Annotated in this window: 47 protein-coding genes and 1 pseudogene (2 of these 48 running past the window's edge); 26 read left to right on the top strand and 22 right to left on the bottom strand. The window is 46.5% G+C overall.

Annotated elements, in window-relative coordinates:
- Nucleotides 1–884: the 3' portion of an L-glyceraldehyde 3-phosphate reductase gene (gene mgrA, locus GJS45_RS06140; protein ID WP_162340597.1), read on the top strand. It extends 136 nt beyond the left edge of the window; 884 of the gene's 1,020 nt are visible here — the last part of the coding sequence; its start codon lies off the left edge, out of view; it ends in the stop codon at nt 882–884.
- 199 nt (nt 885–1,083) lie between these two features.
- Nucleotides 1,084–1,881, top strand: coding sequence for a hypothetical protein (locus GJS45_RS06145; RefSeq protein WP_162340598.1), 798 nt, complete (start codon nt 1,084–1,086; stop codon nt 1,879–1,881).
- A 1-nt stretch (nt 1,882) separates the two neighbouring features.
- Here GJS45_RS06145 and GJS45_RS06150 read toward each other — a convergent pair whose 3' ends face one another.
- The 6 genes from GJS45_RS06150 to GJS45_RS06175 form a co-directional block, all read right to left on the bottom strand.
- Nucleotides 1,883–2,509: a hypothetical protein gene (locus GJS45_RS06150; protein ID WP_162340599.1), complete on the bottom strand. Its 627-nt coding sequence runs from the start codon at nt 2,507–2,509 to the stop codon at nt 1,883–1,885.
- Between the two features lie 37 nt (nt 2,510–2,546).
- Nucleotides 2,547–3,260, bottom strand: coding sequence for an SIR2 family NAD-dependent protein deacylase (locus GJS45_RS06155; protein ID WP_162340600.1), 714 nt, complete (start codon nt 3,258–3,260; stop codon nt 2,547–2,549).
- Between the two features lie 19 nt (nt 3,261–3,279).
- On the bottom strand, nt 3,280–5,175 hold the full coding sequence (locus GJS45_RS06160; protein WP_162340601.1) for an OmpA family protein: 1,896 nt from the start codon (nt 5,173–5,175) through the stop codon (nt 3,280–3,282).
- Between the two features lie 6 nt (nt 5,176–5,181).
- A complete protein-coding gene (locus tag GJS45_RS06165; RefSeq protein ID WP_162340602.1) occupies nt 5,182–6,339 on the bottom strand; it encodes a hypothetical protein in 1,158 nt (385 codons plus the stop codon).
- 634 nt (nt 6,340–6,973) lie between these two features.
- On the bottom strand, nt 6,974–10,387 hold the full coding sequence (locus GJS45_RS06170) for a DUF1080 domain-containing protein (protein ID WP_235954638.1): 3,414 nt from the start codon (nt 10,385–10,387) through the stop codon (nt 6,974–6,976).
- 28 nt (nt 10,388–10,415) lie between these two features.
- Nucleotides 10,416–11,681 (bottom strand): Gfo/Idh/MocA family oxidoreductase, encoded by a 1,266-nt coding sequence (locus GJS45_RS06175; RefSeq protein WP_162340603.1) that lies wholly within the window; start codon nt 11,679–11,681, stop codon nt 10,416–10,418.
- Nucleotides 11,682–11,851: 170 nt separating this feature from the next.
- On the opposite strand from GJS45_RS06175, the gene GJS45_RS06180 reads away from it, so the two are divergent.
- Nucleotides 11,852–12,076, top strand: coding sequence for a hypothetical protein (locus GJS45_RS06180; protein WP_162340604.1), 225 nt, complete (start codon nt 11,852–11,854; stop codon nt 12,074–12,076).
- Nucleotides 12,077–12,088: 12 nt separating this feature from the next.
- Nucleotides 12,089–12,343, top strand: coding sequence for a DUF7218 family protein (locus GJS45_RS06185; protein WP_162340605.1), 255 nt, complete (start codon nt 12,089–12,091; stop codon nt 12,341–12,343).
- 8 nt (nt 12,344–12,351) lie between these two features.
- Here GJS45_RS06185 and GJS45_RS06190 read toward each other — a convergent pair whose 3' ends face one another.
- Together GJS45_RS06190 and GJS45_RS06195 are read right to left on the bottom strand one after the other, a co-directional pair.
- Complete coding sequence (locus tag GJS45_RS06190) at nt 12,352–12,594, bottom strand: hypothetical protein (protein ID WP_162340606.1); 243 nt, start codon at nt 12,592–12,594, stop codon at nt 12,352–12,354.
- A 145-nt stretch (nt 12,595–12,739) separates the two neighbouring features.
- Nucleotides 12,740–14,308, bottom strand: a complete 1,569-nt coding sequence (locus tag GJS45_RS06195; protein ID WP_162340607.1) for an L-serine ammonia-lyase, iron-sulfur-dependent, subunit alpha — start codon at nt 14,306–14,308, stop codon at nt 12,740–12,742.
- A 176-nt stretch (nt 14,309–14,484) separates the two neighbouring features.
- On the opposite strand from GJS45_RS06195, the gene GJS45_RS06200 reads away from it, so the two are divergent.
- The 4 genes from GJS45_RS06200 (at nt 14,485) to GJS45_RS06215 (ending at nt 20,306) form a co-directional block, all read left to right on the top strand.
- A complete protein-coding gene (locus tag GJS45_RS06200) occupies nt 14,485–15,360 on the top strand; it encodes an AraC family transcriptional regulator (RefSeq protein WP_235954640.1) in 876 nt (291 codons plus the stop codon).
- 244 nt (nt 15,361–15,604) lie between these two features.
- Nucleotides 15,605–17,833 (top strand): S9 family peptidase, encoded by a 2,229-nt coding sequence (locus GJS45_RS06205; RefSeq protein WP_162340609.1) that lies wholly within the window; start codon nt 15,605–15,607, stop codon nt 17,831–17,833.
- A gap of 84 nt (nt 17,834–17,917) precedes the next feature.
- A complete protein-coding gene (locus GJS45_RS06210) occupies nt 17,918–18,835 on the top strand; it encodes a dihydrodipicolinate synthase family protein (RefSeq protein ID WP_162340610.1) in 918 nt (305 codons plus the stop codon).
- 88 nt (nt 18,836–18,923) lie between these two features.
- Nucleotides 18,924–20,306, top strand: coding sequence for an aminopeptidase P family protein (locus GJS45_RS06215; RefSeq protein WP_162340611.1), 1,383 nt, complete (start codon nt 18,924–18,926; stop codon nt 20,304–20,306).
- A 319-nt stretch (nt 20,307–20,625) separates the two neighbouring features.
- On the opposite strand, the gene GJS45_RS06220 is transcribed toward GJS45_RS06215, so the two are convergent.
- From GJS45_RS06220 to GJS45_RS06240, 5 genes are all read right to left on the bottom strand, one after another.
- Entirely contained in the window at nt 20,626–21,819 is a 1,194-nt protein-coding gene (locus GJS45_RS06220) for an FG-GAP repeat domain-containing protein (protein ID WP_162340612.1), read from the bottom strand.
- A 1-nt stretch (nt 21,820) separates the two neighbouring features.
- Complete coding sequence (locus tag GJS45_RS06225; RefSeq protein ID WP_162340613.1) at nt 21,821–24,907, bottom strand: PVC-type heme-binding CxxCH protein; 3,087 nt, start codon at nt 24,905–24,907, stop codon at nt 21,821–21,823.
- Between the two features lie 119 nt (nt 24,908–25,026).
- A complete protein-coding gene (locus GJS45_RS06230) occupies nt 25,027–25,215 on the bottom strand; it encodes a hypothetical protein (RefSeq protein WP_162340614.1) in 189 nt (62 codons plus the stop codon).
- A 91-nt stretch (nt 25,216–25,306) separates the two neighbouring features.
- Nucleotides 25,307–26,104 carry a 3-keto-disaccharide hydrolase gene (locus GJS45_RS06235; protein ID WP_162340810.1) on the bottom strand — a complete coding sequence of 266 codons (798 nt, stop codon included), beginning with the start codon at nt 26,102–26,104 and terminating at the stop codon, nt 25,307–25,309.
- A gap of 31 nt (nt 26,105–26,135) precedes the next feature.
- Nucleotides 26,136–27,653, bottom strand: coding sequence for a DUF4301 family protein (locus tag GJS45_RS06240; protein ID WP_162340615.1), 1,518 nt, complete (start codon nt 27,651–27,653; stop codon nt 26,136–26,138).
- 205 nt (nt 27,654–27,858) lie between these two features.
- Here GJS45_RS06240 and GJS45_RS06245 point away from each other — a divergent pair, with 205 nt between their 5' ends.
- Nucleotides 27,859–27,999, top strand: a complete 141-nt coding sequence (locus GJS45_RS06245; protein ID WP_162340616.1) for a DUF2256 domain-containing protein — start codon at nt 27,859–27,861, stop codon at nt 27,997–27,999.
- On the opposite strand, the gene GJS45_RS06250 is transcribed toward GJS45_RS06245, so the two are convergent.
- On the bottom strand, nt 27,982–29,316 hold the full coding sequence (locus tag GJS45_RS06250; protein WP_162340617.1) for a hypothetical protein: 1,335 nt from the start codon (nt 29,314–29,316) through the stop codon (nt 27,982–27,984). The two genes, GJS45_RS06245 and GJS45_RS06250, sit on opposite strands and share 18 nt — an antisense overlap.
- 131 nt (nt 29,317–29,447) lie before the next feature.
- Here GJS45_RS06250 and GJS45_RS06255 point away from each other — a divergent pair, with 131 nt between their 5' ends.
- Both GJS45_RS06255 and GJS45_RS06260 read left to right on the top strand, forming a co-directional pair.
- Nucleotides 29,448–30,236, top strand: a complete 789-nt coding sequence (locus GJS45_RS06255; RefSeq protein WP_162340618.1) for a hypothetical protein — start codon at nt 29,448–29,450, stop codon at nt 30,234–30,236.
- Nucleotides 30,230–31,234 (top strand): S41 family peptidase, encoded by a 1,005-nt coding sequence (locus GJS45_RS06260; protein ID WP_162340619.1) that lies wholly within the window; start codon nt 30,230–30,232, stop codon nt 31,232–31,234. The genes GJS45_RS06255 and GJS45_RS06260 overlap by 7 nt, the downstream gene beginning before the upstream one ends.
- Here the strand turns inward: GJS45_RS06260 and GJS45_RS06265 are convergent, their stop codons facing one another.
- A complete protein-coding gene (locus tag GJS45_RS06265; protein WP_162340620.1) occupies nt 31,235–34,267 on the bottom strand; it encodes a PVC-type heme-binding CxxCH protein in 3,033 nt (1,010 codons plus the stop codon).
- 21 nt (nt 34,268–34,288) lie between these two features.
- The gene (locus GJS45_RS06270) at nt 34,289–35,860 is read right to left on the bottom strand and encodes a twin-arginine translocation signal domain-containing protein (RefSeq protein ID WP_162340621.1); all 1,572 of its coding nucleotides are present in this window, start codon (nt 35,858–35,860) and stop codon (nt 34,289–34,291) included.
- A 236-nt stretch (nt 35,861–36,096) separates the two neighbouring features.
- Between GJS45_RS06270 and GJS45_RS06275 the strand changes: the two genes are divergently transcribed.
- Complete coding sequence (locus GJS45_RS06275; RefSeq protein WP_162340622.1) at nt 36,097–36,957, top strand: arylamine N-acetyltransferase family protein; 861 nt, start codon at nt 36,097–36,099, stop codon at nt 36,955–36,957.
- A 41-nt stretch (nt 36,958–36,998) separates the two neighbouring features.
- A complete protein-coding gene (locus GJS45_RS06280; protein WP_162340623.1) occupies nt 36,999–38,138 on the top strand; it encodes a BamA/TamA family outer membrane protein in 1,140 nt (379 codons plus the stop codon).
- Nucleotides 38,139–38,190: 52 nt separating this feature from the next.
- Here the strand turns inward: GJS45_RS06280 and GJS45_RS06285 are convergent, their stop codons facing one another.
- Nucleotides 38,191–38,436, bottom strand: coding sequence for a hypothetical protein (locus GJS45_RS06285; RefSeq protein WP_162340624.1), 246 nt, complete (start codon nt 38,434–38,436; stop codon nt 38,191–38,193).
- A gap of 376 nt (nt 38,437–38,812) precedes the next feature.
- Here GJS45_RS06285 and GJS45_RS06290 point away from each other — a divergent pair, with 376 nt between their 5' ends.
- Entirely contained in the window at nt 38,813–40,927 is a 2,115-nt protein-coding gene (locus tag GJS45_RS06290) for a right-handed parallel beta-helix repeat-containing protein (protein ID WP_162340625.1), read from the top strand.
- Between the two features lie 169 nt (nt 40,928–41,096).
- A complete protein-coding gene (locus GJS45_RS06295) occupies nt 41,097–42,425 on the top strand; it encodes a Gfo/Idh/MocA family protein (RefSeq protein ID WP_162340626.1) in 1,329 nt (442 codons plus the stop codon).
- 42 nt (nt 42,426–42,467) lie between these two features.
- Here GJS45_RS06295 and GJS45_RS06300 read toward each other — a convergent pair.
- The 5 genes and pseudogenes from GJS45_RS06300 to GJS45_RS06320 form a co-directional block, all read right to left on the bottom strand.
- Nucleotides 42,468–42,779 (bottom strand): annotated as a pseudogene (locus GJS45_RS06300) (nitric oxide dioxygenase); the annotation flags it as partial.
- 15 nt (nt 42,780–42,794) lie between these two features.
- Nucleotides 42,795–45,269 (bottom strand): ATP-dependent helicase HrpB, encoded by a 2,475-nt coding sequence (hrpB, locus tag GJS45_RS06305; RefSeq protein ID WP_162340628.1) that lies wholly within the window; start codon nt 45,267–45,269, stop codon nt 42,795–42,797.
- A 78-nt stretch (nt 45,270–45,347) separates the two neighbouring features.
- Nucleotides 45,348–45,857 carry a DUF2911 domain-containing protein gene (locus tag GJS45_RS06310; protein ID WP_162340629.1) on the bottom strand — a complete coding sequence of 170 codons (510 nt, stop codon included), beginning with the start codon at nt 45,855–45,857 and terminating at the stop codon, nt 45,348–45,350.
- Between the two features lie 72 nt (nt 45,858–45,929).
- A complete protein-coding gene (locus GJS45_RS06315) occupies nt 45,930–47,075 on the bottom strand; it encodes a Gfo/Idh/MocA family protein (protein WP_162340630.1) in 1,146 nt (381 codons plus the stop codon).
- A gap of 159 nt (nt 47,076–47,234) precedes the next feature.
- On the bottom strand, nt 47,235–47,573 hold the full coding sequence (locus tag GJS45_RS06320) for a hypothetical protein (RefSeq protein ID WP_162340631.1): 339 nt from the start codon (nt 47,571–47,573) through the stop codon (nt 47,235–47,237).
- 358 nt (nt 47,574–47,931) lie between these two features.
- On the opposite strand from GJS45_RS06320, the gene GJS45_RS06325 reads away from it, so the two are divergent.
- The 11 genes from GJS45_RS06325 to GJS45_RS06375 all read left to right on the top strand — a co-directional run.
- Nucleotides 47,932–48,453 carry an ArsR family transcriptional regulator gene (locus GJS45_RS06325; RefSeq protein ID WP_162340632.1) on the top strand — a complete coding sequence of 174 codons (522 nt, stop codon included), beginning with the start codon at nt 47,932–47,934 and terminating at the stop codon, nt 48,451–48,453.
- Nucleotides 48,450–49,382 (top strand): glycosyltransferase family 2 protein, encoded by a 933-nt coding sequence (locus GJS45_RS06330; RefSeq protein ID WP_235954643.1) that lies wholly within the window; start codon nt 48,450–48,452, stop codon nt 49,380–49,382. The genes GJS45_RS06325 and GJS45_RS06330 overlap by 4 nt, the downstream gene beginning before the upstream one ends.
- A gap of 1 nt (nt 49,383) precedes the next feature.
- The gene (locus tag GJS45_RS06335; RefSeq protein ID WP_162340633.1) at nt 49,384–50,103 is read left to right on the top strand and encodes a GNAT family N-acetyltransferase; all 720 of its coding nucleotides are present in this window, start codon (nt 49,384–49,386) and stop codon (nt 50,101–50,103) included.
- Nucleotides 50,104–50,116: 13 nt separating this feature from the next.
- Entirely contained in the window at nt 50,117–51,127 is a 1,011-nt protein-coding gene (locus GJS45_RS06340; protein WP_162340634.1) for a GNAT family N-acetyltransferase, read from the top strand.
- Nucleotides 51,120–52,037, top strand: coding sequence for an O-fucosyltransferase family protein (locus GJS45_RS06345; RefSeq protein ID WP_162340635.1), 918 nt, complete (start codon nt 51,120–51,122; stop codon nt 52,035–52,037). Before GJS45_RS06340 ends, GJS45_RS06345 begins: the two co-directional genes overlap by 8 nt.
- Before the next feature lie 3 nt (nt 52,038–52,040).
- Nucleotides 52,041–53,321: a hypothetical protein gene (locus GJS45_RS06350; RefSeq protein ID WP_162340636.1), complete on the top strand. Its 1,281-nt coding sequence runs from the start codon at nt 52,041–52,043 to the stop codon at nt 53,319–53,321.
- Nucleotides 53,322–53,557: 236 nt separating this feature from the next.
- Complete coding sequence (locus GJS45_RS06355; RefSeq protein ID WP_235954645.1) at nt 53,558–54,229, top strand: class I SAM-dependent methyltransferase; 672 nt, start codon at nt 53,558–53,560, stop codon at nt 54,227–54,229.
- Nucleotides 54,230–54,448: 219 nt separating this feature from the next.
- Complete coding sequence (locus GJS45_RS06360) at nt 54,449–55,264, top strand: sulfotransferase family 2 domain-containing protein (RefSeq protein ID WP_162340637.1); 816 nt, start codon at nt 54,449–54,451, stop codon at nt 55,262–55,264.
- 88 nt (nt 55,265–55,352) lie between these two features.
- The gene (locus GJS45_RS06365; protein ID WP_162340638.1) at nt 55,353–56,141 is read left to right on the top strand and encodes a class I SAM-dependent methyltransferase; all 789 of its coding nucleotides are present in this window, start codon (nt 55,353–55,355) and stop codon (nt 56,139–56,141) included.
- A 12-nt stretch (nt 56,142–56,153) separates the two neighbouring features.
- A complete protein-coding gene (locus GJS45_RS06370) occupies nt 56,154–57,008 on the top strand; it encodes a glycosyltransferase (RefSeq protein ID WP_162340639.1) in 855 nt (284 codons plus the stop codon).
- Between the two features lie 9 nt (nt 57,009–57,017).
- Nucleotides 57,018–57,671, top strand: partial view of a class I SAM-dependent methyltransferase gene (locus tag GJS45_RS06375; protein WP_162340640.1) — the 5' portion only. Its footprint extends 63 nt past the window's final position; 654 of the gene's 717 nt are visible here — the first part of the coding sequence; its start codon is at nt 57,018–57,020; its stop codon lies off the right edge, out of view.

The following is a 57,671-nucleotide window of genomic DNA, read 5'->3' on the forward strand; positions in this document are numbered from 1 at the left end:
GGCATAGCGATGATTTCAAAAACGGCAGAAAGATACTGCGGACTGCCTTTGACCTGGGAATCACCCATTTTGACCTGGCCAATAATTACGGGCCTCCCTATGGTGCAGCCGAAGAAAATTTTGGGAGAATCTTTCAAAAAGACTTCAAAGCCCTTCGGGATGAGCTGATTATTTCATCCAAGGCCGGCTGGGACATGTGGCCGGGACCCTACGGTAATTTTGGCTCAAAGAAATACCTGGTGGCTAGCCTGGACCAAAGCTTGAAGCGGATGGGATTGGACTATGTGGATATCTTCTATCATCACCGACCCGATCCGGACACCCCTCTGGAGGAGACCATGGCCGCATTGGATTTGATCGTAAAGCAGGGGAAAGCCTTGTATGTCGGAATTTCCCAATACAGTGCAGAAGATACGGCAAAGGCATCCAAACTGTTAAAGGAGATGGGGACTCCCTGCTTGATTCATCAGCCGCGTTACAGCATGATGGACCGATGGGTTGAGGACGGTTTGCTCGATGTGCTGGAATCAGAAGGAATAGGCACTATTGCGTTTTCTCCACTGGAACAAGGGGTTTTGACGAATAAATACCTGGACGGTTTTCCGGAGGATTCGAGGGCTGTTAAAGACGGTCGGTACCTTCAAACAGAAAAACTAACTCCCGAGCTGTTGGCTAAAGTAGAGCAACTGAATGATCTGGCGAAAAATAGGGGACAGAGTTTGGCGCAAATGGCCATTGCCTGGCTGCTAAAGGACCCACGGATTACTTCTGTTTTGGTAGGAGTAAGCAAGGCTTCCCAAATCATTGACAATGTGAACAGCCTGAAGGTTCTTGATTTTTCCAAGGAAGAACTGGCAATAATTGAGCAACTGCTCAAGTCTTGAATGAAGGCGATTTGATCCAACGCTTTTTTTGGTTCGTTGATTTTAGGCCCTTTCCGGAATAGAAAAAATCCTGTGTGAGTCTCCTTTCATGCAGGATTTTTTTATTTATCATTTCTCGTTTATGGTAAAAAATACGGATAATCGGTATTTTTTTTGTTTTAATATTTGTATATTGACTGAGAACCCAATTAACCAAGTTATGAAAAAGCAGCTATTTGTGGCTATCCTAGCCCTATTTACAAGCATCAGCCTTTCGGCGCAACAACAGCAGTATGTGGTCTTTGAATTTATCAAAGTAGAACCCGACCGGGTGTTGGATTACCTGGAATACAAGGATTTTTTGGCCCAGGTTCATAAGGTTTCCAAGGATAATGGTCATATCAAAGGCTGGGATTTATGGTCGTTGCAGTCCGGATCCGATCTGGAAGGAGAAAATTTCCAGTACGTAACCGTTACCTACTACGAGGATCCCGTAAAAATGATGGATGGAAACAAAGAGGATATGTGGGTAAGCAATGCGCTTGAAGCCTTTCCGGATATGGATGAAGAAGCCGTTCGAAAGCGGATAGGGGATGCCCTGGACATGCGTGACCTTGCTGTAAGAAGTTACATGGTAGAGGTGGCGAGGACCTCGGATGATTTTGAGTACAAGCCGGGGATTTTAGCCTCCTTTGATTTGATGAAAGCGGTTGAAGGCAAATTTCAGGATTACGAAAAAGCCGAAAAGGAAGTATTCCTTCCCATTCATGAAAAAAAGATACAAGCAGACCTGATGGAAAACTGGTGCTTTCTAAGAACAGCCCTTCCCACGGGCAGTGAGGCGAAATCCACCCACCTGACCATGAATGTGTATTCCGACTATTTGCAATTTTTTAATTCCATGGAATACGAGGACATGGAAGTCACGGATGAACAACAAGAAGCGGTGGAAGAAGGCCTAAACTCACGAGATCAGAAATGGGTTTACCTGGCCACATTGGAAACGGTGGTGCGCTAATTCAGTTTGAGGGATTAAAAACCTCGTTTTCCCAACCCATCCGCCTGCAGGTCAAAACCATCAGGTAATTGACACCGGTATGGAAAACGACCAATAAAAAAATGGCCAATAAGGGGACGCCAAAAACCTGATAGGGCCAGGCGTAGGTCCATACGCCTAATTGTATGGTGATTATTTCTCCTATCGTAGGGAAAATCATGGCTACCAAAAGGGTAAGGATGATTTTTTCTCCGGTTCCTTGTAGGCCTAGGGAGCGGAAGAGGTCTTTTTCCAATTGATAGACAAACGTAAAGGCCAAGGCCCAGGCGAAAGGAAGCCAATAGGGAAAGCTCCGTTGCCCCAGGTCATGGTATTCCCAATGATTAAAATAGATTCCCCATCCTTCACAACAAACCCCCAAAAAACCCCCTATTAGGGCACCGGTTGCGTATACGTATTTGTCATCTGCATGAAGCCGCCACCTTTTTACCAGGGTATATACCAGGTATAAAGCCAAAACCAACCCAACCCAGGCATCGAAAGAATGAAAAATACCGATAAAAAAACCGGCAAGGATAAGTTTCAGCAGGCTTTTGGCCAGGATTTTACCGGTTTCCGTTTTGGACGAAATTTTAATTGCTGTTTTCAATAGTAGCTGTTTTACCCTCAAAAATAGTAAAAAAGAGTTAGTCTGGAAAAAACCATTTTTTCAAATGCTCCTCCATGATCAATACGCCCTTGCCCGCTGTTTCCTCAATGGGTATTAAATGCGCCGCTGGGTAGTATGAAGGCATTTTGGGATCGATGATGAACTTTGGTATTTCCGAAGCGGCCTCGTCCAATAAGCCAGCGGCCGGGTAAACCATTAGCGAGGTGCCGATAACCGCAAAAGCATCGGCACTTTTTACGGCCGAAATGGCCGCTTCCATCATGGGCACGGGTTCGCCAAACCAAACGACAAAAGGTCGTAATTGGGAGCCTTTTTCACAGGTATCACCCAGGTTAATTTCAAATCCCTCTACCGGGTATACAAGACTTGGATCCAAACTGCTCTGTGCTTTGAACAGTTCTCCATGTAAATGAATCACCCGTGAGGAACCGGCCCGTTCATGAAGGTCATCTACGTTTTGGGTAATGATAGTCAGGTCAAACATCTTTTCCATTTCCGCAAGCTTCAAATGTGCCGGGTTTGGTTGTGCATTTTTGCAGGCCTTTCGGCGTTGGTTGTAAAAATCCAACACCAGCTCCTGATTTTTTTGCCATCCCTGGGGAGTCGCCACCTCCATTACATCATGACCTTCCCACAATCCATTATCATCCCGAAACGTACGAATACCACTTTCCGCAGAGACTCCCGCACCGGTTAAAACCACCAGGTGTTTTTTCTCTTGTTTGTCCATCGTAAAAGTCTGTTTTTATTTAGTCAACCCCTGAATTTAAAAATAAAATCTGAACTTCTACCTTTCTGTCTTCAGGTTGCGCGGAAGGAACCCGGGTTCTGACCAATTGTGCACCGGATTGGCGCTGAATTCGATCATTTGCGATCCCAAATTCCTCCAGGGCCCCTGCTACCGATTGGGTACGTTTTTCGACCAGATTAAGGTTAAAGGTAATGCTTCCGGTGTGATCTGCGTAGCCCTTTAGGGATACGACGGCATCCGGAAAAAGCTCTAGTGTATGGGCTAGCTCCTCTAATTTTGATAACGCAGCTTCGGATAGCTCACTTTGATTTATTTCAAAATAAATGTCCGTATAAAGGGCAGGCAGACTTAATTCCGTAGCGATGGTGTCTCTTGTTTCGTTCAGGATTACGATTTCCGGCAACCTGCTACCCGGTAGGGGAAATGGCTCCGACCAGATGGGTACTCTCGGATTTAGCCGAAGCCCGGTTTTTATAGACAGGCTATCGGGACTAACCTGAGGCACCAATGCTAGGTCGGAAGAAGCCCTCTCCGTAACTTCTGTACCTGTAGCTCCTTCTGCTGGCCTCCGACCCAAGGGAGCAATGATCGGTACAAATACCCTGCTGGAGGATCGGTTTTGTTTGGTATTGGAATACCTTTCGGTAGGAAATGATCGGGTTTGTTGTTCCTGTTGGTTTCTTCTTCTAAAATCGGAATAATTTTCAGGATAGACACGGAAATCCGAATAGGGTTTAGGGTAGTTAGGGTAAACCGGATAGAAGGTAGTAGGAGTGGTGGTTTGCTCCATTTCATCATTCGAATAATCGAATTCAGGATAATAGGCCCTGGACTCTAACTGGAAATAACGGTTTTCGAGGCTATCTAATGCAGGAATTTTCGTTTCTGATGCCACAGCACCTTGAAAATAATAGTTGGCTATCGGTGATTCAAGTGAATCCATCGTACCCGGGCTTTCAACGGTAGGATTAGCGGATATAAACAACTCCGGAACAGCCCTATCCTGAATGGTGTCGGGCAGGGATGGATTTATCCCACTACTAGGGGAGACTTCGGAGCGAGGCGCTTCCCGGTAGGTCGCAGCGGAGGGACTGATAATACTGGCTTTAAAGCTAGCCCGATTAGGTGCAAAGCTGAATTTTATACCCAGTTGATGCTGAAATAACCAGTCCCTGTCAGGACCCCGCTGAGCCGGTTGATTTCGGATAGCTGCCGGGGAGAAAAAAGCTTCGGAGGCTGGGAAAAGTCGTTCGCCATTCGTTTGCGCATTGGATTGGATAAACAGTTCAAATTGATGGGATAACCTTAGCCTCAGTCCCAAACCCATGTCCAGGTAAGATCGCTCCCCGGAATGATTTTGTCCGGTCACTAATCCGTTTTCTATTCCAGAAGAGCCCTGCAAGGGATTACCTGCTACCGGTTTGAGGGTTTGGCTTTCCCAGGTACGCCAACCCATTCCTATAAGCGCATAGGGTGCCAGGAGGGATGTTTCCGGAAGTATTTTGCCGTTGTCCATCCGAAAGATCAATGCCGAACCAATATTCCAAAGGCTAGACTTGTAATGAGTGGAATGGTATTGGCTAGGGTGGAAGTTCGAAAATTCCATGCCATTACCCGCCAAAGCCTGCCTGCCGCCATGAATGGAAAGCCCCAGGCCAGCCCTCAGACGTTTCTCAAGGCTTATATTCCAATTTGATTCCGGCACTACGGGGAAAGATGTACGGAATGCTTCCGGTATATCGGCGGATTTTTGCAACCGATACGTACTCAGTTGACCATAGTAATTGGTATAACCCGTAGCAATGCCCAATCGCCAACGATATTGTTGGGAAAAAACTTCTGTTAACAGAAGAAAATAGGTAAGGAAAAGCAAGATACTGCTTCTGATCATCATCTGTTTTTATTTTCGTAATCCCAACCAAAGGCTGAATTCGGCGCTGAAGCCAACAAAGGGATATAATGTGATGTTCTCAATATTGGAATTTACATCGGTAGCGGTGAGGACTGCCCCGGCGTTGAATCGCAAAACCCGGAATAAACTGTAACCCAGCCCTACATAAACGGGCCTTCCGATGAGCGGGCCGCTGATTTCCGTTTGATTGCTATCCCTCATATTGCTGAAAAACACGCCGGTTGAAAGGGAAGCATTGCCCAATATCTTGGTGAAATTTTTGTTACCCAGAGGGACAGAGATACCACCAAAGGCGGAGGTTCCGTAATCCAGATTATTAAAATCTCCACTGAAATAGGTTCCCGCATACCCAATACTCAAAGGGAGGTAATAGGGTTTGTTTTCCGTGGGGTAATTTTCAATTACCCGAACATCTACCAGCATCAACATTTGATTACGCAGGTATTGACTCGTCTCTGACTTAAGAAGGTTAATTAACTCTTGTTTTAACTGATTTGTAAAGAGGGCCTGATCCTGTATATCCGGATTCGTTTTTTTCGAAAGTAAATTAAATCGGGCCTTATTTAACTTAATGCCATGTATTTGATCTATTTTTTGCTTAACAACATCTGAAAACCCCTCAAATTCCTGGTCTAGCGGATGCAGGTAGTTTTTTAAGCCCTGTCGTACAATCTCATTCAGGTGGTCTACCATGGTATTCGGCCTGCTCAAGGATTGTGTGCCTCGCTTCCCAGCCAGAATGGTGGCCTGAACGTAACTTTCCAGATTTTCATGCAAGGCATCCCGCAGAGAAAGGGTCTCCTCGGAGTCTGACTCGCTGTAAAAGTAAAATTTCAGGGTATAGTTATCACTGCTGCGTAAGGGGTAGGCAACAAAAATTTCGTAATTTTGGGGACTACTTTGATAAGGGGCCTTCCAGAAATAAAAGTCTGCCTGGTTTTCATTCTTTTTACTCTTGAAAATCTTGAGCTCCACCCGTTTGATACCGGTAGGTAAATTCCCCTCTACATAAAAAGGTGCTTCAGAGGGCAGGGGTAAACCACCGTTCAGTTGATTTTTTTCCGTCGAAAATACAATCGATTGATGCTGCGCCTGAACTGAAACCGATAGGAGAACTAAGACAACGATCCATAAATATTTTTTCATATGCATGATTAGAATAGTGATTTTTTAAAGGTTAGAATCAGCCTACCTGGGAAAAAAAATCGAATAAGCATCAAATAGTTTAAAAAAATATGCAAAAACTAAGCCGAATATTCCTCAATTGAACTTTTATTTGGGTTTCCGGGGAAGTTTAAGTTGGTGTTTTTTAGAAAAAGGTATGGCGCTTATTATCTAAATTGGATTTTTCGGCCTAAAAACATAGATGAAAACTGAATTTGGAGGTGTAATCGGCGTCCTTTGGCATTTTCGGCGTAAGAACGAAAATGCATAACCTGAGTTCATGCTAAATAAACCCAGATCAGTAGGCTAGGTCAGGGCAGCGAAAGCCGTGGCAATCTCCAATGTAGCGAGACTGCCAATCCTTTTCCCGCCCCAGCAGCTGGATATAGGGGTTCCCAGTGAGTAACTTGGCGGGTTTTTTACATTCATCTGGCCAAACTCCAAGTGCGTAGGTATTCTTGTTTTTTAAATATTTGTACCGGAAATTGGAAAGGTAAATTTTCCAAAAATCGAAACGGTTACAAATGGGAGTCAAAAAGTCCAAATAAATAGCCTAAAGGAACAAAAAAAGGTTGCCCCATAGAGGCAACCTTTGTATTGTTTTGAAGGGCGTATTTTATAGTTCTTTCACTCGGATGTTTTTGAAAAACACCACGTCTCCGTGTCCGAGGAAACCGATGTGTCCTTTTTCCCGGAAAAGTCCTGGATGCTCTCGTCCGTCAAGCGTTCCATTTTCCTTTGCTTCGGCAATGTTTACATCCAATATTTCGGTACCGTTAAGGATTACCTGAATCCGGTCTCCCTCTACAATCACTTCCTGATAGTTCCATTCGCCCACGGGGTTTTGATGACCCTTGGTGGCAGCAGCAACACCATACAAGGAGCCGTGGTATTGGTATTCTTTTAATTCGCTATAAATTTCAGCTGTATCATCCAAAATCTGCAATTCCATCCCTGCATAGGCCGCATCCCCTTCCAGTGGGGCGCGAATTCCGAGACCGTTATTGGCTCCCGGGGTAAGTTTGAATTCAAATCGGAAGACGAAATCGCTGTATTCCTTTTCTGTCATCAGATTGCCTTGTCCACCTCTGTCGGGGTATATGGCCAATACCCCATTGTCCACAACGTAGTCCGTTTTGTTTCCAGTCCATTTGCCCAGGTCAGTGCCGTCAAATAACACCTCAAATCCAGCGTCCTTTTCTTCCTCGCTCAGCTCAAACTTAGGAGCACCTGTCAATTCCCGGATATAGATATCCCGGTAGGCTACATAGGTACCGTGCGCCTGCAATTCAATTTGTCCTTCCGGGAAAATGGATTGCTCCCGGTCCCAGTAGTTTTCCAAGGGAACCTCGTCCACGACCAATTTCCCGTTGAGGTAGACCGTCACCTTCTCTCCCTGCATGCGGATGTGGAAGGTGTTCCATTCTCCTACCGGGTTGTCCGCCACTTTAAGCGGTTTGCTTGGGTACGTTTGGTTGTTGTACAAGCCGCCGGAACCAACTTCTGCTCCCACATCGGTACGGGCGGTATCCCAGATTTGAACCTGCGGGGTACCTCGCACGTAAATGCCAGCATCCCCATCCTCGGTGATTTTCCAGTCAACAAACAGTTCGAAGTCGCCAAAGTCTTTTGTGGTGGCAATGTTTTGGCCTTCTCCTGTGAATATCAATAGGCCGTCTTCGGCCTTCCAGCCCGCTTCCATGATTTCATCCGCTTTGGCCTGCTCTCTTGAAAGGGTTTGCTCGTTCATTTCTGATCGTTCGATGGGATTGCTAAATACCCCTTTCCAACCGTCCAGGTTTTCCCCGTTGAATAAGGAATAGTATCCTTTACCTTCCGGCATTTCATCCAGGTATTTCTGTAGAGAGGTTTTGTAATATTGGCTGTCCTGTCCGCTGATGACATCGATGGTTTTTTCTACCATATTCCGCACCTTTTCTCCATAAATGGCTTCGTTATTTAGAACGATGTTCATAACGGCCCTGGCAGCAGCTTGCTGGTAAGCGGCTGCTTCCTGGTATTCGCTGGCTACCAACAGCGCTTGAAAAGTAGGGTAGTTTCCCAGTTGACCTAGAGCAGCCAAAACCGTTTCATCGGATTCAGCCAATTCCAGGGCATTGCGGAGCATCAGTACTTTTTGGGTATCTGTTTCTTCCATAGTGGGCACCAGGCGAACGAAACCCATCAGGGCATTCTCTCTCAGGGCATCGCTGCTTGCCTGCCTGGCGATGTCCAACAAGGCTCCTGCTGCCAGGGGATCCTCCGCCTGGTTCAGGGCGCTTACCACGGCCTGCTGCCGTCCAGCGTTTCCATTCTCGTAAATATCTTTGAGCTTTTCCAACGCTACCTCTCCACCTGTCTTGGCCAACACTTTATAAAGGTAGGCTTGCTTGGAATCCGGAAGCTGCGGCAATAAATCCATGGCCCACTGGGTTTCGGCCGTCCGATCATCTTTTTGGGCGTTGGCCACAATAATGGCTTCCTGTATTTTGTTCAGGTTGTCAGGAGATTGTTCCTCTCTCAACAAGGCTACCAGCCGGTCCAGGTTCCGGGGTGTGGCCATTTTCGAAAGGGCTGTTAGGGCCGCTTCTTTTACCGCGGGTTCATTCCCCGTAGCAGCGTCAAAAACCGTCTCGATCTGATCCTCGGCAGCCCGTGATGCCAGCAAGTTTATCAGCACCGTCTTTTTATCAGGAGATGCTCCTTGCATTTTTCCGGCAATAGCTGCCGGTACCTGCGATCCTTTCATGGTTTTTAAAGCCGTTACCAGCGCTTCTGTTTCGCTTTCATTGCTGGAAGTTTCCAATCTGTCCAACAGCGCATCCAGGGCGAGGTTATCGCCGGCGGTCACGACGGAAGCGATGCTTGCCATCCGTACCTCCAGATCAGTGCTCTCAAGGTAGGGTAAAATGGCCTGCGCCACGGCTGGATTTTTTACATTTCCCATCCTTCGGATAATGGCTGCTTTTGCTGCTGCCGATCCCTTATCCAGATTTGATTTCCAATCATCCAGATTAGAAATAAGCGCTTCATCAGTAAGCAATTTCAACGCAGATCCTCTAAATCGGGGATGGTCATCCAAAGCTGCTTTCATTAATAGCTTTTGACTTTTTTCAGGTTGCATTGGGACCATTAGCCCCAGGGCAGCAGCTTTGGTGTGGTACTGATTGGTAGTTTCCGTTTTTTTATAAACTTTTTTAGCCAGTTTATAAGCTTTTTTGGCTTCTCCTTTTTCCTCCAGGTTGGCGATGTATCGTATGTATAATCCGGAGGCATTGCTGGGATCATAGGTGAAATCGGCCATTTCTGCGGCGGCATAAAGGGTTTTGGCACTTCCCGGATCTGCCTGGCTCGACAGGGCAAAGAGGGCTACTTTTTTCAATTCCGGATTGACTGAAGCGGCATAGTTTGTAAGTTCTTCTACCGCTTCGGAGCTGTCGAAACTGCCCAGAGCCTCGATGTAACTGGCTTTTTTGTCATCCTGATCAGAAGCACCCAACGCCAGAATCAGGGACCTTTCGGCCGATTCCGAGCCGATGTTGGCCATTACGCGAGCGGCGGTTCCTGAAAGCCGGTCGTCCTGCAAAAACGCTTCCACATAGGGCACGGCATCTTCCTTTCCAATCCACTTAAACTGGGTCAATAGGAAATTTTTTGCTTCGGGGTCTTCCAGCTGATCAAGCGCTTTTCCGTAGGCTTGAACGGCCATGCGTGCCAGGTTTTCGCGAGACGGGTGACTGGCATAAAAGGCAAAACCCGCCAAGGCGTATTCCAGTTGTGCATTTGATGTTCCTGGTTTTAACATTAACGCCAGTTGGGTTATGCCATCCTGGCCCAGGTCTTCCATTTGGCGCATGGCATTTTGCAGGGCTTGAGCGTCGGCCGCCGGAAAGCGGTTGAGCAGGTCGGCTATCTTGGTGGCGGTCGTCCGCCCATCATCGAGTTGGTTTTGTGCCTGGCTGAAAAATGCCTGTCCAACGGCCAGGCACAGTACCAATGCTACTTTAAGTAATGAATATCTTTGCATCATTCTATAATTCCTTTAAAATTAGTTGGATCTATATGGTGTAGGGTGCCCGCATGGGTTGATCAATAAGCCTATTGGCTCCTTCATCGTTGATAAACACTTGTTTTACCGGGTCAAATTCCAGGTCTCTGCCCAGGCGAAGGGCTACCAGACCCATGTTGACCAGCGTGCAGGAGCGATGCCCGTTTTGTTCATTTAAGGCAAATTTCTGGCGGGTTCTTACGGCTTCTACAAAGTCAGTAACCTGGGGCGCTGGATCGGGAAATTGAGCTAATTTGCGCTCCATATTAGGAATGTCTGACTTGAATCCCCGATAGAGCTTACCCTCCGGCCCTTCGATATAAGGCGCTTCTGTGGTTCCTTCCCCGTCTAAAATTATCTGACAACCATCGTCGTAGGTATAGGTGATTTTTCGCCAGGTACCTACCGCATCCGGGTGTTGCTGCGGCGCATCAATTTCTACCTTCACCGGGTTGGTTTGGTCTTTTCCCAGAAAATACTGGATGGGATCCATGTAATGTTGTCCCATATCGCCCAAGCCACCTCCGTCGTAATCCCAGTAACCCCTGAAGGTGCCGTGGGTACGGTGGTCGTGGTAAGGCTTATAAGGAGCAGGGCCCAGCCAGCGCTCGTAGTCCAATTCCTGAGGAACGGGCATGGTGTCCAGACCGGTTCGGCCTACCCAGTAGAACTTCCAATCAAATCCAGTCAGTTTTCCAACGGTGACCTTTAGCGGCCAACCCAACATGCCGGAATCAACCAGTTTTTTGATGTTCTTCACTTCCGTATTCATACCGTAAAAATTGGCATCGAAGCGAAACCAGGTATTCAGTCGGAAGATATTGCCGTGTTGTTTGACAGCTTCCACCACTTTTTTCCCTTCGCCTATGGTACGGGTCATCGGTTTTTCACACCAGATATCCTTTCCCTCCCGGGCTGCGTCCACAGCCATAATTCCATGCCAATGAGGCGGTGTAGCAATGTGGACGATGTCTACTTCGGGTAGCTGAATCAATTCCCGGTAATCGGAAAAGGTCTTGACTCCCTGACCCAAGGTTTCCTGGGCAATACCGATATGGCGCGTGTCCACATCGCAAATAGCTACGGTCTTGGTTCCGGCATATTTAAAGTGACCCCTACCCATGCCGCCAACACCAATAACCCCCTTGGTAAGGTGATCACTTGGTGCAAGGTAACCTTTTCCTAGCACGTGTCGGGGTACAAGGCTGATGCCCCCCAAGGCCAGAAGGCTTCCCTTCACAAAGCTTCTTCTGGATTTTTTTGAATTATTGCTCATATTTCTATAAAATTTTTCTGAACTATTAGTACGTGAATATATTTCCTTGCGGAAGGATAAACAAATAAAATGGGACTTCAGGTAAAATTTTGCTGTGAATATAACAATTTCAGCCTTTTTGGAATGATTTTGGTTCTGATTAGCATCAAAGAAACCAAAATAATCAAACCATGAGCACCGAAAAAAATCAAGATAAACAGCCTGAAAATTTTAAAGACAACAGCTTTGACGAGGCCCAGGAAGAAGCCCGTGATGGAAAGGGACCCAAATCTGCCGATTCGAAGAAAAAGAAAAAATCGAAAGAAGAAAAAGCAAAGGATGAATTGATGCGCGCCAAGGAAGCTGACAAAGAATGGAGCAGTGAAAGCGATCGGTTCCGAAGAGATAATGCCTAAACCAAAACAGCCATGCCTGACAAAAAAATACCCCAAATAAAAAATGAAGATCAGTATGAAGCGTTACGGGATCAAGGGTATAGCAAGGAAAAATCCGCCCGTATTGCCAACACCCCTGACCAGGTAGCAGGCAAGAAGGGAGGAAAAGCTCCAGCTTACGAAGAATGGACGCGGGACGAATTGTACGACAAAGCCCGCGAAATAGGCCTGTCTGGCATTAGTAACCTCCGCAAAAAGGAGTTAATAGAAAGGTTGAGGAACCACTAATCCTCTCGCTACTGCTGCTTATCTTCCTCCTCTTTCCTTTTCTTCATGGCTTTTCTCCAGAAAAAATAGCCAATAATGACTAGAATCGGAAGAATGATAAAGATCACCAAGTTACTGGTGTCGCTCAAATCTACTGGACCCCGTGGTTTGGGAATTCCGGGTTGAACCTGAGCATATGCCTGTGATCCGGAAAGGAATAAAATGAAGGAGGTCAACAGGCGGGGTTTTAGAAAATTTAGTAACTGTTTCATACCCTAATAAGCACAAATAACAAGCCAAAATCTGAAGAAAAAGAAGGAATTGTAGCTAAGGAAGGGAAGTAGCCAAATATACCAGGTCAGTGATCCTACCTAGCTATCTGCTAGCCCACCCTTCAAAATTGGAAAATGAGCCCGATCAACAACTTTTATAAAATTGCCCTTTTCCCAATTTGCGTTCGATTTCTTTTGCGGTTTTGGTTATGGATAGTCCACCCAGATTGGTACATCTAAGGGTATTTGGGATGCTTTTACCCACTTCGTACATGGTTTCGATGACTTCGTCCAATGGAATAAGGTGATCGTAATCTGCAAGTGCCATGTTTGCGCAAGAAAGGGCATTGGAGGCAGCCATGACATTTTTATTAAGACAGGGCGCTTCAACCCTGTTTCCTATGGGATCACAGATCATGCCCAGCGAACTTTGCAGTGCCATGGAGGCCGCAGAAATGCTTTGGGTAAGCGTGCCCCCCGCCAGGTATACCAATGCTGCCGCGCCCATGGATGAACCGGAACCACATTCGGCTTGACAACCACCCACCTCAGCGGCAAAGGTAGAATGTGCCGCAATAAACACCCCGATCAGGCCGGCAATCAGTAAGGCCTTTACCGTTTCCTCTTCCGACAAACCCAAGACATCGGAAAGACCCAAAACGGCACCGGGCATTGCGCCGCAGGAACCGGCCGTAGGGGCAGCCACGATCACTCCCATAGAGCTTTTTACCTCCATGATTGCAGAAACATACATAATGATGCGGTTGAGCACGTCCCCATCTACTAATTTTTTACTTTCCATCAGGGATTTAAATTTTACAGATTGGGGCCCCAGGATTCGGTCCTCGTAGTTGGTTCCTTTGATGCCTGTGCTGATAGCGTCTTTAAGGATTTTTCGAATGGTATCCATTTTGGCCAATACCTCCGCCTCCGAAATGTTTCCCCGGATGCTTTCATACCGAACAGCCAGTTCCCATAGGGATAGCCCTTTGTCCTTATTATAGGCCAGCATTTCGTCACAGGTTATAAAAGGCACTTTTTGGTTTTTGGCAGTCAATACGGGCAAAACAGGCCGGATCTTTTTTACCCCGGATACCACCTCCATCTGTTCCAACTCTTGAATAAGTGCCGCATCCGGAAATTGTTGTGCTTTGATTTCGATATAGGGCTGATTTCCGGAACGAAATTCCAGGCTATCGTAGCTCAGTTCATGTTGCAGGTAGTCCATGACCTGTTCCGGATGGGTAGTGTAAACCAATGTCAAAAAGCAGTCCCCTGCAAAAGATACCGGAGCCTGGTCTATTTCGATCACTTCGATCATTCCTCCCCCGGTGGAAATGGCTGTGAGTTGGTGGGTCTCCCAGGGGTTGGTCAGGGTGATTTTATAGGTATTTGGATGATCGGCTTGGATGTCTCGGATGTTGATCTTCACCTGAATGCCCGCCGCTCCCAGGTGTTGCTCGGCCCGGACCAGGCGTTCATCGAAGGCTTCCCAGCCCAAAAATCCGCCGAATAATCCCATATCCGATCCCTGTTCTTTGTGCGTGGTTGCCAGGGAACCTTCCGGATCAAAATCGATTTCGATTGAAGAAATACTCCCTTTCATCAGGTCATGGCCTATCCTGCCGATCCGCAGGGAAGCGGCACAATGGGAACTGGAAGGGCCTCTCATGACAGGGCCTACTACATCATTAAATATACTTGGAAAATTCATCGTCTAATTAGTATTGGTTATTAGTTAAATGTAGTGGATTTTAAGCGAGTACTATTTTCAAATATTAGCTTTTGTGTATACTATCTTAGCAATTTCGTTTTTATTTGTATGCTTTTTTGCTTTTTATCTGCAACTAGTCTAAATTAATGCACTCGGAAACCAATGTTCATCTAATCATGCAGCCGCTACATTTTAAAGTACCTCGATTAAAAGAAGAAACCATACGGGTGGAGTGTTGGGATTTGGATAATTTCTTTGAGCCCATTCACTACCACGAAGAATTTCAGATTACGCTGATTTTGGAGGGGGAGGGATCGTTGTTCGTTGCAGAAAGTGTCATTCCTTTCAAAAAGGGAGAAATATACCTATTTGGTAAAAATTTACCTCATGTTTTCCGTAACAAAGATTTTTCCTTTGCGGGTGACATGCATCATAAAGCTAGAGCCATTTCGGTATTTTTTAATCAGGATGTACTCAAAAATGCCTTATGCGATATACCGGAAGCCTATGCGATACAGCGGTTGATTGATTTTTCGGTTTATGGGATTAAGATTTCTACAGTGGTACAGGCGCAAATCAGTGAGAAATTAAACCTGTTGCCAGAAAAAAATTCCTTTGAAAGGTTTTTGGGATTGCTGGATATTCTGGAATCGATTTCGAAGGATAATAATTTGAATTTCATTTCCTCGCTGGGGATACCGATTCATTCCGTTCAGGAAAACCTGCCTAAAATTAACCGGGTGTTTGATTATGTTCGAAATAATTTCAGTGAGAAAATCAGTCTCAAGCAAGTGGCGGAAATGGTCAACATGTCTCCCACTGCTTTTTGCAGGTATTTTAAATACAAAAGTCAAAAGACTTTTTCCAGGTTTTTGATTGAAGTAAGAATCGCCAATGCCTGCCGCATGCTTTATCAGGATGATTTCAATACCTCAGAATGCTGTTACAGTTCCGGGTACAATAATTTGTCCAACTTTCATAAGCATTTTAAAAGTGTCATGGGGATGACTCCCCTTGAGTACCGAAATAATGTCTTGAAAAAGGCAAATTAGCCAAAAATTTTTTTCTAGTAGCGTATGCCCATTACCAGGAAAATGGAATATTGACTCAATAATTTAGTAGCCTCAAGCATCAAAATTTCATTTTCGTTAAAATACCATATCTTTTGGATAAAATGATGGAATGCTTAATGCTTCCGAAGGCTCTATCTTTATGCCTGTAGTTAATTGACATCCCAACGGCTGATTTAGCAGGTCAGCGATTTGGGTTTAGCGTAAATATTAGACGAATTATTTAATGAAAAAGATTGTTTTAGTTGTTTTTTATTTTTTCACGGCTGCCAGTCCGGTTTTTCCCCAAGCACCACTTAGTTTGGAGGGGATTTACAGGGATAATGCCTTTACTCAGAAGCGATTCGGCCCCATCCGCTGGATGAAGGATTCGGAAAGTTATTCCAGCATTGAAAAGAACCCCAGGTTGGACGGGGATGATATTGTCCGTTATGAGGCGGTCAGCGGGGATCGTTCGGTGCTCATTTCGGCGGAGGAGTTAATTCCGGCTGGTGCCACGGAACCTTTGGAGGTGGCCGATTACCAGTGGTCGGAGGACAACAGTAAAGTATTGCTTTTTACCAATACCCGAAAAGTATGGAGGTACCATACCCGGGGAGATTACTGGGTACTGGATAGGGATCAGAAACAATTAACGCAGCTGGGAGTCGGGCTTCCTTCTTCCAGCCTGATGTTTGCAAAATTTTCTCCGGATGCCTCTAAAATTGCCTATGTAAGTGAGCATAATCTATTCGTTGAAACCTTGGTTAGTAAGAAAATCACTCAGCTAACGGAGGATGGAGGCGAAAACATTATTAATGGCACCTTTGATTGGGTATACGAGGAGGAGCTGGGTTGCAGAGATGGTTTTCGTTGGAGTCCGGATGGTGAAAAAATTGCCTATTGGCATTCCGATACACAGGATATAGGTACGTTTTACCTGATAAATAACATCGATTCTATTTATTCACAGCCCATTCCCTTGCCGTATCCGAAGGTTGGGGAAAGGCTTTCTTCCGTAAAAATCGGGGTTATTTCAGCGGAAGGGGGGGCTACCAAATGGTTTGCCATTCCCGGCGATCCCCAAAATAATTACCTGGCCAGAATGGATTTTATCCCGGATTCTCAGGAGGTGTTGATTCAACAACTAAACCGGCCCCAAAACAAAAACACCGTCTGGATAGGGGATACCAGGACCATGGAACTGACCGAAATCCTGGAAGAAAATGAGGAGACATTTCTGGATATCCATGATAACCTGATCTGGATGGATGATCAACAGTTTTTTACCTGGACCAGTGAAAGGGATGGCTGGCGTCATCTTTATAAAGTTTCCCGAAATGGAACCTCCATGACGCTGCTGACGCAGGGAGCCTTCGATGTGGAAAGGGTGAGCCATATAGACCCGGAAGGAGGCTATGTCTATTACATTGCCTCCCCTGAAAATTTCACCCAACGGTATCTATACAGAAGTCCGATTCACGAAACAGGGAAGGCAGAAAGGATTACTCCGGTTGGCATCCCGGGCCAACATGCCTACCAGTTGTCAGGTAATTCTCAGTTTGCCATCCACACCTATCACAATGCCGTTACCCCACCGACGATTTCCCTGATTGAGCTGCCCGGACACAAGGAATTGCGGGTGCTGGAAGATAATGGAGCATTGAAAGAAAAATACGATGCTTTGGGTCTCAGACCAAAGGAATTTGTGAAAATTGATATTGGGGAAGTTACATTCGATGCGTTTATGATTAAGCCTGTCGACTTTGATCCGTCCAAAAAATACCCCCTAATCATTTATGTTTATGGCGAACCGGCGGGGTCGACCGTGCAGGACGGCTGGATGAATGGTGATCTCTGGCACCAGTACCTGGCGCAAAAGGGATACATCGTTATGAGCATCGACAACAGGGGAACAAAGACCCCCAGAGGAAGGGAATGGCGGAAATCCATCTATGGACAAATAGGGATTCTGGCCTCAAAGGACCAGTATGCCGCCGCGCAAAAAATCCTTTCCACCTATGATTTCATCGATGCGTCCCGCGTTGGTATCTGGGGATGGAGTGGGGGAGGGCAAATGACCCTAAACTGCCTCTTCCGATACCCCGAGTTATATAAAACCGGCATTGCCGTTTCCTTTGTTTCGGATCAGCGACTTTACGATGCCACCTATCAGGAAAGGTATATGGGATTGCTGGAGGATAACCCTTCGGGATATTTCGAAGGTTCGCCCATTAATCATGCTGAAAAGTTGGAAGGAAACCTGTTGGTCATGCACGGAACTGCCGATGATAACGTGCATTACCAAAGCTTTGAGATGTTGGCAGATCGGTTAATTCAGCACAACAAACTGTTTTCCATGATGGTATATCCCATGCGGGCGCACGGGATCAATGAAAGAGAAAATACATCACTCCATCTTCGAAGGACCATGGAAAAATTCTGGATGGAGAACTTAACTCCTGGTGGAAGGTAAGCAGCGGATCAGGAAAGGATAAACATTGTTTTTTAATAATCAGAAAATGCTCAGTACTACGTTAACACACTTAATAACAAAGCTATGATAAAATGGAAAGGAGTATTTCCGGCAATTACCACCAAATTCACATCTGATGACCAGCTAGACCTAAACGCTTTTCTTGCCAATATAAAGGTTCAGCAAAAAGCAGGTGTCGATGGTATTATTTTAGGAGGTAGTTTGGGGGAGGCCAGTACTTTGACCGACCGGGAAAAGGAGACTCTTGTCAAATCGACCGTAGAAATGATATCGGGAAAAATCCCCGTAGTATTAACCATCGCCGAACAGTCCACTAAAAAGGCAGTGGAGGCCGTTGAAGCGGCTAATGACAGTGGTATCGAAGGTTTGATGGTTCTTCCTCCGATGAGGTATTACGCAGACGACCGGGAGACGATAACCTTTTTTAAGGAGATTGCCGGTGCTACCGACCTGCCTATCATGGTTTACAATAATCCTATTGATTATAAAATTCTGGTGACCCCAGACATGTTTGAGGAACTGGAACCCTGCAAAAACATACAGGCCATCAAAGAATCATCCAGAGACCTAACCCTGATAACTAAAATGATCAATCGCTTTGGCGATCGGTTTAAAATTCTGGGTGGCGTAGACCCCCTGGCGTTGGAAAGTCTGGCCTTGGGCGCGGAAGGTTGGGTAGCCGGGTTGGTTTGCGCCTTTCCCTACGAAACGGTCGCCATATATCGCCTGGTAAAAGAAGGAAGAATAGAGGAAGCCCTGGAAATTTACCGGTGGTTTTTCCCACTCCTGGAACTTGATATCCATCCCAAATTGGTGCAATACATCAAACTGGCTGAAGTAGCCACTGGATTGGGAACCGAATACGTACGGGCACCCCGACTGATGCTTGCAGGGAAAGAACGCGAACGGGTGTTAAAAATCATAGAAGATTCCCTGGCCTTGAGACCCACCTTACCAACCTGGGAGAAAATTCCACTCTAATAAACCTGTAAATTCCAATTATTTTGCAGAAGTTTAGCGTGTAGACGGCCATTTTAACTCGTAAGGATACCAACTGATTTTAACCGGGATGCATTTATTTTCGACAGAAACGTACATTGAAAGAAGGAAAAACCTCAAAAAAATCATGAAAGGGGGTGTCTTGTTGTTTTTAGGAAACGAGGAAAGTAGCAGTAACTTTAAAGATAACTGGTATCCATTCCGGCAGGATAGTTCTTTCTTGTATTTTTTTGGACTGGATGTTCCCGGATTAGCGGCGGTTATAGATATTGACGAAGATAAGGAAATCATCTTCGGAGACGAGCTGACTACGGAACAACTGGTTTGGCATGGGGATCAACCCAAATTGGCGGATTTGGCCCGGGCTGTCGGAGTTGCTCAAACCTTGCCCTGGAAAGAAACAGAAACGTACCTGTCCAAAGCCTCCCACAGAAAGATCCATTACCTGCCTCCTTACCGACCGGAAAATTGCCTGAAACTCATGCATTGGTTTCATCTTCGTATTGATCAGATTCCCCTGCATGTTTCTGAAGATTTTATCAAAGCCGTTGCGAGGTTACGATCCATTAAGTCTGAGGAAGAAATGGTGGAAATATCCAAAGCGGTGAATCAAACGGTACAACTACACCGGAAAGTCATGCAACTGGCTCGACCGGGAATGTACGAATACGAGTTACTCGGTTTGGTGAACGGAGAAGCACTTGCCGGAGGAGGAGGGCTTTCCTTTCCTCCCATTATTACCATTAATGGGCAGACCCTTCATAACCACCATTATGGGAACAAACTGGAGCAGGGGAGGTTATTACTGGCTGATTTTGGCACCGAGTCGGCCATGCACTATGCAGGAGATATTACACGTACCTTTCCGGTGGGGAAGCAGTTTTCGGCATCCCAAAAAGAAATATACGAGGTGGTTTGGAATGCCCATAGGGCGGCAATTGAAGCATTGAAGCCAGGGGTTCGGTTTTTGGATATTCACCTACTGGCCTGTAAGCAGCTAGTGGAGGGACTTAAAACCCTCGGACTGATGAAAGGCGACGTGGAGGAAGCTGTTCAGCAGGGAGCTCATGCAATGTTTTTTCCCTGTGGACTTGGACACCTGATGGGCTTGGACGTTCACGATATGGAAGATCTGGGGGAAGCTATTGTGGGCTATACCGATGAACTGAAAAAAAGCACTCAATTTGGCCTTAAATCCCTGCGATTGGGAAAAGAATTGGCAAAGGGCCAGGTACTTACCGTAGAACCGGGAATTTATTTTATACCCCAGCTCATGGATTCCTGGCAAGCCCAAAAACGGCATAAGGACTTTATTAATTATGAGAAGTTGGAAGAATACCGCACGTTTGGTGGTATTCGCATCGAGGATGATTTTTTGATCACGGCCAATGGATCAACGATACTTGGCGAGCCGCTGGAAACTTCTCCCCAAGAATTGGAATCGCTTCGCTAGGATGCGGATTGAAGAGAAAAATAGTATTTAACGATTTCCGACGAACCAAAAGCAGTGGGGTATACGCTTGTAGCTTTGCCGTCTTTTTAAGCTGGTTTTCTCGTACAGTAATGGAGATCAATTGAGCCACTATAAAAAGGAATGGTATCCACAAGCACAGCGTGCGGACGTATTAGCTGTATCCGCCGGACTTGCCCTATAAGATGAGGGCAAAGAAATCCGGTAATATGGTTCCTTATCAAGTATTGGGGCCTGGAAATACCGCGCAGGTACTGCAATTCAGCAGCTCAGCCAATACCCCGACTTTAGCATTGGGACCTCATCTCAGTTGCTCAAATACAAATACTCCCTTTTTATTGGCTACCACGATGTCTACCAGCCCGTTGCCGTTAAAGTCTTCTGTAATCACATGAACCCCCACACCCGAATCGGTATCGATCACATGCTGGATCCATTGAGGTTCGGATCCCGGAACAAATTCGTACCAGGACAAATAAGGGGTGTCGTATTCTCCGGGGTCGTTTCCCATATGGGCAAAATACCGTTTACCGGTAACCAGGTCCGGATGCCCGTCTCTATTGATATCCACCAATTCCAATCCATGGGTTTGCGTAAAGGAATCGTCGATCAGGTGGGTTTCCCACTGCCCGGATTTTTTCTGTTCGTGCCACCAGATACCCAATTGATGGGCGGAGGAGGAAACCACATCCGGCAGACCGTCTGCATTAAAGTCCTGCACGTACATTTGTGCTGCTGGTTCGCCCAGGTTGGCGTCGTGAAATTCCCAGGGGCCTTTGGTAGGATCTTCGGGGGCTTCCCACCAACCCGCTGTGATGAGCAGGTCCTCTCTTCCATCCCCGTTGATGTCCCCCATGCCCATACCGTGGGCAAACTGCGCCGTGCCCGGACTTTCTTTTTCACTGATTGGGTATTTTTCCCATTCCAGATTTCCTGGGCCAGCAGGTGCTTTGAACCAGACCATTTCTCCCGTTTCCGGAATGCTGCCTACGATATCCTTGATACCGTCCCGGTCTACATCAAAAAAGCCTGCCGACTCGTTGCCAAGCGATTGGTGAATCAGGTGGACCTTCCAGTGTCCGGGCTGGTTTTTGGGATTTTCAAACCATTGTACCTCTTTCCCCGGAAAACCAATTCGGACAAAATCTACCCAGCCGTCCTGATTGACATCCATACCGAAGCTGATAAAGGCATTGCTGTAGCCCTTGTCGTAATGAAATGTTTGTGGCACCTCCAGTTCGTGGGCCGTCCAGTCCGGTGCTTCAAACCAATAAGCCCCGGCCATCACGTCCATCAAGCCATCCTGGTTGACATCACCGATGGCTGCTCCTTCTGCCAGAAAGGTGGTGCTGAGGGTATGTTTCTTGAAGGAAATAGCTGTAGCAGGTGTGCCGGATTGGTTTTGCTGCGCCAGGCAGGGGCAGGACCACAGGCTTCCCATCAGGACGATGAGAGCAGTCGGAAATTTGGCATTAAAGGCGAATCGGTATAACATCTTATCTAAGGCTAAGTAGGTAATTCATCAAATCGTTGAACTGTTCCTGGTTCAGCGTGGTGCTAAAATAATCCGGCATCAGCGTAATGGTAGAGGCGGTTTGTTCAATAATATCGGTTTTGGGAACGGAAAATTCCTGTCCACTCTGGTCTGCCATCACGACTACCTGTCCTTCTTCCCGTCGGAAGAGCCCGGAACGGGTTTGCCCATTTTTGAGTTTAAGGATATAGGTCCGGAAGTTTTCGGAAATGTTTCGGTTGGGGTCCAGTACTTTGGTGGCCAGGGCGGAAAGTCCCCAATTGCCAATGCCGTCCAGTTGGGGCCCGATCATGCCTCCGCCTTCTTCGATTCGATGGCACGTACTGCAATGCTGTTCGTATAATGTTCTGCCGGATACCACCTGCGCTTCACTTTGCTCAAAATGATCCACGCGTTCTGCAATTAACGTTTCCCGTTCTTCGCTGACCGGCAGGAGGTTTTCAGTCAGGGAAGTAAATGCCTCTTTTTGGATTTCTTGAGCTCCTGAAAGGAAGTTTTCTTCCACCGTTCTGTTTTTCAATATTCTGGCAGGCGCCTGACCTTCCCTGATCAGGGCGATCAACTTGTCTTTACCGGCATTTTCAGAGGCCAGTAAGGCAGCGATGGATTCCTGTAGCTCCATGGGAGCATTGCGCATGCCGGTTGCCAATAGATCTAACGTCTGACTGGAGCTGAATCTGGCCATGGAACCGGCAATTTTTCTTCGAAAACTCAGTGGATGATCTGGGTCGGTCAACCATTTTTGTAAATGGTTCACTTGCGCCACCGGATCGGTTTCTACCAGGGCATTTGCCGCCATTACCCGAAGATCTTCTTTTAAATAAGGATTGCCAAGCATCTGTCGTAGGTGGGGGAGGTGCGCACGAACTTTCAGGGTTTCGGACATTTCGGCGGCGAACTGCAAGCGCTCCGATTCTTCTTCACTCAGGGTGGATTTGGCCGAAAGCTGATCCAGAATTTGTTTGCTAAGTGAAAGGTTCCAGTTCTTGATTTCCTCAGGCCAGTCCATGCCCTGCTGTACCAGGCCTTCATTGATGGCAAGGGCTTTGCGATACGGGGCAATTTCGCTTCCCTTTTGCCTGGCTACTTGTACCAACACATCTATTCTGGATGCGGGAAGGGTTCGGGCAATGGATGTTAAATAGGGCAAAAACCGGTTTTCTGACGCAGTGTTATTTTGAAGATAGTCCAGTAAATATTCTCCGGCGATACGAGATTCAACGTCTGAAAATACCAAAGCTACTTGCTCGGTTTCCTTTTTATTCCAGGAACCACTGGCGATGGCCATGGCTATTTCCACTTTTTTGGCGTGTTTATAGAACGCATGTTGCAAGGCATAACGTAGGTGGCTGTCGGCTTCCGGTGTTTCCATATAGGTTTGCATCAGAGGGCGAATCATTTTCACATCCTGATGAAGGATCAGGTTTTCTGCGGCTACGCGTTGTACATGTGGGCTACTGTCTTTCAGTCCCTCCAGCGTCCACTGAAACTGCGTGTCATTAAATGCCAGGTGTTCCCCTAAAACTCGATGCGCATGAACCCTCACTAAAGGGTCCGGATGATTCAACATTTTCCCCAGCTTTGCCTCAGATAGCGCATCCATCCGGTACAGGGCCCACAAGGCCTGGACCAGTTGCCGGGAGAGGCTGCGTTTATGGTTTACGATTTTCTCCAGTGAAGGAACCGCTTCCGACTGATACCGGTCCACCAATTCATCAGTTGCGAGCAAGCGGGTCTGTAGGACCGGATCTTCAAGGGCTTCTATCAGCCGCGCCATGCTTGCCCTGGACCAATCCGTCACAGGTCTTTCCTGGCCCTGGTAGGTGATTTTCCAAATGCGGCCGCTGGTACGGTCTCGTTCCGGATGATCCAGAGGCACCTCATAGTGCCCGATAATGGGGTTGTAAAAATCGGCTACATACAGCGCCCCATCTGGCCCCACCTTGATGTCTACGGGTCGGAACCAGGGATCTTTACTGACCAGGAAATCGGCCTGCCTGGTCGCTTGCGGGGTGGATCCGGTAAAATTCATCGTGCTTCTACTGATGCGGCAAGTAACCACATCACCAGAATAAAAACTGTTTTGATACGCTTCGGGAAATTGCGTGTCCGTGTAATAAACCAGGCCGGAAAGGGCGGTAGAATTAAGCCCGTAATCCATCATGGTAGGAGCAAAGCCCCTATTGGGTTCCTTTTTTCCCCATTGGGTGTAATTTCCATTTCGGATGAGCTGATAAATGGGAAGGGTATGACAATCGGCGGAATAGTGGTATCCCAGTGCATCCAGGTCTGATCCAAAGGGGTTGATTCTGCCATCACTGGTTTTTTCTGCCCGGCTGCCGTCTAACTTTAAACGGAATGTATTGCCGGAGACCATTTTTATGGAATCCCCATCTTTTCCTGCTACGGTAGAAATATTACTGAAGCCATGGGAGGCATGTATCCATCCGTCAAACCCTCGGAAAAGGTTATTGACCATGCCGTGGGTGTCCCGCGTTTCGAAGGGACCGAGCAGCACTTCCCGCTTATCGGCTTTATCGTCCCCATCCGTATCGTAAAAAAAGTAGAGGTTTGGAATGCTAAATCCCACGGCACCACCTTTTACCGGCTGCACTCCAATGGGGATATTCAGATCTTCTGCAAAATGCGTGATTTTATCTGCTTTTCCATCCTTATCGGTATCTTCCAGAATACTAATTCGATCCGTTCCCTGCCCCGCACCTGCTTTGATAGGATATTCTGACGATTGGCTTACCCATAGCCTCCCTTTTTCATCAAAGGCCATGTTGATGGGTTTGGTAATGTCCGGTTCGGAGGCAAACAAGCTTACCTCAAACCCTGGGGGAAGAACGAAATCTGCCCTTTCTTCTTCCGGAGTTTGAAAGGGGGTCGTTCGGACATGGGCAGCATAGATGGGATCGGGATCTGCTTCCACATAGGTAGAAGCCCGGGGATCGGGAAGGTCAACCGTGCTGGTAACTTGCCTGGGTTGCTGACAGGAATGGAGGATCAGCAGTGCGAATCCTGCGGTAAGGTATTGGGTTTTCATTAATTGAATAAAGATAATGGTGATAATTCACCCCTTAACATAATCTTTATTCCTGAAACTTACAACCTTGCCCTATTTCCATTTTACGAACGGAGTCCGGATGCGGGGATGTACAGGCCTTAACTTCGGTCTTTGGTCGTTTTTAATAGGCCCAATCCGGAACTAAAAAAAATCAGGCCCAAAACTAACAGAACCAGTATGGTTTTCCAATCTCCATCCTCCGGAACCAAAAAAAGATACGCTCCATAAATAAGACCTCCCAATCCTATCAATGTAAGCAAGGGGCCAAATATGCGTTTAAAGTTCATAGTATTTTTAAATAGGGAATGATCAAAAATTTTGCCAGAATGAAAAATACAAATTTGGGATCGCATTCAAGCCTGTGGATTGTTGTGGGAGTTAGAAATTCGTATCCGGTTCCTCAAGGGCCAGGCGTTGCACCCATATATTTCGGAACAATACCTCGTGACCCTCGGCCTGAAGTTTAATTCCTCCGGGACGGTCGGTAATCCCTTTTCCTCCATCTCTACCCCCATCCAGACCTGAATTTGCTCCTCCCCAGACCTGTTGAATAGGTACGTTTTCGTGTATCTTTTCACCATTAAAATAGATGGTTGTCATGGCCTTATCGGTTATCTTTCCACTTTCATCAAACCGGGCGGCGCGAAACTGTATGTCGTAAGCATTCCATTGGCCCAGGCCCTTATAAACCTGATAAGGAGCCGCCTTTTCATTAATCACTGCGGCCATGCCATGATCGGTGCTATCTCCATCTAATATCTGTATCTCATACCGGTTTTGCAGGTAGACACCGCTATTGCCCCCTTCCTTTTTTATCAGAAATTCCACATGCAAGCGAAAATCGGTAAATTTTTGTTTGGTGACAATATCGGCAGCCCCGTATTTTCCACCTGCTCCGGCAGGGTCATTGGCACTAACTGCGGTACCTTTATCTACAGGATCCGGAACAATCTCCCATTTTATGGGTAAACTGGCAGCCAGCCTGGGGCCTTCCCAATAGGTCCAGTTTTGATGGAGAGAGCGTTTTTTGCCATTAAAAAGCAGTTCGGCCTCTTTGGGGGGCTCTGCGCCCACGCCAATCTGCGCCAATGCGGGAGAGGATATCCAAATTACCGATAACAAGCTAAAGAAAACGATAGTATGGATTCTTCTGGAAATAAACTGTTTGTAGTGCATGGATGAATAGTTGGTTGGAAAGGTTATCGATTTATTGATGTACATCACGTAAAAGATCATTAATGGTTTTGACCGGATTGAAAGTGATCAGGGGTACTTCCACGAAAATCGAATTCCAGTGGGCCATGGAACCATTCCAGAGACCGGGAAGCTCCTGGGCTTTTAAGTCCCTTCCGCTTTTGGATTTTTGGGTGATGAAGCCGGTTTTCGGGTCCCTAAACGCCATCAGGTCAAAGGCCTTTCCCTGGTAATCCCGAATCCCACAGACCAGGTCGGTCGGATTAAAATGAGTTGCCGCTTGTAATTTGGCCTGCTGATCCGGATCGTCCAGATTTAACTGGGCGGTTTCTCCAATTTGCAGGGAAAGCGACCCATCCGCTTCTTTTACCCAAAATGGCCCTCCACCGGGCTCGCCGGTATTTTCGACCATTCCGCATACCCGGATAGGACGATTCAGTTTTTCTCTAAGATAGCTTGCTTTTTCTTCCAGGCCCATGGATGAAAACGATTCGGGTAGCTTGCCTCCAATCGTTTCGGTAAATACCTTTTGGGCACTCGCTACGGAGGCTTCGCTTACTCCCTTGTCCAGTTCTTTTAAGGCCTGAAAGGTGCTGGACTGCGCTTGCAACAAGACCCCGCCAATGGCTTTTTTATACCGGGTGGTGGTGTCTTTTAACCGGTCTGGCACTACGTTGTCAATATTTTTAATAAATACCAGATCGGCCTCCATTTCATTTAGGTTTGCCAGCAAGGCGCCGTGACCAGCAGGGCGAAAGAGGATTTCCCCACCTTCTTCTGTAAACGGTTGGTTGTCCAGGTCTACAGCTATCGTGTCGGTAGCCTTTTGTTGCTGAGAAAAATCGATATCGAATTTTACCCCAAACTTCTTTTCCATAGCCGGTTTCACCTCCGCTACCTTTTGCTCAAATTTCTCTTGGTGCTCAGGAGAAACGGTAAAATGTAACCGTACCGTATGCTCTTTGCCGGTTCCATACTGAGCTCCTTCCACGAAGTGCTCCTCTACGGGTGTCCTGTTTTCATTTCCGTAGGCATGGAATTTTAATAAGCCTTTGGGTAAATTTCCGTATCCAAGTCCTTCATCCTCCAGAAGCATGCGTAAGATGCTTTTATAATTCTTTTCTTTTAAGGCCGCATCCACACTGCTGCCTGCTTTTTTCAATTCAGTATCCAAATCCTCGTAAAACGCAAATGATTTGATGGAATCAAAAAATTGCCGGACAAAGGAATCTTTTTCCAGCGAAGGGTTCTCTGCTTCCAGGAATCCGAAAAGGTTTTTAAACATCCGACTGGCCGCCCCACTGGCCGGAACAAATTTGACCAGTATCTTGGAAGGAGCAGCAGCCTCGTAAACCTCCATTGCTTTTTGCAACTCCTGCTCATTCAGTACCCGAATTCCTTCCCCGATTTTTGCGGGATTCTGGATTTCTAAAAATGGAAAGCCTTGTTCAAAGTTTCTTAGCTGTTCTTCTACGGTATCAAGCGGCATTCCCTGGATTTCAATTTGTTTCTTTTGCTCGTTGGATAACATGAATATAAGTTGGGTTAAACGGTTTCTAATGACAATCCAATATAGCAATTCCAATCGTGAAAGGACCAATTATTTACAGAAATGTGGCCTGGGGTAGTTATGAACCAGCCTTTTTTCTTTAACAGGAGAGAAAAAATATTTTCCCTCCTTACTTGAACAAAATATCATGGAAATCATTAAATGAATAAACCCTTGCCCTGAACAAATGCAGCGACCGCTTCCACAGAAAACTTGCCCGGTATGCGGAAGGCCGTTTACCTGGAGAAAAAAATGGGAAAAAAATTGGGAACAAGTCCGTTATTGTTCGGACCGTTGCCGCAATAATCGCTCAAAAGCCCCAGGATAAGCCAAAATGAACATCCAATCGGTTGCTGTCTGCCATCAAACCGGTGAGAATGGACTGGCTGCCGAGAAAGAAGCCTCCATACTGTAGGCCTAATCCACCCGTCAGTCCCGACACCTGATGCTGCATCCAGGGGGAATACACTTCAAGTTTTCCGGCAATGAGCCGGGGGGTCAGCACCAGCAGATCTGAAGAACTTAGCTGGCTGTTGCTGTTTTCATCCTGCATCCTCTTTTGTCCATAAAGGGAAACCTGGAATTGCCTCACTGGGCTAAACTCAACATAGGCGGCCAATAATTGGGGCAACTGTATTCGGTTTTGCGAAATGTCATTGGAAATGGTAAAATAGCCGCTATTAACCAATTGCTGTTCAATTTCCGCCGCCGAACCCTGCAGATTATCGATCCGAAAGGATTCATTTTCCGGAATATTCATGGTATAATTCCGCGTGGTTTGGTTTTCTGTAGTCGTCATCCCTCCGATATTTTTCAGTGACAAACCCAGGTTGACAAAGGGTTTATCTCCCCGCTTCAGCAGGTAATTCAAGCCCAGATCCATAGCAAAACCCTTTGGAGCAAAACCCCTCCATAAATCCGTATCAAAGGCTAGCCCGTTTCCAGTATCCCAGCGATCATCGTAGGATAGATTTAGGTTACCCCGGGCATCTGTCAGCCGGATCTGATCAGGTCCCGACAGCAGCGTAGCCTGAATTTCATACATACCGAAATTGGCATAAGTGCCGGGAAATAAAAGTTTAAAATGTCCTCCTAACGAGAGGGATTGGGTTTCGGTCTCCCAAATCGAGGTCCCGGCCATTAAACCCAATTCCATCCATCCAACGGCATTGATACGTTGATTATAGGGGATGTCTAACAGTGCCTGATTGGTGGTACTGGAGGTACTTTCGCTTACGATGGCATCCCCTAAATCCGGATTAAAATCAATAACATCTATCTTGCCCCTCAGCTGAGAGGTGAATCCAAGGGACCATTTATCAAACCGGAGGCCTACGGAAGGACCTAATACAGCGAAATCAGTACGTAGATTTACCGGATCCGAAACAGATTGAAACAGGTTTTCCCATTGGCCAGGGTCTGAGATGATATCCTGAAAAGAGAGCATGTTGTTATCCATTGCTTCTCCCACTGCAAAAAAGGATACTTCCACTTTTTTGGTGAGATTATTTAACTCCGCAGGATTCATCAATGCATTGATCATGCCTTTACGCTGGCTGTTTTGTATGCCTAAAAAGCTTTCCTGCGCCATGCTGAGGTTCCAGGTAAAAAAAAGGATAAAAGAAAAGGATAGAGTGAATTTCATGACTATTTATTTTAAAAATTTCCAGACATGAAATTAGAAAAATATCGGTTGAATTCTACCCGGCAAACAGGAATATTTCCAGATTTTATTACTTTTAGCAATTGCTTTAGCAAACAAAAGAATATAAGATAATGCGATTTTTCTCCCCTTATTTCATTCTCTCATTTTTACTGGCCTTTGGGGCGGCTACAGCTGCCTATTCTCAAACGAAAGGAAACCTCTGGCTGGCCACTGGTTTGCAGCTCCAGTCGGGCAGGGACCGGGGGTTTTCGCCGATGATCTACAGTGGTAACCGAAGTTTTAGCCTGGCTGCCTTTGGGATTGAATCTCCCCATAAAACAGAGACTTTCCAATTCGAATTTGGTTATGGCCCCTTGACCAACCGCTTTGGGAATTCTTTGAATGCATTATCTGCGGGTTTATTGAATTACACCTTTTATCATAAAGAGTCTCCTGCGGAAAGAGGCCTTCATTGGGGATGGTCCAATCAAAATGTTTTTAACATCCGAAGGCACAATGGCTTTACAAATTATAGCCTGCGGTACGATTATTTTACGGCTATTGGCCCTGCACTGCGCTATACATATCCTTTTGAGTGGAAAGGTCAATCCTTCAAGTGGCAAACCTTGGCGCATTGGCAGGTAGTAGGGTTTCAAATTAAATCGGGCTATATAGGGGCTGACCCTGAAGGCCTATCTGAAGAGAAGACCGGGTTTGGAAATTTACTTCGGGCGGTAGATCCTTTTTTTGCCGGAAAAGAATGGAGTATGGGCCTGGAATCCAGCCTGATATGGACCTTGCCCACCGGCAATAGCCTGGCCATAAGGTACCGGCCTGAAATTTCTTCCCTGGGAGGAGGTCAGCCGGTGCAACGGCTGGGACAAGCAGTTTTGGTAATGGTAACGATACGTTTATGGTAAAGCAAGCACGCTATTTCTGGATTTTGGTCTTTTTTCTGCTTTCATGTGAACAATGGGTGCTTCCCACAGACCCTTCCCCGGATCCTATTGAGGTATTTGATCGTTTATGGGAAGATGTCAATGATAGGTATTCTTTCTTTTCCCACAAGGCAATTGATTGGGAACAGGTAAGGGAAACCTACCGGGCCAGGGTATCGGATGACATGGGCCAATTGGAATTGTATGAGCTATTGGCTGATATGTTATTCGAGCTCCGGGATGGACATGTGAATTTAAGTACCGGTTTTAACCGAAGCCGAAACTGGGACTGGTATCAGGAGTTTCCAGTCAATTACGATGAAAACCTGATCGAACAGGAATATTTAGGTACGGACTATTGGATCAGCGGCCCCTTGCTTCACCAGGTGTTGGATGAAGTGCTGTATGTTAATTACCGTTCTTTTGCTCAGCGGATTTCCGAATCCAACCTTCAGGTAGTAGTAGAAAGAGCCAAAAGAAGCCGGGGTGTCATCATCGATGTTAGAAATAATGGAGGCGGTAATCTGAGCAATGCAGAACTATTGGCATCCGCCTTTGCAGAGGAAGAAATGGAATATGCCCGGCAACGAATTAAATCGGGACCGGGACCGGAGGAGTTCGGCCCCTGGGAACCGATGGTCCTAAATCCCTGGGAGGAAGGAACCTTTACAGGTTTGGTAGTCGTCCTGACCAATCGAAGGTCCTACAGTGCCACCAGTTTTTTTGCTCAGATGATGAAGACACTTCCCAATGCGCTCCTCTTGGGTGATCAAACCGGCGGGGGAGGAGGAACCCCGGTTTTTGGAGAATTGCCAAACGGCTGGACCTACCGGTTTTCAGCAACCCAAACCGTGGACCTGGAAAACCGCCAACTGGAAGATGGGGTTCTGGTGGATTTGAGACTTGACCTGGACCCGGCAGCCATGCAAAGGGGAGAAGATAACCTGATAGAAGCGGCCATTTCGCTGCTTCGGCGATGATTAGGGGCTAGCGGCTTCGGGCCTGTTTTTTTGCTTGAGAAAGGCGATTAAATCAGCGAGATCCTGTCTACTCATATTTTGTTCCAGTCCATCTGGCATCAGGGATGTCCCGGTTGTTTCTATGTTAGCAATCCGGTCGCGGGGCAGGGTTTCGTCGGTTCCAAAAGTTGTTTTTAGGCTCAAAGAATGAGCGGATTCGGCCATGATTCTTCCGGTAAGCTGTTTGCCATCAACCGTTTCCACCTGCACGGTTTGGTAGTCGGGTAGAATTTCATAATTGGGTACCAGTGTATGCAATAAGAGGGCAGAAGCGGGTTGGTTGTTGATACCTGTTAAATCGGGACCTACCTGCCCACCTTCACCCGAATGGCTGTGGCAAACGGAGCAATGGGTCATAAATACCAGTTTACCCTTCAGGCCGTTTCCTTCCATTTCCAATACCCCGCTATATTGTTCATAGACCTGCATCCTGCCGCCTTCTTCCATGGAGTCAAATAGCTTACTTGCTGCTATTCTTACCCGTTCAATTTTAGATTTCATCAGGTTTTGCCGGGTGGTAGAAGGGATGGCTGTGGGGGCTATTTGCCCTGCCTCCAATGCTCTAATGAGCTCCTCTAGTAACAACGGGTCCTGAAGTAACCTATTCAAAACAGCCCCCTTTACCTGAGGCGTATAACTTTTCCATCTTTCAGCTTGAGTAAGTACCTTACCTGCCTGAGAGGGATTTAGTCTCGAAAGAGCCCTCACGGCAGCCAGTTGAATTTCAACTGGCTCATGGGGTACGAGCAGGCCAGCCAGGATCGTTTCAGATGGTCCATTCGGAAAATACCCCAGTAAAGTCGTCGCCTGAACACGCTGATCGAGAGGAAGCGTTTCCAAGGTTACCGTTTCGGATAGTTCAGCTATCCATTCTTCCTGCACCTTTTCAGGTAATGGCAGTGAATTTAAATATGCCTCCGGAGATGTTGGGTTTTTATCCAGCCCTTTAAACATCCCTGCCAGGAAAAATACACCATTTGCGGTGTTTTTTCTTTCCAAATACTCGGAAACCAGCTTTTTGGAATCGGTAAAGGTAAGGGAACCGCCCAGCAGCTCTCCAAGATCACCAAAAAGGGTGTTTAAACCGTTGCTGGGGGATTTTGCTGCCAGGCTGTCCAGGATCGGTAAGAATTCCATCGAATGATCCTTCAGGCCTGAAAGCACCGCGGTTCGTAACCAGGGGTCCGCAGCATCCCGGACGGCTATCTGGGCCAGCGGGAGTAATTTGGAGCTGCCGGGTTGGCCACCTATTACCAGGGCGGCCACAAAGCGGACTCTTGGGTCCGAATCTTCAGCCATCAGAAACAGTTGATTTTGTAGGGGTGATGCCGATAACTGGTGTAGTTGGGCTATTTGGAGGGCCTGCTCCCTGACACCCGGATCTGGGTCTTTCAACGCGGCTATCAGCGCACCTTCCTCCAAAACCGTCAAATGTTGCAATAGCCAGAGCGCCCTGACGCGGGTTTCGGGCAGGGAAGCACCCGTAGCAAGCGATTTTAACTCAGAGCTGATTTCTTTTGGTTTGGATTCCAGTAATAACCTGAATGCCGTTTCCCTGGACCAGGCATCCGTGGCGGTTAAGGCTTGTAGGGTTTCAGGCAGACTTACCGGATCCTTTTTGGGAAAAACGAAATCGAGTTCCTGGTAGTGGAAAGATTGGTTGCTAACCCGGTAAATCCTTCCTTTGTTTTTGCCGCTGGAAAAATCCAATTTCTCCCTGGCCTCCTCCGGCACATAGGAGGGATGATCGATGATTTTCCGGTACATATCGGCCAGATACAGCGCACCGCCCGGCCCATGCGCAAGAAAAACGGGATTAAACCAGGTGTCCGTGGAGGATAGAAATTCCCAGCCATCATGAACCCTGGAAGAAGAGAAACTGGCTCCTTCTTTTTCTAGCTTTTGTCGTTGAATCAGGTTTTGAGCCGGTTCACAGATAAAAGCATTCCCTTGATGCATTTTTGAAAGGCCCATGCTTTGATAAATCAAGGTGCCGCAGGCGGAGGTAAAGGTGCCGTCATGTGAACGGCCCATTAGCTTGGGAATATAGGCTGCCGTGGTCACGGAGGAACTAATGGGGAAAACCAGGGCTTCCGATTCTACCGGAGAAACGTTCTGTATCGTGGTCGTACGTAAAAGATGGGGGTTCTGATCCAGTTGTTTGGTTTCCAGTACGATGTGCTGTAGGGGATGGCGGTTGCTCGTGCCAAATCTTCGGCCAAAGGCATCAAAAGCCAACCCAAACTGGCTCTTTCCACCGGTAAGTTCAACGTCCAAGGTTTCGGGATGAAAGCGGCTGTCCGAGGAGGTGAAGATCAGTGGTTCGGTATCGGGTCGGGAGGGCGCGTAAACCTCTCCTCCCGTTAGGCCTGAGGTAAGGTAAATCCACCCATCCAATCCCAAAATAGGGTGGCTGACGCGGATTTGCGCCGTTCGGCTGGTATCAAATCCCGTCAGGACGATTTCACGAACATCCGCTTTGCCATTTCCATTGGTATCTTTCAGGTAATACAGGTGGGGGGCGCAGGTGACAAACACCCCGCCTTTCCAGGGCAGGATGCCGTTGGGATAGCCAAGATCATCTGCAAATACCGTCCGGTAATCGTATTTACCATCCCCGTCCCGGTCTTCCAGCCGGGCTATTTTGCCCAGGTTTTCGGCTGGGGATCCATCCATCGGATCCGGGTAACCGGTATTCTCGGCCACATACATCACCCCCTTCTCGTCAAAAGCAAATGCAGCCGGGTCGGAAACCAGGGGTTCTGCCGCAACCAAGTCAATTTGTAAGCCAGGTTCCAGTTGGAAAGCCGCCAGGGCGGCTTTGAGTTCGGCAGAATCGGGATACGTGTACAGAAAGGAATTAACGGGGTTTTCCTGCCGTTCAAAAACAGGCTGAAGTTCTTTTTCATTGCTGCGCTTCTGGCAGGAAAAAAAGAGCATGGGTATAAGGATACCAAAAAGAAGGGAGTTAATGCAGCGTAAGATCATCGACATCAGTAAAGGGTAGTGTTATAATTACCGACCTGGTTCCGGGGGCACATTGCCATAATTCCAGGGCTTGCCGCTAAAATGCGGCGCTTTGGGATGCTGGGGAACCGGATCGGGATCCAATTGGCGGATGAGTTCCAGGCTGGAAGCGACGATTTTGGTTCCGGCATTCACCTCCAGATTGCTATACGAAGTCAGGCGGGTTTCATATCCACCACCATCCGGTTCGAAGGCGCTAGCGGTTGGTACGTATCCCACGCAATCGTTTGCCATGGTTACCGGAAAGGTAAACGGAAAGGCACTTTTTGACTTTAGTTCGAGACCCAACTCGCAGAAGAACTCTGCCGGATTGGCTGTCAGTACCGCAGGCCCGATTTGAATGGCTTGCAAGGGGAGTTTATGAACGGGGTTTTGTGTTCCCCAACTGTCCAGCAAGACGGTTTCCTTGGCAAAAATCCATGCGGTCCTGCCAACCTGTTCCGGAGTTTTTTTTACCATTTTCATGGCTTCCCGGACCTCCACGTCGGCGGGCATTCTTCTTTTTAGGGGCAAGATAGTGGCATGGGAGCGAATTTTTAGACGGTCCGATTTGGGAATTTGCAGGAGGGTTTTAACGGCTTCTGCTCCTACGCTGGCTCCCACCAGTCGGGCCCAATCTTCGCCGGAGGGATGAATGTCCGGGTTTCGGTTATTTACCTGCGTTACATCACCACTGGCCCCTTGCAAAAACACAACGACACAATCCTGCCCAAAGGCACCCCGAATCGTTTGCTCCATATAATACACCCAGTTAGCCGAAATTCCACCGGGGTTGGTAGTGGTATGGCAGGCATAATTTACGAGACAGCCGATTAGTTTACCCTCCGAATCCCAGGTCCCGATCACTCCGACTTCCGGGTCTATGGGGCCAGCTACCCGCAAAATGTCAGGGTTCAATTGCCCGGGATGGGTGTAAGTTCTGCCATTTTTCATCAAAAACCTCCTATTAAAGGCTACTTTTTCTGCTACGCCACTTCCAATTCCTATTTTGACTTCCGTAAGCCTATCCAGGGCATGAAGGGCAGTGCTAAGGGTCACTTCCTTTACTACTTCCAAGTAAGCCGGGTCGGCACAGGAGGATTTGTCATAGGCCAACTCCTGAATAAAGGCAGGGGCCTGATCGTATTGTCCCGGTTGGACCATGGCCGTGGGGCCGGAGGAATGCGAGTGCGAAGCAGCGATCAAGATGTCATCGCCCTTAATATTTGCTTTTTCCTGTATATGGTGTTTGATTTCATCCACCCAGGGTTGGTACACGGCCAGGGCATCCATGGAGATAATCAGTGCCTTACCGGAGCCGGACTGAAAGGCGGCAATGCGAACCTTGCAGGGATCGTGAAAGGACTGATGGTACTGCTTGCCATAGTTGCCCGGCTGCTCCATGCCAATTTCCGGAGATATGTCTCCTTCGGCAAAGGCGGCTTTTACGGGGCCATCATCCGTTTCTACTGATTGGGATTGGCTTGCGGCCCAGAGCGGTGGGCTAAATCCCATTGAGGCGGCAGCCAGTGTTGTAGCAACTAGAAATTTCCTCCGGGAGGGGTCAGGTTTCTTTTCCATGTGTTTTAAAGGCTTTGGGTTTGCAACATTTTTCTTTTTTTGAATCCGGGCGGTTGCACACGCTTTTCATGTGTATTTTTGTTTTTAAGATACAGGAAATGATTGGTAATCCCATTTTCTCGATTTTAATTTTACCTCCAGTGCGCTTTCTACCCTCCGCTTGGAGCTAATTTTATCGAATGAAATTATTTGAATTGGCTTGGAAAGCGTATTTTTATTTGAAAAATCAGTGAAGGATGTGCGAAAACCTAAATGATTTACGACTTTTTAATGACCGACTGGACGAGCGTTCCTTGCAGGCCTATTTCAGCCGGGTCGGGTATAGGGGAGATGGAGAGCCAACGCTTGATGCGCTGAAGGAATTGCATTACTTGCATCCTCAGGCCATTCCCTTTGAAAACATCAATCCCTTTTTAGGGATTCCCCTTACCTTGGAATTGCCGGGTTTGCTGCAAAAGTTAGTTTTGGAAGGGAGGGGAGGATATTGTTTTGAACAAAACCTGTTGTTTGGGCAGGTGCTGCATTCCATGGGGTTTCTGGTAAAAGGGCTTTCTGCGCGCGTATTTTGGGAGGTTCCGGATGGACAAATTAAGCCCAGGGACCACATGTTATTATTGGTGCAGGTGGATGGAAGGAAGTACATAGCGGATGTCGGCTTTGGCGGTGCTTCGTTCACGGCTCCTTTATCCCTGGATCAGATGGAGGAGCAGGAAACACCGCTGGAACGCTACCGCCTGCAAAAAAAGGGTGATTTCCATTACCTGGAGATTTGGGTGAAAGAACAGTGGCGACTGTTGTATCGATTTGGGATGGAATCTCAACTACTGCCGGATTACGAGGTAGTGAGCTGGTACTTGTGCACCCACCCCCAATCCTTATTTGTGCAGGAACTGATGGCAGCTCGCTGCATGCCCTGGGGCAGGTACGCCCTGCATAATAACCGCTTTACCATCCACCGAAAAAATGAAGAAAGCCAGAAACGAACCTTAACCAGTCCGAGAGAGTTAAAAGAACTACTGGAAGAACTATTTTTGATTCAGTTACCATCACACGAAAACATGATGGAAAAGCTAAAACAATTGGTCTCGGAAGATTAGGTTATTTTACCAGTTTGGTATTTTTATGAACGCGCACGATCATGGTTAATAAATGCTGGTTTGCCGCTTTCCTTTTGGGAAGCTTTCTTTTAGTGGCAGAAGCGGATGCACAGGGTTTTGTCAAGCGGTATCTGAATTCGATTTTGAATGATACCAGTGATATTTCCCGGCCACAGTTTCTAATGTATCCCACGCTGGCCTATGCGCCCGAGACAAGCTGGGAGATTGGTTTCAGTGCTTTGTACGTCTATTATGCCAATAGAGATACCACCCATCGATTAAGTGAAATCAACGGGTTTACCTTTTTTACCCTTGAAAATCAATACGGTTTGTGGATTGATCATGCCAATTATTCTCCTGGCGATAAATGGTTTTTTTTGGGACGTATACGGCTGCAAAGTTTCCCCTTATTGTATTATGGTATAGGAAGCGAAAGTCCTCCGGATTTCTTGGCCCGGGTAGATGCCAATCAGATTTGGATCAAAGAACGGGTCTTAAAAAAGGTTCGGAAAAATTTGTTTTTTGGTATTGAAATGGATTGGCAGCGGTTAAGTCAGGTTCGCTTTGTGCCCTCCGAATCAATGGAATCAATTGCGCTACCCGCTGGATACCGGGGAAGTTCCAATCTGGGATTAGGACTGGGACTGGTCTACGATGACCGGCACAATGTGCTGAATGTACGAGACGGTTTTTTTTCCGAATTGGCCGTAATGCGGTACAACCCCTTTTGGAAAAGCGAATTTAATTTTACCAGCTTTTTGTCAGACACTCGTTTTTACCGTCCTGTCGGAAAAAGCAACGTATTTGCGGCCCAGGTATTTGGGCAGTTTCAAACAGGAGAAGTTCCTTTCAACCAATTGTCACTGATGGGCGGGGAAAGTCTGATGAGAGGCTATTATACGGGTAGGTACCGGGATCGCAATCAATTGGCCGGACAAGTAGAAATGCGTTTCTTGCCCCTTCCCCTGGGGTTTAGCAAGCGAATCGGAGCGGCTGTTTTTGCAGGGGCAAGTCAGGTTTTTCCCAAGGTGAAAGCCCTAAAATGGGATAATACCGTTTGGTCTGCTGGTGCCGGATTGCGGTTTCTCCTTTTTCCTAAAAAAGATATCTATACACGTCTCGATTTTGCATTTACCGAAGAAGGGAACGGTTTTTACCTTTTTATCGGGGAGTCTTTCTGAGGCCCCTTCAAATTTACCAGGCCAGCGATTATTGCTGGCGCAGGCGTTTTTATTAATTTTGACTTAGTAGACTGTAATCAGGCTTGAAGTCGATCAGATGAATTCTCGGAGCGTTTTTTTTTTCATCCTTCTCCGGTAATTTTCCCACTTTCCAGTTAGCCGGTTTTTGATATTTCGCCTCATGTTTAAATTCTTCAAACGTTTCAGGATCATCTTCCGCCGATCTAACCGCCTTGATGATGAATAAAAGTCCCAAGCTGATTCCTACTGCCACAGATATTAAAATGTACGTTTCCATAGTTTCCGATCATTAAAAAAGCTTTTCTCTAAAGAACGCCGGTTATCAGGTTCTTTTTAGATTTTTAGGTTCCGAATTATTGATTAACATTTCAAAATTAATAAAATTTAATTACAATTATTAATAAAAAATACTTGTTTTTATGATTAAATTTTTGTAAATATAAAATAGTATTTTGTTGTATTATTTTTGTATTTCGTGTTTGTCCTGGTGATTGTACCGTAGTGGGTCTCCGCTAAATCCTATAAAAGAAGGTATTTAGTGCCTATTTATGCCTATTCTGCTTGATTTTATCAGGAATTCACTTGGGCTGCAGGTGTTTTCTGTTTACTTTTAATCAATAGGATTATTTAATTATTTTACTAATTCCAATTTTATGTTTGTTTTGAATCGATTTTCCTGTCCTTTATTTTTTATTTTCCTGCTAACGCTATCGGTGACCATTTTTGCGCAGGAAATCCACGTTTCCCCTCAGGGAACGGATTCCGGACCGGGCAGCCAGGGCCAACCCCTGAAATCCATGGAGGGTGCAAAGCAGTTTATCCGTAAGCTGAAAGCGGAAGGGAAGTTTACCCAAAACATCCAGGTGATTTTTCACCCGGGTGACTATTTTATATCCTCCCCGGTTCACTTCGGAATGGCGGACAGCGGCACGGAGGCCCATTCGATTACCTACCGGGCCGCAGAAGGCGCAGCCGTGAATTTCATTGGGTCCAGGCAGGTTAGCGGGTTTGAGTCCATTGGAAACGGGATCTATCGGGCTGATGTGAGCGGAAAGGATTTTGAGCAATTGTACGTCAATGGTAAGCGGGCTACCCGGGCAAGAACCCCTAACAAGGGAGCGTTTTTTGAAGTCAAATCTGTAAAGGAGACCCTCTTTGACGGGGAAGAAGAGCGGGTTCCGGCTTTTGCCATTCAGGAAATCACCATTGATTCCCTGGAAGCAAGCAAACTCCAGCTCGACACAAAGCCCTTGAAAGCCCTTGCTGTTTTTTACCACAAATGGGACAATACCCGAAAATACATCCAACATTACAATCCGACTAGCCATCAATTCTGGATCAGCGGTGGGGGCATGAAGCCCTGGAATCCCATTAATGAAGCAGCGAGGTATTATGTGGAAAATATGAAATCAGCGCTGGATGCTCCCGGAGAGTGGTTTCTGGATCCCGATGGCTCCTTATATTACATCCCCGAAGAAGGAGAGACCATGGAAACCGCGGAGGTATTTGCTCCAGTCACGGAACAATTACTGGTAATTTCGGGTAATTCTCAGGAAGAAAAGGTTCGTAACCTACACTTTGAGGGATTACGTTTTTTATATACCGGCTACCGTACCCCGATTTCCGGAAATGAGCCGGCACAGGCAGCCGCTCCAATACCCGCCGTAGTCATGGTTGACTGGGCTGATCGGGTACACTTTCGAAAATTCGAAATTGCCCACACGGGAATAGGCGCCATCTGGTTGAGAAATGGGGTAACTAATAGTATCCTACAACAAAATTACCTGCACGACCTGGGCGCTGGGGGGGTTAAGATCGGTCCCCTGGCTGCTGGCAATTCGGAGGATCTGGAGCAAAAACTAGCTGGATTTAACCGGGTGGAAAACAACATTATTAGGGATGGAGGCTGGGTTTTTCCCTGTGCGGTCGGAGCCATGCTATTTCATGCCCATGACAACGAACTAACCCATAATGAAATAGCTAATTTCAGGTATTCGGGTGTTTCTGTCGGTTGGGTATGGGGGTACGACCAAAGTTTTTCCAAACGGAACAGCATCAAATTCAACCACATTCACCATTTAGGTTGGGGTGATTTGAGTGATATGGGTGGGGTCTACACGCTCGGAAAGTCGGAAGGAACGGAAGTAAGCCACAATCACATTCACCATGTTTATTCAATGACCTATGGGGGATGGGGCTTGTATACGGACGAAGGCTCTACCGGAATCCTTATGGAAAATAATTTGGTTTATGCATGTAAAAACGCTGGTTTTCATCAGCATTATGGAAAGGAAAACCGGATTCAAAACAATATTTTTGCCTATAACCGGCTTTCACAGCTACAAGCCACCCGGGTAGAACCGCATACCTCTTTTACCTTTAAAAACAATATCATTTTGTACAAGCAGGGCACTTTGCTTTCCAGTAATTGGGACAAAATCAACCTAATCTCCGACCATAATTTGTATTGGGATGAGCGTGGAAGGGAGCCGAAATTTGGGGACATGGACTGGAAGGAATGGCAGCAAAAAGGAAATGACCGGCATGGTATCATCCGAAATCCCGGTTTCCGGGATGCCGGGAATTTTGATTTTTCCTTCGTCGATCTTTCAGCTGCGGAGTGGATAGGTTTTGAGCCCTTTGACCCGAATAGGGCAGGGGTCTATGGAGAGGATGATTGGGTCAGGCTGGCCGCTTTTGATCCGGAGTTAAAGAGAAAATTCGATGCGCTGGTAGAGGAGCTTTCAAAAAAGGAAACCAGGGACTGATAATGGTTCGTCTCTTGGCTGGGACTTTCGGTTTTTTTTTGTTATTTGTACCTGCTTTAAAGAAAGGTGAATTCGGATGTCCCTACGTTGTCAGCCCTATTTATCTTATGCTTCTTTCCGGAATCCAAAATTGCTGCATCACAAATCATTTAATCAATAACTCAAAAAAATGAACAAGAAAAAAAAGAACCTACTCTCCAGACGGAAGTTTATGGGTACGGGCCTACTGGGAGCTGCCGGAATCGGAGTATTGCCCCAAAGTGGATTTGGGAAGGCACCTCAGATCAGGAAAGCTGCTGCCGGGACCCTTCGTTTGGGATTTATCGGACTGGGCAGGCAGGCCAATGGCTTGTTAAACAGCTTTATTTCCATGCCAGATATCGAAGTGATCGCTGGTTGTGATGTCTATGGGGCAAAACGGCAACGATTTTTGAACCGCACGGCAGCTTACTATCAGGAGCATAACCAGCAGGTGGACGTAAAAGTATACGAAAACTACCACGATCTGCTAGCCAGAAACGACGTAGATGCGGTAGTCATTGCCACTCCGGATCATTGGCATGCACTGATAGCCATCGATGCCTGCAAAGCAGGAAAGGATATTTACCTGGAGAAGCCGCTAACCTTTACGATTAAGGAAGGCCAGGAACTCGTGAAAGCTGTCCGCTCCAATAATACTGTGTTGGCTACGGGCAGCATGCAGCGCTCCTACGCCAACTTCCAACATGCGGTCACCATGGTTCAAAAGGGACGCATTGGTCCGGTCAGTAAGGTTTTTGCCTGCGTAGGAGGGCCTCCAAAACCCTTTGACTTGCCTAAGGAAACCATTCCTGAGGATTTGAACTGGGATCTTTGGCAAGGTCCCTTGGATGCTTCCATTCATTTTAATAACGAGCTAAATCCTCCCATATCCCTAAATCCTCCTGAAAATGAGAAAGTGTGGGGAGGCTGGCGCTGGTACAAGGAAACCGGTGGCGGATTGACAACCGACTGGGGAGCGCACATGTTTGATATCGCCCAATGGGCCCTTGGAATGGACCGGAAGGGGCCGGTGGAGATCATTCCTGCCGGATATCAGGATACCGAACACCTGACTTTCAAGTATGCCAATGGGGTGACGGTAACGGAGCAGCCTTTTGATGAAAATGAAACCAGGGGTTGCAAGTTTTTTGGTAGGGATGGCTGGATAGAGGTTTCCCGATCCCACTATGAAGCGTCCGATCCTTCCTTGTATCCGGTACTGGAAGACGGTGAAAGCCTTCAGGGGGGCGGCGGAGGCGCTCATCACGTTGATTTTATCGAGTCCGTTCGGCGAAGAAAAGATCCCATCGCCCCGGTAGAAATAGGCCACAGCACTTGCGTGACTTGTACCTTAGGGAATATCGCCTATGATTTGGGAAGACCGCTGAACTGGGACCCCGAAAAGGAGCAGTTTGTTAATGATGCTGAGGCGGAAAAATACCTGCACCGGCCCTATAGGACTGGATACAGGTTGTAATGCAGAAAAAGCGGTATCTAAATGATGCCGCTTTTTTTATCGCTAGTTTAAATGGAGTGTCTGGGGACCAAACTCTTCAAAAAAGATGGATTCCTTTGGAATACCCATTTCCAGTAGGGTAGCGTGCTGGGCTTTTATAAACCCAGCCGGTCCGCAAATATAAAATCTGCTGTCTTCCCGAAGCGAAGGTAATTTTTCCAAATCCATGGGACCTGCATGAATGCCTTCTCTTTTATCTTGCGTGTCAAGCTGATCGTAAAAAACATGTTTCTCAATCAGGGAATGGCTGGCGGCAAGTTGCTGCACTGGTTCCCTAAAAGCATGAACCGATTTGTTTCTGCAGGCATGCACCCAGGTAAGGGGATGGGTTTATTTTTTCCGTGGCACCCCGCTGATCGCTTGTGCATTCCAGGGATCGTCCGGCCAGTGGTGCTTGGGGTAGCGGCGTTTCAGTTCTTTTTTAACTTCGTGGTAGGTCTTATTCCAGAAATTTTCCAGGTCTTGGGTCACCTGAACGGGTTTAAAGCCGGGGGACAGCAAGTGGATCAACACCGGCACTTTTCCCTCATTGATACAAGGGGTTTGACTCCAGCCAAACAACTCTTGCAACCTGGCTGCCAGCACCGGCGGTTCTCCTGAAGAGGCATAATCGATTTTAACCCGGGATCCACTAGGGAGCTGCAGGTGCTCGGGTGCCAGTTGGTCCAATTCCTGCTGTTGTGCAAAACTCAGGCTGTGGTGGAGAATTTCCAATAGGGGGAGTTTTTTCAGGTCCTCCCCTGATTTTACTCCTTGCAGGTAAGGAGCTAGCCAGGGTTTGGGGTTGGAAAGAAGTTGCTCCGTTCGGGCATCCGGCCAGCCCGCCTCCGGGTTCCAGTTTCGCAGGTTTAGCACCCTGTTTTGCCATTGGCCAACCTTCTTATCAAATGGAAGAAATCTTTCTCCAAGTTGGCTAATCGTTTCCAACAGTACCTGCATCACCTTCTCTGGATCGGGAGTCGGCAGATTTTTTTTCTGTAAGCGTATCTGACCTATTTTCCATTCTTCAACTGCCAGCACCGATTCTTCCTGCGCATCCCAATAAATTCTAGGTACTATCCGTACCATGGGGCGCAGGTCAGTCGGGGAAAGTGGTGCCGCTAAAAAAATCCGCCCTGATTTATCTCCTTCATTCACATGAGCAATCGCTATCCAGGGTTCACGTGCCAAATCGTCCTTTCTGTCCATAGAAGCCATGCGCCCATTGGCCAACTGAAATAGCGCCTGGTTTCCCGGTCTGGCGGAGGCGATTCTCTCGGGAAAGGCCTGGGCCAGCAACATTCCCGTTTGGTAGGGATCCACCGGTCCGTTTTCTGCCTGTATGCCTAGCAGCTTTCGGAAGGATTGAGCCGCTTTTTCAATCTTTACAAATTCTTTTGGACCCTTTTTGGCCAGCCGAAACCTCCGTAAGCCCTCTATGCGCAAGTTGATGTCCACTCCCATAGCAGCGGGTAAGGGATCTTTTTCTTCAAGTACTGCGGCCAGGTCGGTCGCCAGGGATTCCAGGTTCAGATCCTTGCTGTAGACCAATAGGTGGGCAATTCTGGGATGGCTGGGAAAAGCATGGAGGGCCTGGCCGTGGGCCGTGATTTTACCAGCATCCAATGCTCCCAGGTGTTCCAGCAAGGTAACCGCCTCTTCCCAATGGCCCTGCGGCGGCGGGGTAACCCAGCTCAATTCCCCGGGATCGGAAATGCCCCATTTATGCAGTTCCAGGGCCAGTGAAGCCAGGTCGGCCTGCAGCATTTCAGGCTCTCGAAAGGGAAGCAGCTTGTCCTGGCTTGCTTTTGTCCAGAGCCGGTAGCATACCCCCGGTCCCAGTCGACCGGCTCTTCCGGACCGTTGGGTGGCCGTATCCTGGGTGACCGGAAGGGTGACAAGCCGATTCAGTCCGGTATTGGGATTATATTGGGAACTACGCATGAAACCACCATCCACCACGATCTGGATGCCTTCGATGGTGAGGCTGGTCTCTGCGATGGCCGTTGCCAGTACCATTTTTCGTTTACCCTTCGGATGGGGCAGAAGGGCAGCCTGCTGCTTGCCAAAGGGCATTTGCCCATAGAGGCTGTAAACGGCCATCTCAGGGTATCGATCCCGGAGTATTTTTTCGGTTTTCTTAATTTCCCCCTGCCCGGGAAGAAAAGCAAGCACGTCTCCTGCATGTTCCGTAAGGGCCTTTCCAATGACCGAACTGATGGTTTCCGGTAGGGAATACAGGTCGGTACCGGCTCCGTAATGCAAGTCAACCGGGTATTGCTTTCCCTGGCTTTCTACCAGGGGAATATGCAATTGATCGGCTAAAAGGCGGCTGTCCAGCGTGGCAGACATGATTAATAACCGGAGGTCTTGCCGGAGAAACTCCCGGACCTCCATTCCCAGGGCCAGCCCGAGATCGGCATGTAGGCTCCTTTCGTGAAATTCATCAAAGATGACCAGTCCCACACCCGTGAGGGCATTATCCTGTTGCATCATTCGCGTGAGAATACCTTCGGTGATGACTTCGATTTGGGTGTTTTGTCCGACGCAGGTATCAAACCGGACCCGATAACCTACTCTTTCTCCGAGGGGTTCGCCCAGCAATTGAGCCATGCGTTGGGCAATACTTTTTGCCGCCAACTTGCGTGGTTCCAGTAGTAATATCTTTTGGTCCCGCAACCAGGGTTCCTCTAGCAAGGTTAGCGGTAAAAGGGTGCTTTTACCAGCCCCGGGAGGGGCATGCAGCATCAGGAAAGGGTCTTGTTTGAGCAATTGCTTCAGCCGCGGAATAACCTCCAGAATGGGTAATTGGGGAAATGGCTTCACCGTATTCAGGGAATGATTGTATCGTTAAAAAAGTAACCAAGCAGCCGGGGTTCAGAAACCGGCTGCTTGATTGGAAAATTACTCTATGGACGCTTTGGCCTGCCCGTATTCCCACATGACAGCCATGCCATCATCGTGGATTTCGTAAGTCAGGTTTTCCATTAGGGATTGTGTTTCACTGGAGGGAACGCTTACCCGAAGGGCATCCTGACTTTCGTCGTATTGGGTTCCCCACTGACCGGTTTGTTTATTGAAGATAAAGGTGCTGTTGGTTTCACCCGGAATGATAAAGAAGCTGTATTTTCCGGCAGGGAGCGTTTGGCCTTCCACCTTTATATCTTTGCTGGTTTCAAAAATCGTGGCTTCGTTTGCACCTGCTCGCCAAACTTTTCCCAGGGGAACCAATCCTCCGAAAATTTCACGCCCTTTTACGGCAGGACTGCTGTAATTGACCGTAATGGTGGCTCCGTTAACGGTTCCTTCGGCTGTTTTTGGAGGGCTTGCCCGTTCCTGGGAATGAGATAAAAAGATGACCGACATCATCAGCATTCCTGACAGTCCCAGCATTTTAATGGTTGATGTTTTCATTTTGGTTTTGGTTTTGGTTAAGATTTGCTATAAATAACGGGTTAGGAGAAACAATGGTTGACATTCTACCCTTTATATTTTTACCCAGGCCTGTTTTTTATGGCTTTCGATGATGCGTTCACAGATCAGCAATTCCCTGTAACCATCCTCAAAAGTAGGATAGCTTGGTTTTTCGGGTTGTTTGCCTTCGCTAATCGCTGCATATACCTCTTTAAACATCTGCTTGGAAGTATCCGGGAATCCTTCGTTATGGCCGCCGGGGAAACCAATCAATTTAGCCGCCTCGGGAGTAAAAAGGGAAGGGTCTTTCATCAACTGCTGATTGGCCGTTTCTCTCTTACCGATCCAGAGCTCGTTTGGTTTTTCACTGCACCATTCAAAATTGGCCTTGGAGCCAGCAATTTCAATATTGAGTCTGTTTTTCCTTCCGGCGTTTACCTGGCTGACCGTTACAGATCCTTTGTTACCATTATCAAAACGCAGCATTACTGTAGCATGGTCTTCGGTATTGATGGGAACCTCCTCGTAATCCGACTCCTGCAACATTTTCCCACTGTAGGTTTCGATGGCTTTAAGTGGCTTTAGCCGCGTTTTGTGCACGGTAGAAAAATCCGCCATTACTTCCGTTACCTTCAATCCGGTTACGTATTCGGTCAGGTCCAGTAGGTGGGATCCGATATCTGCGATGGCCCGGGAATCACCGGACTTGTCTGGTTCCAGTCTCCAATTGTAGTCGGTTTGTAAAAATAGCCAATCTTGTAAATAGGATCCCATGATGGTGTAAATGTCTCCCAGTTCTCCGCTTTCCCGCATGGTTTTCATCTGACGGACCATGGGGTAATAGCGTAGGTTAAAGTGTACCGCATTGACCAGCCCTGTTTTTTTTGCCAGCGCGACGAGTTCCTCTGCCTCATCAATTTTTGTGGCCAGGGGTTTTTCGCAGACCACATGTTTGCCGGCTTCCAGCACTGCCTTGGATTGGGCATAATGGAGGAAATTTGGGGTACAAATATGGACCGCCTGAATCGAGGAATCTTTGAGCATGTCCTCAAATACCATGGCTTTCTCGATGCCCAATTGGGCTGCCTTGGCCTTGGCCAGCTCCTCGTTGACTTCGCAAAGGGCAGCCACTTCAATGCTAGGGTTTCTTCTCAGGGCTTCAATATGGGCAGGACCAATGAATCCGGTGCCGACCACCGCTACGTTAATTTTTTCCATGATGTTAGGTTTATTTTAAAAGATTAGCCTTAAAGATAGAAGGTACTTTTGTATTTTTCAATGGTAATTTCCTTTTCTACTGGTTGTGCCTGCAAGCAGGAGGGAGAACTTGTTGGATTGGGTATTGGTTTTCAGGACCTGCTGCTCCCTTCGACAGGCTCATTTATTGATGATGTGATAATGTGATGATTTGATGATGTGGTGATTTGATTTTCTGAATTCGATTCCCGCCCCAGCACCCGCGGCAGTCTGTCGGAAGACGTAAACATCCGGCGTATTTAAATGCCCTTTTTCGTGATCCTTACGCGCACGCTCCGGTTCAGATTGCTTCGCTGGCGCTACCGATGACGCGGTGCGCGCACCGGAAACGTAACCCGTCACTGCGAGAATTAACATTTTAAAAAACGCAGAAATCGGGATGACGATGTGGATTTTTAATATATTGATTTTCAGCGATTTGATAAATACGTCATCGGTAGGGTGCTGATCTAGCCCCATTGGGATTTCGATTTCAGCCCCGGCACCCGCGGCAGTCTGTCGGAGGACGTAAACATCCGGCGTATTTAAATGCCCTTTTTCGTGATCCTTACGCGCACGCTTCGATTCAGATTGCTTCGCTGGCGCTACCGATGACGCGCAAACGGTAGGGTCTGATCCTACTTTTTAAATAAAAAAAAGGAGAAAAGTTGTTATTTTATTTTGAACGAGTAAATTTGTTACTCTATGCCTGTGGCTTACCTGGCGAAGCTGTAAAAGCACCTGGGGCCGGTTTCAATCCGTCGCTACTTTATTGGATTTTGTGTCCGGTTATTTGTTTTTCACTCCTTTAATACCTTTCCATTTACTGCTACTTCCTTTGCTGGATTCACTAATTACCTCCAAGACCAGGATTAAATTGCTGGTTAAATTTTTCTCAAATGCCGGCAACCGGGGTTATCTCAGAGGTCTGGCCGAAGAATTTAAGGAATCTACCAATTCGGTACGGGTGGAGCTGAACCGGCTTTCCGAAGCGGGCCTTTTGCACTGGCAAAACAACGGCAAAACCAAAAGTTACCAGGCCAACGAAGCCCACCCCCTATACCAGGAGATTCGCAGCATTGTGAGCAAGTACCTGGGCTTTGATGACCTGATTGAGCAGGTGGTAAATAATTTGGGTAACGTAAAGAAAGCCATCATTCTGGGCGACTATGCCGAAGGGAAGGACAGTGGAACGATTGAGCTACTGCTTGTGGGCGAAGCGATCAATGCGGAATACCTGGCGTTTTTAATTCAAAAAACAGAGGAAAAGATCCAGCGAAAATTGCAAATAGAAATAAGAGAAACAATGCCTTTGGAAGCATTATCCGGTTTGGTGGTTTTCGAAAAAGAAGTTCAGTGAAAGCAGAACCGGGAATTTTCCTTTCGGTGATCGTGCCGGTGTTTCAATCAGCCTCCAGTCTGAGGGAATTGATCCGGAGGCTTCGGGAGGTAATGGTCGGCATCAGCTCTCAGGTAGAATTGATCCTGGTGGATGATCGCAGCCTGGACAGCAGTTGGGAGATCATCCAGGAAGCTGCTGTCAATGAAAGATTTATCAAAGGCATTCGGCTAAGCCGGAATTTCGGACAACACCAGGCCATTGCGGCCGGCTTGGATGCGGCAGCCGGTGAATGGACGGTGGTCATGGATGCCGACTTGCAGGATTTGCCGGAGGAAATTCCCCACCTGCTGAGTAAGGCCCAGCATGGTTATGATGTGGTTTTGGCCAGAAGGGTCCGAAGGAAGGATTCCTGGGGAAAGAAATGGGGATCGAAACTATTTTACAACGTATTCTCCTATATGAGTGGCTTGTCACACGATCCGGCCGTCGGAAACTTCGGGATATACCATAAACGGGTAATCGATGAATTGGTACAGATGCGGGAGTCTTTCCGGTATTTTCCTGCCATGGTAAATTGGTTGGGTTTTCGCCAGGGCACCTTTGACGTGGCTCATGGAAATTCAGTCAGCGGAGATTCCAATTACGTCTTCCGGACTAAATTTCACCTGGGATTGAATACCTTATTGGCATTTTCGGATAAGCCCCTTCGCCTTACCGTAAAATTGGGTTTTTTAATTGCTTCTATTGGGTTTATATTTGCGTTGGTCACCTTGATTCGGTATTTTTCCGGAAGCATTGTGGTGCCGGGGTATGCCAGCCTGATCGTATCTATTTGGGTATTGGCAGGCCTAATCCTGATGACCATGGGTCTGGTAGGGCTGTATGTGGGAAGGATCTTTGAAGGTGTCAAAAACCGGCCTGTATATGTCGTAGATCAACGAACCTGATATGATACAATTTTTACCCTTCGACTCCTCGCTTTTTGGCTACCGTGTAGGCAAACTTTCCCTGGAAAAGTCGCTGCCCGATTTGGCCCGTGTGCAATCCCAGGCAATCGATTACGAATTGGTTTACGTGATGGGGAAACCCGGCCTGGTCAAAATGGGAGGTTGGCCGCCCATCAGCACCCGGATAGACCTGGTAAAAGGCATTCGAAAAGCTGATCTGGAGTTGGAATCTGATGAATTGGATAACATTTGCATTAGTGAACAAGACCTTTCCGTCTCCCTCTCTGCTGCCGATCAGCATCAATTACGAGAACTGGTACTTAGCAGTGGGCAATGGTCCCGATTCCGGCAGGATCCCCTTTTGGCCAATCAGGAATACGAGAAGCTTTACAGCACCTGGTGGGAAACCATCACCCGCCAAAATCACCGGGTCATGGTGGCCAGAAAAGGCAAGCGATTATTGGGATTTATTACCTTCCGCATGCTCAGGGGAAGGGCCTATGTAGATCTTTTTGCCGTGGAAGGGAAATCCCAGGGAACAGGAATCGGAAAGAGCTTGATGAACCGGGTTTTTCAGGAGGTGTATGCCAAAGGCCTGGCGCAGGTGGGGCTTTCTACCCAAAAGGCCAATGAACGGGCCATGGACTTTTACGGTAGCGCAGGTTTTCAGCCCGTGAAAGAAACGCTGATTGCCCACTGGCGCCCGGGAAATCCTAAATGACACCGAATAATAGTTGATCGATCAACCAAACAACAGGATTCAGGTAAAAGCCTATACGACGGAGCTTGCCGGAGACTGGCAGGAAGTACTGCAAGGGGCACCGAATGCTACCCTGATGCACCAACGGTCTTTTCTGGCCTACCATGGGAACCGATTTCAGGACGCTTCAGTGCTTATTTATTCCAAAAACCGGCCGGTAGCGGTCTTTGCCGCCCATAGGGAAGAAAAGGAAGTGTATTCGCATCAGGGGCTTAGTTATGCAGGGCTGATCCATAAGCCCTGTTCATTTGATCAGGAATTGCAATTGTATCTTCAACTACTGCGCTACTACGAGGAACAGGGAGTCCACCAGCTCCGGATCAAGGCAACGCCTTCTTTTTATGGAACTGGGTTTCAGGAATCCCTGTCCTATATCATGCAGTTGGCAAATGCCGAAACCAGCCAAATGGAATTGTCCCTGGCCATACCATTGCCCCTAAAGGTCAGACACAAGGGTCGGAAGGCAACGATTCGCCAGGCATCAAAATCCGGATTGGAAATTAGCGAGGAAGAGGATTTGGGTGTGTTTTGGGATAAACTGCTGGTACCTAATTTGCAAAACCGCTATCAAAAAAAGCCTACCCACGGCAAGGATCAAATGCGTTATTTAAAGGCCCGGCATCCTGAAACTATCCGGCAATTTACGGTGTACAGGGAGGGAGTTCCGCTGGCAGGTGCCACGGTTTATTTTACACCCAATTGTTTGCATACCCAGTATCTGGCCACCAATGAAGCAGGCAGGAAGGCACATGCTCTGGATTGGTTGATCCATTACCTGTGCACCACCCAGGCGGAGGGTAGGAAGTACCTGGATTTTGGTCATTCGAATGAGTGTGGAGGAAAAAAAATCAACCGGCAGCTTTTTCGCTGGAAGGAAAGTTTTGGTGCCCAAACCTTTGTACATGCCCACTACAGCCTGGCCCCGGCAGCCTGGCGACGGTTGGATCAAGTGTATGACTGGAAAAGTGGGCTAACGGATGCCTAAAAGGTCAGCCATTAGCCCGGAGAGAAGGCAGGAATTGAAGGTCAAAAATGCCTGCTATGTCATTACGTGTTTTGAAAATGAATTTCTATGCAAGGACCATCCAAATGGTCGTTGTGAGCGGGGGTTTTTTTCGCTTTTTCTACAAGTATTGTATGGAATGGCTTTTGCAAAAAAATATGACTTGCCTTACAGGGTAGATTTTTCTAATGTGCAGTATGCCTACAATGGGAATGAGGACAGCGATCGAATCAATTTTTGGGAAGCATTGATGGTACAGAGAAGTCCTTCTCCGGGATTTAATCCCATTGTTAATCTCCGGTATGAAACGCATCCCTTGAGAATATGGAATCGCCATTTTATACGCTCGCTTCACCAAACACTTCGATCGGAAATCCGGCTTCAGGATAAGTTGCTTGAAAAAGTTAATGCCATAAAGGAAAGGTTCAAGGGATTTAAAATACTAGGTTTGCATGCAAGGCGTACCGATCATGCTACGGAAGTGCCCCCTGTTAGTGAGCGGGTACTGATAAATACAATTGAAAAAAGAATACCAGCTTTTGACCGCATATTTGTAGCAACGGATGATGCAGCTTTTTTGGAAATGCTGAAAACCAGGTTTCCACAAAAAGTCCTGGCCCATGATTTTATTCGCTCGGCTAACCAAAAGGCTATACACGATCATGGCGGTAGCTCAAATGGAATTCTTTTGGGAGAACAAGCCCTTTTGGATTGCCTGTCGCTTTCCTTTTGTCAGGAGCTGATTCTTTCGCCATCCAACTTATCCTATGCGGCGCTGGTGTTTCAACCGGAAACTCCTTACACCCTGGCCGAAAGCAATGCAGCCGCCTGGTCCCGGCGAAAAACCCTGCTGGCCTATCGGTTAAACCAATGGGGAATCCGAAAGTGGTAATGAATGATTGACATCTACCCCTATATAGCATCCATTCCTGCCAACTGCCCCCGATGTGGCGGCGAAAGTAAGGATATCGGTGAACTGTTTTTTCAGGGAACGCATGTGTTAGCCGAACAGCACTGCAGTGATTGCGGGCTTGATTTTTATGCGACGCTGCCGATTGGGCACGCAGCTCTTTACCCCGTTGCCTTTAGCAAGGATGGAAAGTTTTGCCATTACAACCGGCAGGAAGGGTCCTGGATGGCCTTGCCCCTGATACGCTCCTTTCAGGAAGATGCTGGCGCAGAGGTGGAAATAGCACTATTACAGCCAAATCCCGGAGGAGAGCTGTTGCTGGTCAATTGCCTGGACAGTTGTTTCGGGCATGTTTTTACCAAACTCTGGAATGTGTATTTACTTAAAAAACAATATCCCTTTAAAACCCTTGCGGTACTGTTACCGGCTCGCTGCCGTTGGTTGCTCACCGATGCGGAAGTAGAGATCTGGTCGGTGGACCTGCCGTTGGAGGAGTTGGGAAAAGGGGTGCCGGGGCTGGATGTCTGGGTAAAGGAACAGTCTAGACGCTTTGCTTCCGTGGCCCTGAGTGAAGTGCCGGTGCATCCTCCGCTGGAGAGATTGGATATTGAGGAGATATTGCAAGCCCGTCCTTTTGCCTTGGAGGCGTTTGAGTCTCAACCGCTGCAGCTTACATTTATCTGGCGTTCCGACCGATTTTGGCTAAACAGCCGCCTGCTGGATTTCTTGCACAAGGCCTCCATCAAATTTGGGTTTCAGGGTCGGGTGCAGGGACTACTGTGCTACCGGCAGGCCAGTTTACTGGGCCGGTTGCTTCGAAAGCTCCGGAAATCCCTACCGGAAGCGCGTTTTGTGCTGACGGGGCTCGGAAAGGAGGGAAGGCTTCCCTCAGGATGGAAGGACGAGCGAGTGGAGGTAATCGACGAAGGAGTAGAACGAACCTGGAATGAGCTTTACCGGCATAGTCAGTTGGTTATGGGGGTACATGGCTCCCATATGTTAATACCCACCGCCTTGGCAGCCGGTTTTGTAGAGATCCTGCCCCGGCACAAGCTGCCTCATTTGACGGAGGACATTGGCCGGCAGCACAGCGGCCGTCTGGGTGCTTTTCTGGGTAGGTTTGTGGATGAGTTTTCTTCTTCCAGTTTGGTTGCCGGACATGTGGTAAGTATGGTGAAGGGGTTTGGACGGGTTTATGGGGAGCTTAATATGGCAGTTCGGAGGGAGCAAAAAGCCGTAGGGGTTGAAATGGAAGCATTGAATTAATGCTAGATTTATTGCTGGTGTCAGAAAACTGGAAGTTCCACTTGCTGATGTCGGTATTGTAAGTGCGATACGAAGTAATAAGAGTTTCCAAAAAAACCACCGCAATTTACGGGTCTTCAAGGAAGCTATCTGTTAGCTGAGATTTGAGTCCTTTATTTTAATTGCCAATATCCGTCAAGTATAAAGTGATCCAAAAAATTAAGACCTTTCTAAAAAACACATCACCGATTTTTCTAATGGATATTTACCGGTCATTCCGGAAGAAAAAGAAGCTGGATATAGATGGCCTTAGTACTGAGGAAGTATTTTTAAAGATATATAAAGAAAAGTTTTGGGTGTTTGGGGAAAGTGTTTCAGGAACAGGTTCAGACACAAATCAGACCAATGTCATTATTCCTGAAATGGAAAAGTTATTCCAGGAGTTGGAAGTGAAATCGATTTTAGATGCTCCCTGTGGGGATTTCAACTGGATGAATCAGGTGAATCTTGCAGAGATAGATTATTTGGGAATCGATATTGTAGAAGACCTGATACATTTTAATAGGTCAAAAAATTGGAATAAACGGAGTGTTAAATTCAAAACAGGAAATATTATTACAGATGATTTACCAAGGGTTGATTTGATACTGTGTAGAGATTGTCTGGTTCATTTTTCCTTTGCAGATATCAAAAAAACCTTGGTTAATTTTAAAAAATCAGGATCAAAATACCTATTGACCACTAGTTTTACAAGCCATGCAACCAACCAGGAAATCCAAACTGGATATTGGAGGCCTTTAAACTTGCAAAAATCACCCTTTAATTTCCCCCCACCCGTCAAAACAATTAATGAAAAGTGTATGGAAGGAGGAGGAAAGCATAGGGATAAGATGCTTCTAGCGTGGGAATTAAAGAATCTGACTATCTAATTTGTAGCATATTCAAGGAAATTAAAATTTAATCCTGCTGTCTTATTGCAAATCCCATTTCAAAATTGGTCGCCGACTAGGTATTTATTTTCAATTTGCTAAAAGTGAATTTTTATTTATTCTACAAGTCGTATGTCCAATGGTTATAGGTAAAGGCCGTGATTAAAATTGATTTTACCGTTCTTTCAGTTGAAATGAATTTCTGACTTAAAATCAAGAATGAAACAAGGCATTACTAATACTATTTTTAAAATAAGGAGAAGTAAGCTATATCAAAGATTCAAATATTTTTATTTGAGTAGAAAGCCATTTTTAAGGTATTTTTTCAATAAATCAAAGAGAGACAATCTTTTGGGAGAAAAGCCTGTTTTTATTTATAATCATATTCCTAAGTGTGGTGGGACAAGTTTTAACGTCATACTTAATGATTTTTTTTCCGTAATTAATGATTATCCTCCTCATGAGTTAGAGTTTGAATGCCATATTGATTTTTTAGAAAGCCTTAAAGTACATGAGAAAGAAACACCAGATTATTTAGAGTTAAAACCTTTTCAGGCCATGTCAGGTCACTATTTTTATAACGAAATTTTTCTAAGCAATAGGTTTGAAGGGATATACGAATGTCCCAGAGTGAAATTAATTTCATTTTTGAGGGACCCATTAACTCATCGCATTTCTTTGTATTCCTTCGGAAAAAAAAAGGGGCATTCTTATGTTAAAGGAATAGAGTTAAAGGATTACATTTTGGGAGAAAAAAACTATTATTCAAAATTATTAGAGTGTGATATCAATAATTACAAAGAGAGATTGGACAATTATTTTTTTATCGGAATAATGGAAGAATTTAATAGGTCAATTGAATTATTGTCTGAAAAATTGCGAATTAAAGTAAATAGATCAATTCCAAATATTAATAGATCAAATTCTGAAAAGTATTATGGGATGCTTTCAGAAGAAATAAAGCAAGAATTCAAGAGTTCAAATCATCTTGATTATTTAATATATGAATATTCATTAAAATTATTTAATAGATAAATTATATTTATATATTAATTTATGTCAATAACTATATATAAAATAAATAGGATGGACTTTTTGACACTAACATAAATTGCTAATTAATTTGAAAAAAGTAGATCAATTTCTCAGGGATAAGATCCTACCTGTTTTTTCAAATAAATTGGATGGAAGACAAATCAGAAGGGTTAAGAACTTTGGAAAGCGTTTGTTGACCTTTCACAAAAGGGATGATTTGACATTTTTGGCGCAAATTTATGGCACCGACAAATGGGGAGAACATTGGTACACGCCTCATTATGATTTCCACTTCAAGTCATATCGTAAACAGAAAATCAACCTGTTGGAGATTGGCGTTGGGGGATATGATAAACCTTTAAGTGGTGGATCTTCCTTACGCATGTGGAAGCGCTACTTTCCAAAGGCCACTATTTTTTCATTTGATATCTATGACAAAAAGCCACATGAGGAGTCCCGGATCAGAATTTTTCAGGGCAGTCAGGTAGATCCCGAATTTTTGGATGGTATTTGTGCGGAAATAGGAGGCTTGGATATTATCATTGACGATGGAAGTCACCTCAATGAACATGTGCTGTTTACCTTCCATCACCTGTTTCCAAAACTCAAAATGGGAGGAATCTATGTGGTAGAAGATACACAGACGTCCTATTGGGAACACTATGGGGGCCAATTAGAGGAACGAAATAATTCTGATTCTATCATGGGTTACTTCAAATCCCTAGTCGATGGTTTGAATCATTCGGAGTTTAAAAACAAGGATTACCAGCCCACCTACTATGATTTGAACATCATTTCCATCCATTTTTACCATAACTTAATTTTTATTTACAAAGGAGAAAATAACGAGATTTCTAATCTCAATAAAAATCTTTAAACCAAATATGAATTGAACTTTAAGCATTTTCTTTTTACCAGATTCAATGTTCAGTACCTCGAAATGGTGCCTTATAATCTCGGACTGGATCCTGAGGTATGGCTTGAAGGAAGGATTGAATTGTTTTTTGATTTTTGCTATCGAAGTGTCAAAAATCAAACGAGTAAAGGTTTTCAATGGCACGTGTTTTTTGATTCCCGAACTTCCCGGCATTTTATTGATAGCATTGCAGGCCAGGATACGGATGGCATTATTACATTTCATTATACAGATCACTGGAAGAAATTGGATGCGGAGATACTGCAAATTTTGGAGGGGGCAAAAAACCAATGCGATATCCTGATATCCACAAGGTTAGATGGGGATGATGCTGTTTCAGCTGACTTTATCGGTTCGATTCAGTCTGAGGTCATGAAACTGATAACCGAAACACCCTATGCCATCAACTGCTCCAATGGCGTAATTCTGGATACCCAATCAGGGATTTATTATCAGAAGAAAATGCACAGCAATCCTTTTATCTCCTTGGTGCAAAATAGTGCTGCGCTAGATATTTCTATTTTCAAATTGGAGCATCAGACCATTTCAGGAGAAATCAAGACCATTGAACTCGATAGGCCAAAAATGTGGCTGCAGGTAGTTCATGGGCGAAATCTTGTCAACAAATCATCAGGTCTACCGCTTGCCAAAAATATCGGACCGCATTTTAATATTTCATGGGAGGTCAATAATTCCAATCCCAAGTCGGGTAAATTATTCAAAGCTTACATCAAATACCTTAGGGTCAGGGCCAACAATCTAAAATTTAAAGTCAACAGTGCATTTGGAAAAGGAGCCGAATACCTGTATTGGAAGGCAAAGCAGTAATTTTAAATCATGGTAAATATACTCAGGTATTATTTCAGAAAATTTAAGGGCTATATCCGCGCCAATGAATACATTTATTACCCCAAGGATTTTTTTTCAGATGTGGATCATATGGATGATATTTTCAATAAGATTCATTCAAAAAACACCTGGGGGTCAACCGAGAGTGCATCGGGTAGGGGTTCAGAGATACGGCATACAAAAACTTTATTAAGAAAGCTTGACAGATTGACCAAAGACCTTGGCGTGAAAAGTATGTTGGATGCCCCTTGCGGAGATTTTAATTGGATGAAACATTTGGATAGAACAGGGATTTCCTATATCGGAATGGATATCGTGGAAGATTTGATTGGTTCATTGAATGTCAAATATGCCCAAGATTCCCAAGTGACTTTTAAGGCCGGAAATATCATCGCAGGTGGATTGCCTCAGGTGGATTTGATATTTTGCAGGGACTGTTTGGTTCATTTTTCATTTGAAGATATCCATCAGTCCCTGTCAAACTTTAAGAAATCAGGTTCAACGTATTTACTTACCACTTCCTATACAGACAGAGGGGTTAACCGTGATATTCAAACAGGTGGCTGGAGGCCAATCAATCTCGAAAAGGAACCTTTTAACCTTCCCAGGCCACTTAAGATAGTCCATGAAAATAATTTAGAT

The organism is Cyclobacterium salsum, assembly GCF_010119245.1.
Lineage (GTDB): Bacteria > Bacteroidota > Bacteroidia > Cytophagales > Cyclobacteriaceae > Cyclobacterium > Cyclobacterium salsum.

Excerpts from the sequence above, each read along its gene's own strand:
- GJS45_RS06145 (WP_162340598.1), top strand. The coding sequence starts at position 1,084 with ATGAAAAAGCAGCTATTTGTGGCTATCCTAGCCCTATTTACAAGCATC.
- GJS45_RS06155 (WP_162340600.1), bottom strand. The coding sequence starts at position 3,260 with ATGGACAAACAAGAGAAAAAACACCTGGTGGTTTTAACCGGTGCGGGA.
- GJS45_RS06160 (WP_162340601.1), bottom strand. The coding sequence starts at position 5,175 with ATGATGATCAGAAGCAGTATCTTGCTTTTCCTTACCTATTTTCTTCTG.
- GJS45_RS06165 (WP_162340602.1), bottom strand. The coding sequence starts at position 6,339 with ATGAAAAAATATTTATGGATCGTTGTCTTAGTTCTCCTATCGGTTTCA.
- GJS45_RS06170 (WP_235954638.1), bottom strand. The coding sequence starts at position 10,387 with ATGATGCAAAGATATTCATTACTTAAAGTAGCATTGGTACTGTGCCTG.
- GJS45_RS06175 (WP_162340603.1), bottom strand. The coding sequence starts at position 11,681 with ATGAGCAATAATTCAAAAAAATCCAGAAGAAGCTTTGTGAAGGGAAGC.
- GJS45_RS06180 (WP_162340604.1), top strand. The coding sequence starts at position 11,852 with ATGAGCACCGAAAAAAATCAAGATAAACAGCCTGAAAATTTTAAAGAC.
- GJS45_RS06185 (WP_162340605.1), top strand. The coding sequence starts at position 12,089 with ATGCCTGACAAAAAAATACCCCAAATAAAAAATGAAGATCAGTATGAA.
- GJS45_RS06190 (WP_162340606.1), bottom strand. The coding sequence starts at position 12,594 with ATGAAACAGTTACTAAATTTTCTAAAACCCCGCCTGTTGACCTCCTTC.
- GJS45_RS06195 (WP_162340607.1), bottom strand. The coding sequence starts at position 14,308 with ATGAATTTTCCAAGTATATTTAATGATGTAGTAGGCCCTGTCATGAGA.
- GJS45_RS06200 (WP_235954640.1), top strand. The coding sequence starts at position 14,485 with ATGCAGCCGCTACATTTTAAAGTACCTCGATTAAAAGAAGAAACCATA.
- GJS45_RS06205 (WP_162340609.1), top strand. The coding sequence starts at position 15,605 with ATGAAAAAGATTGTTTTAGTTGTTTTTTATTTTTTCACGGCTGCCAGT.
- GJS45_RS06210 (WP_162340610.1), top strand. The coding sequence starts at position 17,918 with ATGATAAAATGGAAAGGAGTATTTCCGGCAATTACCACCAAATTCACA.
- GJS45_RS06215 (WP_162340611.1), top strand. The coding sequence starts at position 18,924 with ATGCATTTATTTTCGACAGAAACGTACATTGAAAGAAGGAAAAACCTC.
- GJS45_RS06220 (WP_162340612.1), bottom strand. The coding sequence starts at position 21,819 with ATGTTATACCGATTCGCCTTTAATGCCAAATTTCCGACTGCTCTCATC.
- GJS45_RS06225 (WP_162340613.1), bottom strand. The coding sequence starts at position 24,907 with ATGAAAACCCAATACCTTACCGCAGGATTCGCACTGCTGATCCTCCAT.
- GJS45_RS06230 (WP_162340614.1), bottom strand. The coding sequence starts at position 25,215 with ATGAACTTTAAACGCATATTTGGCCCCTTGCTTACATTGATAGGATTG.
- GJS45_RS06235 (WP_162340810.1), bottom strand. The coding sequence starts at position 26,104 with ATGCACTACAAACAGTTTATTTCCAGAAGAATCCATACTATCGTTTTC.
- GJS45_RS06240 (WP_162340615.1), bottom strand. The coding sequence starts at position 27,653 with ATGTTATCCAACGAGCAAAAGAAACAAATTGAAATCCAGGGAATGCCG.
- GJS45_RS06245 (WP_162340616.1), top strand. The coding sequence starts at position 27,859 with ATGCAGCGACCGCTTCCACAGAAAACTTGCCCGGTATGCGGAAGGCCG.
- GJS45_RS06250 (WP_162340617.1), bottom strand. The coding sequence starts at position 29,316 with ATGAAATTCACTCTATCCTTTTCTTTTATCCTTTTTTTTACCTGGAAC.
- GJS45_RS06255 (WP_162340618.1), top strand. The coding sequence starts at position 29,448 with ATGCGATTTTTCTCCCCTTATTTCATTCTCTCATTTTTACTGGCCTTT.
- GJS45_RS06260 (WP_162340619.1), top strand. The coding sequence starts at position 30,230 with ATGGTAAAGCAAGCACGCTATTTCTGGATTTTGGTCTTTTTTCTGCTT.
- GJS45_RS06265 (WP_162340620.1), bottom strand. The coding sequence starts at position 34,267 with ATGTCGATGATCTTACGCTGCATTAACTCCCTTCTTTTTGGTATCCTT.
- GJS45_RS06270 (WP_162340621.1), bottom strand. The coding sequence starts at position 35,860 with ATGGAAAAGAAACCTGACCCCTCCCGGAGGAAATTTCTAGTTGCTACA.
- GJS45_RS06275 (WP_162340622.1), top strand. The coding sequence starts at position 36,097 with ATGTGCGAAAACCTAAATGATTTACGACTTTTTAATGACCGACTGGAC.
- GJS45_RS06280 (WP_162340623.1), top strand. The coding sequence starts at position 36,999 with ATGGTTAATAAATGCTGGTTTGCCGCTTTCCTTTTGGGAAGCTTTCTT.
- GJS45_RS06285 (WP_162340624.1), bottom strand. The coding sequence starts at position 38,436 with ATGGAAACGTACATTTTAATATCTGTGGCAGTAGGAATCAGCTTGGGA.
- GJS45_RS06290 (WP_162340625.1), top strand. The coding sequence starts at position 38,813 with ATGTTTGTTTTGAATCGATTTTCCTGTCCTTTATTTTTTATTTTCCTG.
- GJS45_RS06295 (WP_162340626.1), top strand. The coding sequence starts at position 41,097 with ATGAACAAGAAAAAAAAGAACCTACTCTCCAGACGGAAGTTTATGGGT.
- GJS45_RS06310 (WP_162340629.1), bottom strand. The coding sequence starts at position 45,857 with ATGAAAACATCAACCATTAAAATGCTGGGACTGTCAGGAATGCTGATG.
- GJS45_RS06315 (WP_162340630.1), bottom strand. The coding sequence starts at position 47,075 with ATGGAAAAAATTAACGTAGCGGTGGTCGGCACCGGATTCATTGGTCCT.
- GJS45_RS06320 (WP_162340631.1), bottom strand. The coding sequence starts at position 47,573 with ATGGGGCTAGATCAGCACCCTACCGATGACGTATTTATCAAATCGCTG.
- GJS45_RS06335 (WP_162340633.1), top strand. The coding sequence starts at position 49,384 with ATGATACAATTTTTACCCTTCGACTCCTCGCTTTTTGGCTACCGTGTA.
- GJS45_RS06345 (WP_162340635.1), top strand. The coding sequence starts at position 51,120 with ATGCCTAAAAGGTCAGCCATTAGCCCGGAGAGAAGGCAGGAATTGAAG.
- GJS45_RS06350 (WP_162340636.1), top strand. The coding sequence starts at position 52,041 with ATGATTGACATCTACCCCTATATAGCATCCATTCCTGCCAACTGCCCC.
- GJS45_RS06355 (WP_235954645.1), top strand. The coding sequence starts at position 53,558 with ATGGATATTTACCGGTCATTCCGGAAGAAAAAGAAGCTGGATATAGAT.
- GJS45_RS06360 (WP_162340637.1), top strand. The coding sequence starts at position 54,449 with ATGAAACAAGGCATTACTAATACTATTTTTAAAATAAGGAGAAGTAAG.